The sequence below is a fragment of the Corynebacterium mendelii genome (assembly GCF_017307055.1).
Lineage (GTDB): Bacteria > Actinomycetota > Actinomycetes > Mycobacteriales > Mycobacteriaceae > Corynebacterium > Corynebacterium mendelii.
Genome location: NZ_JAFLEQ010000017.1, coordinates 187516 through 238079, shown reverse-complemented (window position 1 = coordinate 238079; position 50564 = coordinate 187516). Strand labels below are relative to the sequence as shown.

Sequence of the window (50564 nt, the reverse complement as noted above, 5' to 3'; positions counted from 1 at the left end):
GGATATTCCGGCGAAGGCGGTGACAACACAACCAATCACACACCATCATCGATCCCGGAAAGGGGGATGAGGCCCGTGACTTCGCGGGAATGGGCGGACAAAGACTATTACGCGGATCTGGGGGTCTCCTCCTCCGCAAGCGCCCAAGAAATCAAGAAGGCCTACCGGAAAATCGCCCGGGAAAACCACCCGGATGCCAAACCCGGCGACAAAGCCGCCGAGGAGAGGTTCAAAAAAGCGGCCGAAGCCTACGATGTGCTCGGCGATGACGACGAACGCAAACAGTACGACGAACTGAAGGCCATGCTCAAAGCGGGCGGTGGATTCCGCGGCTTCGGCGCCGGAAAAGGAGGCCCGGGCTTCCCGGGCGGGTTTCGGCAGCAGACGCAGGACTTCACCATCTCGGACCTCTTCGGCGGACAGGGAGAAACTGGATTCAGTACAGATGGCTTTGCTGGGGATTTCCTCGGTGGCCTTTTCAACCGCGGCGGCGGTTATCGCCGCACAGCTACGCCGTCGCGGGGGGCGAATGTAGAAACCCAGGTCACCATCGACTTCGCCGAAGCGGTCCTGGGAACCACCATCACCCTGGATTTGACCAAGAAAGTCCGCTGCGCCGACTGCAGCGGAACCGGGTCCGCCTCCGGCAAACAGCAAACCTGCCCGGACTGCCACGGGGAAGGGGTGGTGCGCGACGAACGCGGCCACTTCGGTATGGCGGCCCCCTGCGCCCGCTGCAACGGCACCGGTACCGCGGTGACCGATCCCTGCTCCACGTGCCGTGGCTCCGGCCGGACAACGGAAACGAAAACAGTGACCGTGCGGGTTCCCGCCGGTATCGAGGACGGCAAAAAACTGCGGGTCCCCGGGGAAGGTGAAGCGGGTCCCAACGGTAAACCGGCGGGGGATTTGATGGTCACCGTCAAAGTCCGCGACGACAGTGTGTTCACCCGCGACGGCGACAACCTGGCGGTGACCTACCCGGTGTCGTTTTCCGAGCTGGTGCTCGGCGGGACGATTACCGTCCCCACCCTGGAAAAGCCCGTCAAATTGCGGATCAGCCCCGGGACCCCGGACGGCCGCACACTGCGGGTGCCCGGACGCGGTGTCCCGCACCGCGACGGCACCAAAGGTGACCTGCTGGTCAGCCTGGCGGTGACGGTGCCGAAGGATTTGAATGCCGAAGCCTCATCGGCGCTGCGCACCTATGCGCAGGCGGAAAAAGACTCCGGTTTCGATCCCCGGGAAGGCTGGGCGGGCAACGGCCGCTGACCATCCGGCCCGGAGATTAAAAAAACACCCGGTGGGCCGTTTTCTCAACGACATTAGGAGGTGACGCAACAGATGCCTGACCGTCGACACAGCCACGATGACGACATCCAGGGGGAGGTGTTCGTGATCTCGGTGGCGGCAGAACTGGCCGGCATGCACGCCCAGACGCTCCGCACCTACGACAGGCTGGGACTGGTCACCCCCCGGCGTACCCGCGGCGGGGGACGGCGCTACTCCCGGCGCGATATCGACATGCTGCGCACAATCCAGTCACTGTCCCAGGATGAGGGGGTCAACCTGGCCGGGATCAAGGAAATACTGTCCCTGACGCGTCAAAACGAGAAACTGCGCCGCGACAACGAGGCGCTGCTGCGGGAAAACGCCCTGCTCCGGGCGAAACTCGATAATCACGGCGGCACCGGGGAGCTGGTGCATGTGCCCCGTTCAACGGCAGTGGTGATGTGGGAGCCGCGGCGCCGCCGCGACTCCGACTAGGTGTGCCGCCCCACCGTGCCATCCCTCCCACCCCGGGCGGTGGGCGGGACTAGCCCCCGGTGGTGAGAGCCGACAGATTCCGCAGGAAAACCGGGTCGGTGAAATAGTCGCTGTGCCCGCCGACACCGACGTGGACGGTAATCCCGCTATCGAATTCTGTGGGGTCTTTGCCCAGTATTTCTCCCGTCAGATCATCCGCCGCGGCAATCGGGTCACCGACATTGATCGCCGCCCAGAGAGCTGTTCCGTCCGTTGCTGGCCTTGTGGTGGGGCGGAGATGAAGATCAGCCAGATCCCCGGTGCCGATGCCCGGGGAACCCAGCAGAAACATCCGGTCACACCACAGCCCGCCGGGCAGTTGGGCGGCGCTGGCGGCGGTAAACGAGCCGTAGGAATGCCCGACTATCCCCAGCCGCTGCCGGTGGCCACGGATCACCGCCCGGTCGTGCAGGCTTTGCTGAAACCGCTGCAGACTGCGCGCCCCCTTGCGGCCGTTGACGGGGCTGACGGCCCCGGCGATGGTGTCCGGTGCCCGGTAACCCAGCCAGGCAATGGTGGCCGCCCCGCTGGCCCGGTGCATACCGCGCGCCCGGTGCAGGATCCCGCCCCAGGTTTCCGGCTGGGAGGAATGCACCCCGCTGACCAAAGTGACAGCCGCCGGGGCGGTATCAAGATCACCGAAGCAGGCCACCAGATGGCCGTCCCCGGCTTGCAGAAGACGCATATCCGGGTACTGCCGCGCCAACTCGTGGACTAAGGGGCCGACAGCCCGGTTGCCCAGCACCCGGGCGTGAATGTCATCGAGACTCAACCGGTGGCTGTGCGCAAGCTCCGGGGTGGCCGACGGTGGGGGATCCGATCGTGTGCGCCAGTCGCGCGCCAGATCGATGCGGTCAATCGCCCGGGCGGTCTGCCGGTCGAGTTCATCGCGCAGGAAAGAAATCTCTTCCAGCTCCCGCCGGATACCGGCGCGCAGCCCCGGCGGGCATCCGGCGGTGACCGCCAGCTGCCGCACGGCGTGTTCATGACCGTCAAGAAGCGAGTTTTTCTCCGCCGCCTTGTACAGCACTCCGGCGCCGCACCGGGCCCCGGCGGCCACGGTGAGCAACTGGTCATTGAGTCTTTCGGCATGATGCCGGGCGGCCGATACGGCCAGCCCCCGGCTGCGGCGGGTGGCGCTCTGCCAGGCGCTGCGGTTGGTGGCGTGGCCCCGGCGCAGCCGGTCGGACACGTCGACCAGGATCCCGGCGGTGGAAAGAAGGTCCGTCAGCCCCGCGCCGTGGCCGCTCACAGTGCCCGCAACCGGTCGGCCATCCGGTCATCAATGGACCGGACGGTATCGATGAAACCTGCCCAGGCGCGGACATGGTGATCCATCAGATCACCGGCCCGCCGGGTGTGCGTGCCCAACCGGCCGGTGAAATCGGCCAACGCCCGCCGGGTGTGCGGGCCACCGGCCGGGGGGAGGGGACACAGGTCGGGAACCCCCACCGCCGCAAGAGCGGTGCTGTCACAAGGGTGCACCGACATCGTGCCGGTGACAGGGTGCGGGGAAGAAGATGCTGGCATGGTGGTGCACAATCCTTCACATTTTTTTTAAAACAACACAGACGGTGAGCCGGATGTGGCCGGTTCCTTGGTGTCTAGGACTGGCCGGGGATGCCCGCCGGTTCCATTTCTTCCGCCGCCAACGGGGGTGGCCCGGGTGCGGGCCGGGCGTCGGCCGGGGCCACTATCATCGGTGGGCATGAAAGTGTCAGTGGAACAATTCACCAGCGGACCCGTGGTCGGGGACAATCTGGCGGTCATGGTCGCCCGCATCGGGGAGGCGGCGGCAGCAGGTGCTGACCTGGTGGTGTTTCCCGAAGCAGCGATGAAAGCCTTCAACTCCGGAAGGCTCGATGAGGTGGCTGAACCCCTTGACGGGCCTTTCGCCACCGCGCTGGCTGCCGCGGCCGCAACCCACGGTGTGGTGGTGGTCGCCGGAATGTTCACCCCGGCCGATGTCGTGGAGCGGGAAGGAAAAACCATCCGCCGCATCCACAACACGGCGTTGGTCACCGGCGGCGGCATCCACACCGGATACAACAAAATCCACTGCTACGACGCTTTCGGTTTCCGGGAATCGGACACCGTCAAACCCGGCGGCAGTCTGGTGGCCGTGGATGTCAACGGAACACGGGTGGGTCTGGCGATCTGCTACGACCTGCGTTTCCCGGAACAGTTCATCGCCTACGCCCGCGAGGAGGGGGTGCGGGTGATGGTGGTTCCCACCTCGTTTTCCGACGGGCCGGGAAAACTGGAGCAGTGGCGGCTGATCACCCGCGCCCGGGCATTGGACAGCACCTGCTGGCTGGTGGCCGCAGGCCAGGCCCGGCCCGGTGGCGCCGACAAAGCGGGCACCGACGACGGGCCGACCGGCCTGGGGTTTTCCGCTGTCATTGATCCGACCGGCCGGCCGGTGGCTGAAGCCGGCTACGGCCCGCAGCGCCTTATCGCCGACATCGACGACACCGTGGTGGATTCGGTGCGCCGGGCGCTGCCGGTCCTGGGCGCCGACCGGCAGCTGTAGCCGGTGGTTCGCGGCTAGGCGACCGGATCGTGGCGGATGATGTTTTCCGGGGTTCCGCCGCAGGTCAAAAGCAGTGCGGTGGTGGTGATCATGTCGGGGGAACCGGCCAGGAGGATATCGCGGTCCTCCCAGGTGCCGTAGGAGGCCACCACCTCGCCGATCACTCCGGTCTGCTGCACGTGCAGGCCCCGCGGGGCGGAACAGAAATCGGTGGGTTCGACCCAAAAGTCGTCCTTCGGATTCAACGTGACCGGGGTAACGGACAGCCACGGGCAGCCGGCGGCCAGCTGCCACAGGAAATTCAGGTCATACAATTCGCCGGGATAGTCGGCGCCGAAAAACAGGTGCACCCGCCTGTCGCCGTTGTTGAAGCGGGCCAGGTGCAGCAGGTTCGCCCGCATGGGGGCCAAACCGGTGGAATGGGCGACCATGAGGATATCCCGTGTGTCGCCGCTGCCTGGGTCACTGACGGTCAGTGATCCGTGCGGGCTGCCCACTAGCAGTGTGTCGCCGACGGAAGCTGACAGCAGTGTCTCCGAGGTGGAGCCGGCCCCGGTGGATTTGATGTGGAATTCAATCCCGCCGGTCTCATCGCACGGCATCGCCGGGCTGTAGTAGCGCCACACGCCCCTGATCAGCGGGGAGCTGATCGCCATGTACTGGCCGGGATTCCACTGCCACGGCCGGTCGAGCTGGGCGCGCACGACACCGATCCTGTTGCAGCGTCTTTCGGTCTCGACGATGGTGGCGGTGGCGTAGGGGGCACAACCGTCGGCCTGCTCCATTTCGGCGGACGCCCGGGCCACCAGACCGGCGGTGAGGATGGCTTTCTGCGCATTGGAGACCATGGTGTGCGGGATGCCGCGGCACAGCCGCGGAATGGTTTTCGCCGCCGCCCGGGCAATGGTGTCGTAGTGCTCCGGGGCAATGCCCAGCCGCCGCTGTTCCCGCCCCGCATCCGCCATGATCATGGTGGTTCGTTTCGTGATCACCCCATCGGCCGGGGTGACCGCCAGAATCCAGATCAGCATGCGCGGCAGATCGGCGAAAATATGCTCCGGGGCCTGCGGCAGAAGGACCCGGTCTTCGGGATGTTTTTTGATGAAATCCCTGGCGACAGACACACGCACCTGGTCGGAGTATGCGGCAACGCGGGCGGCCACCAGTCCGAGAGTGCGTGAAGTCATGCCCTCATTATGCCGCACGTGCCGGGATGGAAAAACGGCTCCGGCGGTGTGTGCACCGGGTACCGCACACTATTGGGCTTTTCCCGGTGAGTTCACAGCCGCCGTGCCCCACAGCTGTCAGCACCTGCTCAGGCAGTTCTTGTGTGCACCCCATCCGCCGGGACGGCGGAAGGAGCTGTCCCCGGTTTTGGGGGAGGGAACAGGTCATGGCACACAAACGCACCCGCCGCGCGGCAGGCGCGGCGGGTGCGGTGTGGCGGGGCAAGCCGTTGGCCCGCTTTTCCGGTGCGGGAGGCCAGTTCACCGATCAGTAGTAGTGGCCGTGGCGGTAGTCCCAGGACAGGAAAATCTCGGACATGTTGGCCATGATCTTGTCGCAGTCCAGGCCGGCCCGGATCAGGATCGGGCAGGGGGTGACCTCGCGCTGGCCGTTCTGCTGCGGCACCAGGGTGCCGTCGGCGGTGACCATGGAGACCATCACACCCTGCTCTTTGCGGGTGTCCTCGGTCTCATTGGGCTGGATGGAGGTGACGTAGTCGTCCGCGGAGACAATGAAATCAGCCTCGTTTTCGATGCGGTCGCCGATATTGGCGACTTTGCCGCGGTTGCCGACGCCCGAGGGGTTGGCGGAGGAAGCGAAGGTGAGTTTTCCTTCTTCCCACCGTTTGGCGACAATCTGCTCGGCCGGGCGGCCGAAACGGATGACGAAACAGGAGGTGTTGCGGCCGTCGCGGGCCAGCTCCCGCACCGTGTCATCGGGCATGGTGTCGACGGCTTCCTTCTTCCACGGCAAAATGCAGCCGAGCAGAATATCCTGGTCCCAGTGCTGCTGGTAGAACTCGACGATCTCGTCGTTGACTTCGGCCAGGGCGGTCAGCTGGTCGATGCCGGAACACAGCACCACCGCAGGCTTGTTGCGCTTGCGCTGTTTGGCGTCGAATTTGCGCTCCAGGCCTTCGCCGTCACCGGCCATGAGGATGTAGCCGACTTTGGTGGCGCAGACAATCAGTCCGCCGGGGGTGTTGATGGCCTCCAGGGCCTCCGGGATGATCTCGCCGGTCCAGTGGGCGCGCGGGGTGGTGGACATGTGGGTGCCTGCCTTCGTGTTCGGGTGCATGATGGTGCGCGGTGGCCGGGGCACGCCCCGACCACAGCAATGGTTTCACTATATGGAACTTTATTCCTAATATATGGGACAGTTTCCGGGGGTGCAAATACGGGCGGCCGCGGGCGCCGATTCCCGCCCGGTGGAGGGGCTGTCCATAATGAACTGACCGGGGATGACCGGCATGGTCGGTCCCGCACTGTCCGTATTTTTTAAAAAACCGCGGCCGTGGTCCCCGGGCACTGTGTGTGTCGGCGCATGCGACCGGCGGTTTTTCGAAAGGCTATGAATGCACCAGCAGCTCACCCGCGGCCGCGGTAAGGACCGGGCCAATTTGAAGTGGTACCGCGAGGCCGCCCCGGAGCTGGTCAAATACCAGGTCATTTTGAAAATTGTGCAGGTGGCCGTTATCTTCCCCGGGTTTTCGGCGATGCTGGTGCCGGTGCTGGCCGCCCGCGGTATTCCGGTGCTGACCAACGACAATGCCACTAAGCTGCTGTTTTCTGTGTGGGGGCCGGTGGTGGTTGTCGGTGGACTGCTGCTGCTGATGGTCACGGTGCTGCTGGAGATCGGCGGGTTTATGACGGTGGCCGCCATTGAACTGAACGGGCGCAGGGAAGCCCCCTTTGTGAAGGTGGCCACCTACTGCCTGTCGGTGCTGCCGCGGATTGCCGGACCTGGTCTGGTGGCGGTGGCGGCTTTCGCGGTGCTGGTGCTGCCGCTGGTGCACAATCTGCTGCAGCTGAGCATTTTCACCGGGGTGCGCATTCCGAATTTCATAATGGAGGTCATCAACGGCAGCACCCTGTATTCGTCGATCTACCTGTTTGTGCTGGCCGCCGCCTGGGCGGCGGCCACCCTGCTGATCTTCTGGTTCCACGGAATCATTCTGCTGGGCTGGACGCCGGGGCCCGCGGCCCGGCTGTCGGTGCGGATGGTCACCGGCAACTTTCCGGCGATTATTCTGCGGGCCGTGACCGTGCACCTGATCATTGCCGCCGCGGTGGCCGCCCTGTCGGTGATCCCCTGGCTGGTGGTCGGCCTGGGGCTGGTGGTCGGCCACGGGTCCGCCGGGCTGGGGGTGGGGCTGACTTTTCTCGGGCTGCTCATGGTCAACATCATCACCGGTGTGGCGGGCTTTTTGTTCGCCCCGTTCGAAATCTGTTTTTTGACCGCCCTGTTCTACCGCTTTCTGCCCGCGGGGCTGGCGGTGGCGCGCCCCTGCGTGGTGGGAACGGCCGGGCCGGTGCCGGATCTGGCGCCCAAACGCACCCCGGCCCCGATCGACCGGTTGTTCGACAACAAACGCCCCATCGCGGTGGCGGTGATCGGTGTCATTGCCGCCGGATCCGTCTACTGGACCACGGCCGGGCACGTTCTGTCGGAAGCCCCCGATATTGCGGTGATCGCCCACCGTGGCGGCAGTGGGGATCAGGTGGTGGAAAACACCGCCGGGGCCATTGAACAGGCCCTCCGCCAGGGGGTTGACTATGTGGAAGTCGATGTCCAGCGCACCGCGGACGGCCACTACATCATCAACCACGACGCGACGTTTTCCCGCCTGGCCGGTCTGGGTTCCTCGGCCCAGGAGATGACGATGGACCAGATTGCGCAGCTTAAGCTTTATCCGGCCGATCCCGCCGCCCCGGCGGCTACAGTGCTCACCGTTGACGGGCTGCTTGATCTCGTCGACGGGCGCACCGGTCTTTTCCTCGAACTCAAAGGGGCAAGCGCGGATACCCGGATGGCCGATGATCTCTACCGGATGGTCGCCGAGCGCGGAATCGTTGACCGGGTGGTGTTTTTCTGTCTGAAATCCGGTGTGGTCGCCTACATCGACGAGACATACCCGGACGCGGAGACCGCGTTCGGCTATTTCCTGTCCGGGTCGAACAAGGCCGCGCTTCCCGGCGACTGGGCCGCGATCGAGGAAGACAACCTCTCCTACGACGGGCTGACCAAGCTGCACAAGTCCGGCAAAAAAGTGGCGGTGTGGACGGTCAATACCGAGGCGTCGATGAAAAAATTCGTCAACTGGCCGGTCGATGCGGTCATCACCGACCATGTGCCGCAGTGGAACCGGATTGCCGCCGACCGTGCCTCCCAGAATCCGGCCCGGGTGCTGGTCGGCGAGTACTTCCACGGCTGATTCTTTTTTCCGTGCGTGGTGGGTGCTCCCCGTTGGGGCATTGCGGCAGGTGGTGGGCGCGGCGGGGATTTTTCACCCACCCACCAGGGTTGAGTCTGCTCGACTAAGGGGTGGGGAAGCAAAAAATTTTGACCTGAGTGGAACAGACTCAACTTGTTTGACGTTGTTGATGGTGAAACGAAAAAACGCAGGAAAACCCAGGGTCCGGCAGATCACTGCCGGTGACCTTGCGGCCTGCACGAAGCAGAAAGAAGACGATTGACCATGGCACAGTTTGCGCCAACAACGAAAACATCCGAAGCCCTGCAGGCCGCCCTGGCGCAGGCCTCATCCCTGGGTAACCCGGAGATCAAAGCCGGCCATCTGCTGGTGGCGGTCCTCGACCAGGCTGATTCCATTGCTGTTCCGGTCCTTCAGGCCACCGGCTGCGACCCGCAGCAGCTTCTTGCAAGCGCCCGGTCTGTGGTGTCCGGCTACCCGACGGCCTCCGGGGCGAATATGGGCAAAGCGCAGTTTGACCGCAATGCGCTCAATATTTTGAACTCCGCCCAGGAGGTCGCCGGTGAACTGGGCGACGAGTACGTCTCCACCGAGGTGCTGCTGGCGGCGATCGCCCGGTCGGATACCGATGCCGGCAAGGTTCTCCACGACGCGGGCGCCACCTATGAGGCGGTGACAGCCGCCTTCACATCGGTGCGGGGAAATAAGAAAGTGACCACCGAGGATCCGGAAGGCCAGTTTCAGGCCCTGGAGAAATACTCCACCGATCTGACCAGTCGCGCCCGGGAGGGGAAATTGGATCCGGTCATCGGCCGGGACCAGGAAATCCGCCGGGTGGTGCAGGTTTTGTCGCGCCGGACGAAAAACAATCCGGTGCTCATCGGTGAACCCGGGGTCGGTAAAACCGCCATTGTCGAGGGCCTGGCACGGCGTATCGTCGCCGGGGATGTGCCCGAGTCGCTGAAGGGGAAAACCCTCATCAGCCTGGATTTGGGTTCCATGGTCGCCGGGGCGAAATACCGCGGCGAATTTGAAGAGCGCCTGAAAGCCGTCCTGGATGAGATCAAGGAAGCCGACGGGCAGATCATCACCTTCATCGATGAGCTGCACACCATTGTCGGCGCCGGGGCGACCGGCGAGTCGGCGATGGATGCCGGCAACATGATCAAACCACTGCTGGCCCGGGGTGAGCTGCGGCTGGTCGGTGCCACCACGCTGGACGAGTACCGCAAATACATCGAAAAAGATGCCGCCCTGGAGCGCCGTTTCCAGCAGGTGTTTGTCGGCGAGCCGTCGGTGGAGGATTCGGTGGGTATTTTGCGCGGGCTGAAGGAACGCTACGAAGTGCACCACGGTGTGCGCATCACCGACTCCGCGCTGGTGGCTGCGGCCACCCTGTCCGACCGCTACATCACCAGCAGGTTTTTGCCCGACAAGGCCATTGACCTGGTCGATGAGGCGGCCAGCCGGCTGCGCATGGAGATCGATTCCTCCCCGCAGGAGATCGACAACCTGGAACGGATTGTCCGCCGCCTGGAGATCGAGGAAGTGGCCCTGGACAAGGAAACCGATGCCGCCTCCCGTGAGCGGTTGGTGAAATTGCGCCAGGAGTTGGCCGATGAGCGGGAAAAACTCGGCGAACTCAAGGCCCGCTGGAGCAACGAGAAAGCCGCCATCGACAAAGTGCGCGGCGCGAAAGAGGAACTGGAGAAACTGCGCGGCGAGTCGGAAATCGCCGAACGTGACGGCGACTACGCGACAGTCGCGGAGCTGCGCTACGGCCGTATCCCGGAGCTTGAAAAACAGGTCGCCGAAGCAGAGGCCACCGTGGCCGGCGGGCAGGCGGGTGCCATGCTCACCGAGGAAGTCACCCCCGACACCATCGCCGAGGTCGTGTCTTCCTGGACCGGGATTCCGGCAGGCAAGATGATGCAGGGTGAAACCGAGAAGCTGCTGTCGATGGAGCAGGTTCTCACTCGCCGGGTGGTCGGCCAGAATGAGGCGGTTGAGGCTGTCTCCGACGCGGTGCGGCGCTCCCGGGCGGGGGTGGCTGACCCCGACCGGCCGACCGGATCGTTCCTGTTTCTCGGACCCACCGGTGTCGGTAAAACGGAACTGGCGAAATCGTTGGCCGAGTTCCTTTTCGACGATGAGCGTGCCATGGTGCGCATCGACATGTCCGAGTACGGGGAGAAACACTCCGTGGCCCGGCTGGTGGGTGCTCCCCCCGGATATGTCGGCTATGACGCCGGCGGCCAGTTGACCGAGGCGGTGCGCCGCCGCCCCTACACGGTGGTGCTGTTCGACGAGGTGGAAAAAGCCCACCCGGATGTCTTCGATGTGCTGCTGCAGGTCCTGGATGAGGGAAGGCTGACCGACGGGCAGGGCCGGACGGTTGATTTCCGCAACACAATTCTGATTCTCACCTCCAACCTGGGGGCCGGCGGTGACCGGGAACAGATGATGGATGCGGTGCGCGCGACCTTCAAACCCGAATTCGTCAACCGGCTCGATGATGTGGTCGTCTTCGATGCGCTCACCCGCGAGCAGCTGGCGGGCATCGTCGATATCCAGATCCGTCAGCTTGCCGCCCGCCTGTCGGCCCGGCGGTTGACACTGACCGTCGACGACAAGGCGCGGGCGTGGCTGGCCGACCGCGGCTACGATCCGGCCTACGGCGCCCGGCCGCTGCGCCGGCTCATCCAGCAGGCCATCGGCGATCAGCTGGCCAAAAACCTGTTGGCCGGAACCATCACCGACGGTTGTGCGGTGGCGGTTGGGGTGGCCGCCGACGGCGACAGCCTGGAGGTCACCCGGGCGGCCGGGCAGCCGGAATAGACCGCCCCGTCACCGGGAAAGGATCGCCTTTTCGCCCCCACCCCCGCGTCACCGGCCCGTGCCGGCGGGTGACGCGGGGGTGTTGTGGTGCGGCGGGACGCGATGGCCGGGCGCTGTGGTCACCATCGTTATTTCCGCCCCGCCTGGCCGTCACCCCGCTGCAGCAGCGTGGCGATGGCCCGGCAACGTCAATATTGTGGTGCCCATGAGCCTAACCATCAGTGTTGACGAGCTTGCGGAGACAATCCGCAGCGGTGGGAAAACCACCATCCTGGCATGCATCTGGCATCCGGGTGCCGGAATGAGCTATTCGATGTACCGGGGCGCGCATATTCCGACCGCCCTGCACTGCGATCCGGCGTACCAGCTGGCGATGGCCCCCAGTGCCAGGGACGGCCGTAACCCGCTGCCCAGCTACCCGGTGCTGGACAGAGCCTTTAACGACTGGGGTCTGAACAGAGACCACAAAGTGGTGGTCTACGACGACAACAAAGGCCTGCTGGCCGCCCGCGCCTGGTGGATTCTCACCTGGGCGGGGGTGGCGGATGTCTCCATTGTCGAAGGCGGCTCCCGTGCCTGGGTGAAAGCCGGCTACGAACAGGTCGGCGGTCCGGGCAATCTGGCCCGCGACTGCACCATCCGCCCCAACCCGGGGCAGCTGCCGACCGTCGATATGGACTACATGCGCCGGGTGCCCGATGATGTGCTGGTCATCGACACCCGGGAGAACAACCGCTACATCGGCCGCAAAGAACGCCTGGATCTGAAAGCCGGCCACATTCCGGGGGCGGTGAACCTGCCGCTGGAATCGTTGATGACAGACGACGGTTTCTTCCTCCCGGAAGACGACATCCGGGCCGCGTTCGATGCCGTCGGTGTGACTGACCCGACGAAAGTGGTGGTCTATTCCGGATCCGGGCTGCATTCGGCGGCTGCCATCTTCGCCATGCACCATGTGGGTCTGCCCGGTGCCGCCCAGTATGTCGGCGGCTGGTCCCAGTGGAGCGCCACCCCGGACAATCCGGTCCAGCGCGGAATCTAGCCCCCGCCGGCTGATTGTGCGCCCACTGTGCGGTGGGCGTTACTAGACTGTGGACGGTGATGGATCCTTATCTGCTTCTCGGACTGGCCGCAGCATCCCTTGGCGGGGCCGCGGCTCTTATCGCCGTGGCCAAAAAACAGGATGCCACCGCCTCCGGGGAGCTGGATTTGGGCGGGGAGATTACCGACGTTCATCCCCCGGCAGATCCCGCTGCCGGATCCGGCCGGGAAGAAGACACCGGCACAGACACCACCCCCGCCACAGGCGGCCCATCCCCGGCTGCACTCCCGTCGGCCGCTGCCGCACCAGCCGGGGACACCGGCAGTGACCCCGGACAACCCTCCGGTGACACTGGCAGTGACACCGATGCTGACAGTGCCCGTGGCAGCGACGGTGGGCGGCCCGCCGGGGGGCAGACACACGACAGACACAGCACGCTGCTCAACAGGCTGCCCGGCGCGGCGCGCCGGGAGCGGCGGCGTTTCGCCGCGGTTCACGGCTTCGACTACGTCAAACACGATGACTATCTGGCCGGGGAATTCGATTTCCCGGATGTGCCGGTGGATATGCGGGCACGGGACGCGGTCAGTGGTATCAGCCACGGCAAGGAAATCCATCTGGCCGATTTCGGGGGGCACACCGTGCTGGCGGTGCGGCGCAGCGCGGCGTCGCCGGTGGTGGTGCGGTTCGTGCGCACCGATTCCCACCCGGATGCCGAACAGCCGGTGACGGTGGCCAGCGCCGGTGGGTTCACCGCCTGGGCCGCTGAACCCGGCCCGGCGGCCACGTTCGTTGATGTGCGGGTGCGTTCTGCGCTGGCGGCCCTGGCCCCGGCGATCACCGAAATTGTGGTTGCCGGACAGTGGGTGGCGGCACTGGTGGGGCGGCAGGATGCGGAAACCACCGCCGCCGCGGCCATCGCCCCGCTGGGGTTGATCGCTGATGCGGCCCTGGTGCTGCCGCCGTTCACCCCCGCCGGGGTCGCCGAACCGGCGGACTGCGACCCCACCCGCCCGGCGCTGCTGACCCCGCAGTCGGCGGCCCGGTCCACCGGTGCTCTTCCCGCCCCGCCGGGTCTTGCCGCCGCCGCGCGGGATACAACGGACATCCCCGATGCGGAGATCATCGACGAGGCTTCCGACGAGGCGCCTGACGGTGCCGGGCCGCGGACCATCCGCCGCGGTGGTGGGCCGGTCACCGGCACAGACGAGGGTTGTGACCACACGGAACCGGACGGTGACGATGCCGGGGTGGGCCACCGGACAAGCCCGCACCGTTTGGCCGGCCCGGAGGGCCTGGAAGTGGATTTGCCGACCCGCTCTGTGGGGCAGCGCCACGGCAGCATGGATCTGCATGTCATCGGCGGTGATCTGATCGAACCGATTGCCGATGGCACGACCCGGCCGCCGGCGGCCACCCGCCCGCGGGTGGCCCGCCGCGGCGGGCGGCCCAGCATTTTCACCGACGCATCCGGTACCGCCCCGGCGGAGGCATCCGACGGCACCGACGCTACCGGTGACGGTGACACCACCCAGCCACCGCCGGATGCGGCACACAGATGACCCGCCCGGTGTGCACCACGTAATCTGGATGACCGTGGGTCGGATACGACCATCCGCTGGATTGGCGCCGGGGACAAAAAGCCCGTGCCTTTTTGGCGGCAACATCGATGAGCAAGAGGTAACAGACGGTGGGCAACAGCAACCATTGTGATGCGGACGCGAAACAACAACTCGCCCGGCTGGTCAGCGAACTGGCGGTGGTGCACGGCAAGGTGACTTTGTCGTCGGGCGCGCAGGCCGACTACTACGTTGATCTTCGCCGGGCCACCCTGCACCACCGGGCCTCCCGCCTGATCGGGCAGCTGATGCGGGAGCTGACCGCGGATCTGGACTACCAGGCCGTCGGCGGACTGACTCTGGGCGCGGATCCGGTGGCCACCGCCATCATGCATGCCCCGGGGCGGGACATCGACGCTTTCGTGGTGCGCAAAGAACAGAAAAAACACGGGATGCAGCGCCGTATCGAAGGTCCCGACATCAAGGGCAAAAAAGTCCTCGTCGTCGAAGACACCACCACCACCGGCACCAGCCCTTTGACCGCGGTGAAAGCCGTCCGGGAAGCAGGCGCGGAAGTGGTGGCCGTGGCCACCGTCTGCGACCGGGCCACCGGTGCCGACCACATTATCGGCGCCGAAGGGATCGACTACCGGTTCATCCTCTCCCTGGAGGATCTGGGTCTTGCCTGACACGCCACCGCCCGGGCCCGGGCCCACTGAATGGAACCCGCACAAAATCGGTGTCGGCCCCTGGGATGAACAGCACCCCGGTCGTGCCCGCCCGACAGGACCCGAGTGGGATCCCCAGCTGCTGGACGAAGGCGACCGCCGCAACGTGGTCGACGCCTACCGGTACATGACCCGGGAGGCGATCACCGCCGACATCGACACCCGGCGGCATCCGCTGCACATCGCGATCGAGAATTTCGACAACGACTCCAACATCGGCACCGTGGTGCGCACCGCCAACGCCTTCGCCGTCGATACCGTCCACATTGTGGGCCGGAAACGGTGGAACCGCCGCGGGGCGATGGTCACCGACCGCTACCAGCATCTGCTGCACCACGACTCGGTGGCGGCACTGGCCGGGTGGTGCGCCGGGCGGGATCTTCCGGTGGTGGCCATCGACAACACCCCCGGCTGTGTGCCGCTGGAAACCGTCGAGCTTCCCCGCCGCTGCCTGCTGCTGTTCGGCCAGGAAGGACCCGGTGTCACCGAACAGGGCCAGCAGGCCGCGGTGATGACCTGTTCGATCGCCCAGTTCGGATCCACCCGGTCCATCAACGCCGGGGTGGCCGCCGGGATCGCCATGCACACCTGGATCAGACAGCACGCTGATCTCAGCCGGGCCTGGTGACTTACCCCGCCTGGGCTGCGGGGCCGCTAGGATGGTCAGTCAGCGTCACCGCAAAAAGAATCCGGGTTTTGATCTACTGTGCATGAAAAATGGGCGCACCGCGCCGACCTCGCCGAAGCCGCCATCAATGAGCGGCACGCCACCAGGTTGTGGGGGCTGCCCGGAACCAACCTGGCGGTGGTCGCCTGGCCGCCCGGCATCCGGCAGAAAGTGTTCTACCGGTGGCACTACTGGTGGCAGGCCCACTACCTGGACTGTCTGATTGATGCGGCCAGCCGCCGGCCCACCCCGGCCCGGCTGGTCAGAATCAAACGCACCGCCCGGGCCATCCGCATCCGCAATATCCGCCGGCTGTGCACCAATGCCTACCACGACGACCGGGCGTGGCTGGCGCTGTCGCTGGGCAGAATCAACCAGCTGCCGAAAATATCGGCCCCGGGGGCGGTGCGCGCCCTGCGGGTGTCGGTGACAGACGGTATTGATCCGCTCCGCGGGGTGATCCCGTGGAAAAAGGACGGCCATTTTTTCAACGTTCCCACCAACGGCCCCGCGGCGATCATGTGCGCCCGCGGCGGCCAGCTGGCGACCGCCGCGACACTGGTGGACTGGGTCTTCGACCATCTCATCGACGACCGGGGCCTGGTGATGGACGGGATGCGCTGTGAGATGGCCGGCGAGGAAATCGTGGCCGATATCCACCCCTACTGCCAGGGAGTGATGATCGGCGCCTGCGTGGAACTGGTCAACGGTTTCCGGGCGCAGGCAGGCCTTGCCCCCGACGCCGGACTGGACACAATCGACGACAAAGACCTGGTCGACACGATCACGAAATACACCACCCTGTGCCACAACCTGGTGCATGCCGTGGCCCGCGACATGGCCACCCCGGCCGGGGTGATTGATGCGCCCACCAACGGCGGTGACGGCGGACTGTTCAAAGGCATCCTCATGCGGTATCTCGCCGAGGTGGCCGTGTCCCTTCCGCGGGATACCCGCAGGAACCGGGCGGCACGAAAGATCGCCGCCCGGCTGGTGGAAAAATCGGCCGAAAGCGTGTGGAACAACCGCCTGGAAATCGACGGCCTGCCGATTTTCGCCGCCGACTGGACCAGGGATGCCCGCCTGCCCCGCAACACCGGGGTGGTCGGCCATTCCGTCGGCGGGGCGGTATCCGGCTCGACGATCGCCGAAAGGGATCTGTCCGTGCAACTGTCGGGCTGGATGGCCATTGAAGCCGCCGCCGCAGTCGCAGCCGCCGGCATGAACAGCTGACACCCCTAAAGCCGGCACAGACCGGTTGCTGCCACCACCGGTGTGTTGTTGCCCTACCCGGCGGTCACCGCCTGCGGGGCGGGCCGCCGTTGTATCGGGGGTGGGGCCGCGGTGGACGGACAAGCAAGCGGGACGGGGCGCTGATAAAGCATTGGTGAGGCCGACTACCGGTTGCGGGTGTGGACCATCCGGCGGGCCAGCCGCAGCCGCAGCCGGTTGGTGTTGCTCACCGCCAGAGCCGTCACCGCCAACCCCGCGAGAACAATCACCACCGCCAGGGCGATTTTCAGCGGCAGTTTTTCGTCCGTCAATCCCTGGTCGCGCAGAATCGCCCACATCGGCCAGGCGGCAAGAATCCCCAGAACAAAACCGGTGACGGTGGCAACGGTGACCGAACCCATCACCGCCAACCAGGTCACCGAAAGCTGGTAGCGCGGCGGGGCGCCGAGTTTCATCAGGGCCACCGACTGGTCGGCCCGCTGGTAGCAATCATCCAGTTGCGTCAGATAGACGGTGACAGCCGCCAGAATGAAACTGAAGGCGATGGCGACAAGCGCACCCCGGGCGATGTCCTGCTGGGTCAGTTGCGAGAAGCTTTCGGTGTCTTCATCCATTGCCGACACCGTGATCGGCATGAGGGTCGTGTACCCGGCAATCAGCGACAAAAACAGCAGGCCCGAAGCATAACCCCAGGTCTGCCGGGGATCAGCCTGGATCCGTCGCCCCACCCACAGCGGCACCGGGCCTCCGACCCGGGCCAGTATCCGCCCGAAAAGCTGCATGAACCAGGGGCCGACCAGGGTGGCCGCAAAAATCACCAGAACAATCACCACCGCCGTACTGAGTGCCATCCGCCCGGTGAAACTGCCCGGGGCGGCATCCTTGCCGACGATCTGCTGAAAGCCGATGAAACCGGCGACACACAGCACAAACAGGATCGGCCGCCACCAGCGGACCGGTCCCGACAGCTGTTTTTTCGACACCGCCAAAGGCGTGATGATCAGCTGGGCCAGACCCAGCCACGTGGCGGCAAAAGCCACCAGACCGGTGATGGTCACCGTGGCCGCATACAGCCACACCGGCATGACGAGATCGCTCAGGCCGACCGGCTGCGCAAGAAAACTGAGCCTCATCCACAGCGGGATGCAGGCCGCGTACAGGACAGTTCCGGCCACTGTGGCCAGCACCACCTGGACGGCGGTGTCGACAAGTGACAGGGCCACGATCTGCCGGGAGGACAACCCCACCAGCCGCAGGACCGCCAGCCTGTTCTGGCGTGCGCGGGTTCCTGCCGTGGCGGCTGCGACAGCCAGCGATGTTATTGCCGGAACAAGCAGCGCACAGGCTATCCCGGCCATGGTCGCGTATCCCAGTCCCACCACCGAAAAAGTGGGATCCTTGGCCACGATCGCCCCGTAGAGGCCCCGCGGATTTTTCCACCGGTCGTAGAACATGTAGGTGCCCGCCGCCAGTGTCAGGGCGATGAAAGTGCACACAGCCAGCCCGCCGCAGGTCGCGGCATAGACGGTGCGTTCACCGGTCGACGATCGGGCCCGTGCTGTGGCGAACAGCCCCGATATTTCAACGAGATTGGTCATTTTTCTCCCATCCCTCCCGCGGCCGGATCCAGCGGTTTGTCCGAGTGCACCATGCCGTCACGGATTTCAACCAGACGGTTCAACCAGCCGGCCACCGTCGGATCATGGGTGACCACGATCAGTGTCGAGTTGTTCATCCGCGCCACGGAGGTCAACAGCTGCATGGTTTCCTGCCCGGTCGCCTGGTCCAGGGCGCCTGTCGGTTCATCGGCGAAAATGACCGCCGGTTGCGGGGCCAGGGCACGGGCGATGGCCACCCGCTGCATTTGTCCGCCGGACAGCTGGCCGGGGAACTTGTGCCCGTGGCCGGCCAGCCCCAGCTGCTGGAATACCGTGGCGGCCGAATCCATGGCCGGGCGTCTTTTCGTTCCCCTGAGCAGCAGCGGCAGGGCAGCGTTTTCCAGAGCCGTCAGCTCGGGGATGAGCTGGTTGTCCTGGAAGACGAAACCGCAGGTGGAAAGCCGCAGCGCAGAGCGGGTGGAATCGGAGGCGCCACTGATGGGGTGACCGGCCAGCTCCACCTGCCCGGCGGTGGGGGTGATGATGCCGCTCAAAATATTGAGCAGGGTCGATTTCCCGGAGCCGGACGGGCCCATCACAGCGACCAGTTCACCGGCGGAAAACGTCAGGTTGATGTTGGTGAGCACTTCCTTGCAGGAAGCGAAACTGTGGCACACCCCGCTCGCCCGGATCAACGGTTGGGGGCCGGTGGTTTGATAGTTGTCCATGACCTCCATCCAACAACGCAAACGGTGCGGCCACGACAGTGTCGGCAACCGACCTGTGGTAGTGCCAGCACCACCGTCAGTGGGCGACGCGGCACGCAGAGCACACAGGCCACACTGCTCACGCCCGGCGGGCAGGAGACGACGAAAGGTCACCGGTACCGCACAACCGTGAGACAACGACAGGAAGCCGGTGGGAGACTCCGTGGGGTGGAACACCCGGTGTGCGGTACCGGTGTCATCCATCAAACAGCGGATATACGGTGCACCACGACAGTGCCGGCAACCGATCTGTGGTAGTGCCAGCACCACCTTTTTTGAAGTCGTGTGCCACCTGCGCCCGCGCCGACGCATGATGGTGGTGCAACAACAACCGGCTGCGCAACACCGGTGTGGATGAGCCAAATCGACGAACAGGGGTGAAACAAGCGCCGATGGTGTGGTGGAAACGCGAGAACAACCGGCCCGCTCACCGGCAGCGCCAGCTGGCGGAGCTGGTCGAGTCCCGGCGGATTATTGTCCGGGCTTTCGAGATCGAACGCCGCCGCATCGAACGGGACCTGCACGACGGAACCCAACAGCATCTGGTGTGTGCGCTGATGAAGCTCGGCGAGGCGAAACTGCATCTTGCCGAAGGCGGCTGCGACAATTCTTTTCTCACTGACCTGCTTGACGGGGCCTACCGGGATTTGTCCGACGGCCTGGCGTGTCTGCGGGAAACCGTCCGGGGAATTCACCCGCACATTCTTACCGACCGGGGTTTGGTTCCCGCCCTGGAGGATATGGCTGAACGTTTCGGCGCCGAGTGCGTTGTCCGCTGCCCGCAGCCGCTGCCGGAGCTTGCCGAAGGAGTGCTGGCCGCAGGCTACTTCTTTACTGCCGAGGCAGTGGCCAATGCCGCGAAATATGCCCCGGGATCACCGGTGAGCATTGTGGTGACGGCGGGAAAGGATCTGCGCATATCGGTCAACGATCTCGGCCCGGGCGGTGTGGTTGTCACAGACGGCCATGGCCTGTGGGGCATGAAGGAACGGCTGGCCACGTTCGGCGGCAGTTTGGAGATCATTTCCCCGCCGGGTGGACCCACCCAGCTGACCGCCACCATCCCGCTGCTTCTGCGCCCCGGGGAAAGCGGATTGTGTTTCTCCCCGGCCCCGGGAAGCTGATCGGCCGGCACAGCAAAAATCTTCCCCCAATTCCCGAAAGAACCCATGAATACCACGCACCGACCCACCACACCGCGCATTGTCATTGCCGATGATTCGGCGTTGCTGCGTGAAGGCATGGCCGGCCTGTTGACCCGGCGGAACATGGAGGTCATCGCCACCGCCGCCAGTGCCACCGAACTGGAGCAGCTGGTGGAAAAGCTCCATGGCCAGAACAAAGCGCCCGATCTGGTGATTGCTGATGTGCGCATGCCCCCGACCATGACCGATGACGGATTGCGGGCCGCGGTGAAACTGCGCAGCACCATTGCGGGCATGGGGGTGCTGATCGTCAGCCAGTATGTTGCGCCCGCCTATGCGCGGACGCTGCTTGAATCGTCGGGTACCGGTGGACTGGGGTATCTGCTCAAAGACCGGGTGTCGGATGTGGTGGATTTCCTGCGCACCATTGACGTTGTGGTCTCCGGGGGTGTGGTTGTCGACACAGAGGTCACAGGTGCCCTGGTCCACGCCAAGCGGACCGGCTTGAGTGAGCTGACAGCCCGGGAACGCGAGGTTCTGGGGCTGATGGCACAGGGGATGGCCAACCAGGAGATTGCCGGGGAACTGGTGGTGTCAGCGGCGGCCGTGGCCAAACACGTGTCCAATATTTTCTCGAAGCTGCATCTTGAACCCGGTACCGACAACAGGAGGGTCCGGGCGATTTTGACCTATCTCACCGACGAAGGCCTTTCCGGGCGCTGACGACTTTCAGTCGCGGCATCGGCAGAGGGAGAACATGGTGAGCCGGTGCCGGAAAACGCGATTGCCACCGGCACGGGCGCCGGGCGCGGTAGCGTGCACCAGCCACGGCGGTGCCTGCAGCCTGCGGCAGGAAAGAAACCGGCCACCCGTTCATTCCCGGGGGCCGGCGGTGTTTTTTCTTGGAAAGCTCCGGCGGCAGTATCAGGCGGGTTTTGTGTTTTTCCCGCTGCGGGTTTTCTGGACCGCACCCCAGATACCCGGGGTGATCGACAGGAACACAATGAACAGGAAGATTGCCTCAATGTGGTCGCGGATGAAGGCGAACTGCCCCAACCAGGCGCCCAGCAGCACCAGGCCCGCACCCCACACAATCGCGCCGACAATGTTGAAGATGGTGAAGCGGGCGAGTTTCATGCCCGACATACCGGCCACAATCGAGGCGAAGGTCCGCACAATCGGCACGAAGCGGCAGATAATCACCGTGATGGGGCCGTGTTTGACGAAAAAAGCGTGGGACTGTTCCAGCCAGGCTTTTTTGAAGAACCGGGAATCCTCCCTGGCGGAGAGAACCTCCCCGAACTTGTGCCCGATGAAATAGCCGACCTGCCCGCCCAGGGTGCCGGCAACCGGTACCAGCAGGGCCAGCAGCCACAGCGGGGCGAAAGGATCCGGTTGGCTGGCCAGCATGCCGCCGGTAAACAGCAGCGAGTCGCCGGGCAGTACCGGAAACAGCACACCGGATTCGATGAAAACAATGAGCAGAATGCCGCCCAGAATGAAATCACCGAAGGGGCCGGAGCCGGACAGAAGGTACATCGGGTCCAGCCACTGTGGGCCGGCCACCACCATGCTCTGCCCGGATGCATGGGAGAAAATCTCTTGGATCACGCGCACAAGGGTATACGCCGCACAGGCACCGCACGGCCAGGGGTGGTCACCGCGCCGCCGCTGCGGGACGACATGCCGACGGGCCGGAACACGGGGCGGGTGGGGGCATGGACCGGAAAAACCGCAATCGTGAGTAATGTCACCTTCTGTTTGTGTGGTTTTTGTGTGACCAGCTCGGGGCAGGTATTGGGGCTTTTTCCGGGGGTTCGGGGATGAAATTCGGACAGAAAACAACATCATCAACGCATAAACGGACATTGCCCGGCGGGCAAGATGAATACACTGGAAGACATGCGCCCGCCCCCGCACGCGGAGTGGGCGGAAACACATTTTCCACATTCGCTTGATGCCGAACCCAAAAAGGAGAACGGTCACACAATGCCCATCGCAACCCCTGAGGTATACGCCGAGATGCTTGATCGCGCCAAGGAGAAGGGCTTCGCCTTCCCCGCGATCAACTGCACTTCCTCCGAGACGATCAACGCTGCCCTGAAGGGCTTTGCCGAAGCCGAGTCCGACGGCATCATCCAGTTCTCGACCGGTGGCGCCGAGTTCGGTTCCGGTCTGGCCGTGAAAAACATGGTCAAGGGTGCCTGCGCCCTGGCGGCTTTCGCCCACGAGGCAGCCAAGAACTACCCGATCAATGTGGCCCTGCACACCGACCACTGCCAGAAGGAAAAGCTGGACACCTACGTCCGCCCGCTGATCGCGATCTCCCAGGAGCGTGTCGACCGCGGCGAGATGCCGCTGTTCCAGTCCCACATGTGGGACGGCTCGGCCATCCCGATCGACGAGAACCTGGTGATCGCCCAGGAACTGCTGGAAAAGGCCCGCAAAGCCAACATCATTCTCGAGTTCGAGATCGGTGTTGTCGGTGGTGAGGAAGACGGTGTCAAGGCCAAGGCCGGCGCCCAGCTCTACACCTCCGTCGAAGACTTCGAAAAGACCATTGACGCTGTCGGATCGGGTGAAAACGGCCGCTACCTGCTGGCCGCCACCTTCGGCAACGTCCACGGCGTCTACAAGCCGGGCAACGTCAAGCTCCGCCCGGAGGTTCTGCTGGAAGGCCAGAAGGCCGCTGCCAAGAAGCTGGGCCTGGACGAGGGTGCACAGCCCTTCGACTTCGTCTTCCACGGCGGCTCCGGCTCCGAGAAGGAAAAGATCGAGGAAGCCCTGCGCTACGGTGTCATCAAGATGAACGTCGACACCGACACCCAGTACGCTTTCTCCCGCCCGGTTGTCGGCCACATGTTTGAAAACTACGACGGTGTGCTCAAGATCGACGGCGAAGTCGGCAACAAGAAGGTCTACGACCCGCGGTCCTACATGAAGAAGGCCGAGCAGGGCATGAGCGAACGCGTCATCGAAACCTGCACCGACCTGCACTCTGTCGGCACCACGCTGAACAAGTAAATCGTTGTTTTTCCGCCCGGGGTGCGTGAGCATCCGTCACGGGCAGATGGTCTTTTCCCGCTGAGTGTTGTGCGGCTTTTCACCGGGCCGGTCACGCCACCCGGGGGATGAGACCTCCCGCACCGCCGGTTCCGCCGAGCAGCCCCGATGAAGGTTGCCGGCGGGCCCCGGCGGTGTTTTTCTTCCCCCTTTTCACGTCCACCGGGACCGGGCAAGGCAAACACCCCGGTTTTTGCCGTTGCGTGGCGGGCAGTCGCCGACGGGGGTGGCTGATAACCCGGTGGGCGCATATGTGTGTGCGCCGCGACGATGGTGATGGTTTCCACGACAAAGAAAAGAGTCCGACGATGGCTGTGACTGCGACAACAACCCCCGGCGGTGCGGTGGTCAGGCGTATCCGCCGCTTCAACTCGGAGGGCCTGGCACGGGTGAAAAACTCCTGGGTGCCGATCCTGCAGGGATCCCTGGCCGCCGGGGTGTCGTGGTATGTGGCCATGCAGTGGTTCGGCCACCACAATGTGTTTTTCGCCCCCATGGCCGCGATCATCATCATCGGTTTGTCCGGCGGTGACCGGCTGCGGCGGGCCATTGATCTGAATGTGGGGGTCACCCTCGGCGTCGGACTGGGGGATCTGCTGGTCACCACCTTCGGCGGCGGGATCTGGCAGATGGGGGTGATTGTGGCCATTGCCATGGTCACCGCCATCTACTGCGATAAATCACAGCTGGTGTTCACCCAGGCCGGTATCGGTGTGGTGCTCATCGCCACGATTTTTCCGCCCGGTACCTCCGGCGGGGTGGACCGGATGCTGGATTCGTTTATCGGCGGGACCACAGCCATCGTCATTTTGGCCCTGGTGCCGGATTCACCGCTGAAAGGCGGCCGCAAAGAGATAGCCGCCATTTTGGGTATTGCCTCGAATGTCCTGGCGGAGGTCACCGTCGCCCTGGACAAAGGCGATGCCGCGCGTATCCGGGCCGCCCTTGCCACCGCCCGCGGCACCCAGGCCAACATCAACAATCTGATCGCGCACGCCAAAGCCGGCAGGGAAGCCGCGGCCATCTCCCCGCTGCACTGGAAAAACCGCCGCCGGGTGAAATCGTTGATGAGGATTTTGAACCCGGTGGACAACGCCATGCGCAATACCCGGGTGCTGGCGCGGCGCGCCCAGGTCATCGCCGAAGACCACGATGAGGTATCGGCCGAACAGATCGCCATCATGGGTGAGCTGGCCGAGGTGATGGCCCGGCTCAGCCAGCTCTACGGCACCAACGATTCGATCCAGGAATCCGATGAGATTCCCCGCCTGACCCGGAAACTGCGTCAGCTGGGCGCCCGGGCGGGCGGCGATGTGGCCGACGGCCGGGTGCTGTCGGCGGTGATGGTGCTCGGCCAGTCACGCTCCCTGATCGTTGATCTTCTGCAAATCTGCGGGTTGAGCCGCAACTCGTCGAAAGCGGTGCTGGCCCCGACATCCACCCACCCGGAACAACCCCCGGAGCTGCACTCCTGAAAGGTGCTCACAGGCTCGCCAGCACCATCGACGTCACGATCAGATTGTTGACGGCGTGCATGATGAAAGACGGCCAGATCGATCTGCCGGTTCTGGCCAGAACACCCAGCACCAGGCCGAGGAAAAACGCGAAAACGATCACCTGCGGCACCACGTGGACCAGGCCGAAGACCGCCGCCTGCAGCACGATGGCGATCACCGGCCCGGCCACCGGGCCGGTGACGGGAAATAGCGTCTGCTCGATTCTGGCCATCAGCAAACGGCGGAACAGTATTTCCTCCACCGCCGGTCCGGCGACAACCACGCTAAGGATCAGCGGGATGTACCAGACCGGTACCGTCCGGTGGAACAGTTCCGCCGAGGCTTCCTCCGCCGGCTCCAGGTGGAGCAGCAGGCCCGCCACAACTGCGGTGGCGGTGCTGGTGGTGATCAGGGCGGCGGGAACAATCCACAGCAGATGCCACCACGGCCAGGCCGGTTTCACCCACCCCAGATCAGCCGCCGACCATCTGCCGGGCAGCACGGTGGCTGACAGCCCAATGATGGTGGCCAGGACGAAGGGAACAAGGAAAAAGATTTCGGAGGCCGACGAATCGAAGACCACCCGGCCGATCACCAGGCCCGCCACCAGCATCACCAGTGGCAGCACCACCAGCATGGCAACCGCCAGCCCCATCCTCATCCAGCTGACAGGCCGGGAAAAAGTCGGTGTGGCATGGGCCGGGGCTGCCACCTGTTGCAGTGGCCGGGACGTACTGCCCCGGACAGTGTGTGCTGCCGCGGGGGCGGTGGGTCCGGGTGCAGGGGCGTCCATAAACGGTGCCGTCCACCCGCGTGCGCTGTCGGGTTTATCCGGTCGCCCGGTGGGTTCGTTCATATCTCCCAGGCTAGGTCAGGATTGCCCACGCACAAGCTGCAGATCACGCAGATGCCGGTAGAAAGTGGCGCGTTCGACCGGCCGGGGGCGGGTAACCCCATCGACGGTGACCGCCAGATTCAGCCCGCCGGCCTGCAGGGCGCGGCCGGTGGAAAGGGTATCCGGATCCACTGTCCCGGTGGGTGTGTTCCTGCCGCGGCCCAACAGCCCGGCAAGCTTTCCGGCCAGACCACCGGTGGGGGCCGGCGGCGTCAACGGGGTGTCCATGACAACAGCCGCCAGGCCGGGCTGGTCTTTCATGGGCACCAGTTTCGCCCCGTAGAATCCGCGGGCCGGTTTTTTCTTTCCCGCCCGGTGGTCAAGCAGCACATGGTCGTCGACAATGATCTCGCCGGTGACCTCCCCGCCGGAAAAGTCGGTGACGGTGGCATGCCCGAACACCATCTGTGCGCTGTCGTCGCGGATCAGCGGAACCGGGCTGACCGGGCCGGATATTGCCATCTCGACCGCCTGCTGCCGGTCGGTGGGGATGCCGTAGTTGGTGGCGGCCGGACTGTCCGCGGATGACGGCACATAGGCCAGGTCCACCCACAGGTTGTCGGTGCGCATCAGCTTTGTGGCCACCGCGGCAAAGCCGGCATCATCGCCGCTGATGACAACCCGCAGCCGGGGGCCGGAAAACTCCTGCGCCACCGGTTGCCCGGGCGGGGTGAGATCAGGCTGTTTCTGCAGCTGCTCGAGGCCCGGCCCCAGATCATCCGGGGTGTGGGCGGCAATGAAGTCCATCAGCGCTGCGAAATCCTTCCGGCCCGGACGGGCGGGGAGAACAATTGTTTCCCCTGCGCTGACGGCCGGCACAACCGTTTGCGGGCCCTCACCCAAACACACTGCAAGCATCACCATGGCAGACCAGTCTATAAGGCATGGCGGGCAGCCGGGCTGCCGGTTGACCGGGGTGGTTTTTCGGCGCTGCCGCTGAGGGCGTGACCGGAGCGGCCAGGCCAGGCGGTAGACTTGGAGGCCGTGTGACCGGGCTTGGACTCATCCGCGGGATGACGGCTAAGCCCGCGTGGGGCCTGGCGGCCCCATACGACAAGTATTTCTTCCTTTTTAAAAAACCAACCGTGAAAGTGACCGGTGGAAAACCATGGCGGTAATCGTCGTAGTCGGTGCCCAGTGGGGCGATGAAGGCAAAGGTAAAGCGACAGATATTCTCGGCGGGAAAGTCGATTACGTCGTCAAACCCAACGGCGGCAACAACGCCGGCCACACGGTGGTTGTCGGCGGTGAGAAATACGAACTGAAGCTTCTTCCCGCCGGTGTGCTCAGCGAAAACGCCACCCCGGTGCTGGGCAATGGTGTGGTGGTCAACCTGCAGGCCCTGTTCGAGGAAATCGACGGCCTGGAAGCCCGCGGCGCCAACGCCTCCCGGTTGAAGATTTCCGCCAACGCCCATGTGGTGGCCCCCTACCACCAGGTACTTGACCGGGTGCAGGAGCGTTTCCTCGGCAAACGCGCCATCGGCACCACCGGCCGCGGTATCGGCCCGACGTATGCGGACAAAGTCTCCCGCGTCGGCATCCGGATGCAGGATATTTTCGACGAGTCGATTCTGCGCCAGAAAGTCGAATCGGCCCTGGCGGTGAAAAACCAGATTCTGGTCAAAATGTACAACCGCAAAGCCATCGACCCGAACGAGATCGTCGACTACTTCCTGTCCTACGCCGACCGACTGGAACCGATGGTCATCGAAGCGGAACTGGAACTGAACAAAGCCCTGGCCGAGGGGAAATCGGTGCTCATGGAAGGCGGTCAGGCCACCATGCTCGACGTGGACCACGGCACCTACCCGTTTGTCACTTCCTCCAACCCGACCGCCGGCGGCGCCTGCGTGGGCTCCGGTATCGGCCCGACGAAGATCACCAGCTCCCTGGGCATCATCAAGGCCTACACCACCCGTGTCGGTGCCGGCCCCTTCCCGACCGAGCTGTTCGACAAGTGGGGTGAATTCCTGCAGACCACCGGCGGTGAGGTTGGGGTCAATACCGGGCGTAAACGCCGCTGCGGCTGGTACGACTCGGTTGTGGCCCGCTACGCCTCACGGGTCAACGGATTCACCGACCTGTTTGTCACCAAGCTGGATGTGCTCACCGGTATCGGTGAAATTCCGATCTGTGTCGCCTACGACGTCGACGGCAAACGCTTCGACGAGATGCCGGTCAACCAGTCGGACTTCCACCACGCAACACCGATCTACGAAACAATGCCCGCCTGGGACGAAGACATCACCGGCTGCACCAGCTTCGATGAACTGCCCGCAAAAGCCCGGGACTACATCCACCGCCTGGAAGAGCTGTCCGACTGCCGGGTCTCCTACATCGGTGTCGGCCCGAAGCGCACCCAGACCATCGAAATCCACGATGTGATGGCCAGCTAGGCGCAGCCGACAACGGCAGAACAAAAACTACACCCCCAAGTCATGACCTCCCCGGTGATAACGGCGAGGTCACGGGCAGGCCGCTAACCTGCGGCACAGCCATGATCAGCGGCACCACACCCAGTGGTGCCGCTGATCTGCTTCTGGCACTGGCATATCGCTTATGGCACAATGCCCGCGGGCCCGGTAGTAGTTGTTCTCGCCTGTTTTTTAAGGCGCTGCCGTCGGCTGGGATACCCGCCCGTCCGCGGTGGGTGCCGAAGCCGGTGGGTTGTGGCAAACAACAGGCACCGGAGCCGCTATTTTGATCCCCCAACAACCAACAGGAAAGATTTTTTCAATGCGTACCCTCAATGATCTCGGATTATTCATCCTCCGCCTGGGAATCGGCGTCATTATGATCGTCCACGGCTGGGACAAGCTGTTTGTCAAAGGCCCGACGGGTGTGGCCGGTTTCTTCGGCAGCCTGGATATGCCGCAGCCGGAGCTTTTCGCCTGGATCGCCACCCTGACTGAGCTGTTCGGCGGCCTGGCCCTGGTTATCGGCCTGCTGACCCGCCTGGCCTCGCTGGGTATCGGCCTGGTCATCGGCGGTGCCATCTACTACGTGCACGCGGCCAACGGTTTCTTCAACACCGACGGCGGCTACGAGTACCAGCTGCTGCTGTGCGCGGCCTCCGCCGCCCTGCTGTTCACCGGTGCCGGCCGCTGGTCCCTGGACCAGATGCTGTTCGGCCGCAACAAGAAGGACACCACGGTTGACTCCTCCTCCACCACGGTGACCTACTCCACGCAGCCGCAGGCGCAGACCACCGACATTCCCGCTACTCCGACCCAGTAGCAGCGCGGATACGGCTGCCGGAACAACCCTTGCGTGAAATCTTAAAGGGGCGACGACAGCTTTTCCGGCAATCAGCCGTGCCCGGCGGGACATCCCCGCCGGGCACGGCTTTTTCCTTGGGGGTACGGGGTGTTGCCGGGGGAGGGAAAGATTTTTTCCATAAAAAACAGCCGCACCCGGCGGATGCGGCTCCATCGGGTGCGGCCCGGAGTCCAAACAACCCGGTGAGGTGAAAAAAAGGGGAGGATCGCCCCCAGAAAAAAGGCGGCCCGCCGGAGCTTCTTCCATCGCGGAAGGGGCGATGGCCGGAAAAGACCCCGGCGGATCCGCAGCAGTCGTCCGTGACGACGCTGGGGCGCCGGAAGGAAAAGCGCCTCGCGTACGGACAACCGCAGTACATGACGATCCTCCCCGTGGTCCATAAAAGAGTGTTTGCCGGGCAGGCGCAAATCCTGCAACCTCAACAGGGGATTTAGTTTCACCCCCTAACCGTAAGCCGGTGCCGGATTATCCGGCACGATCCGCCCCGGGCAGCGCCTGGGTTTTTTGACGTGCGAATGTTTTCTACCTGCTGGGAGGCGTCTGGCGGGGTGTGTGCGCGGGATTGATGGGGCATGGATGCGGCTGGCTTTTTGCCCGTCCGGCCACCGGGGCCCCGGCCGGTGAAAAATAATACTTAAAAGTTGCTGTGTCTGTGGGGGGCGCCGAACCGTGTGCGCCGGTGGGGGTCCGGCAGGTGGGGCAGGGGCAGCTGTTGTGCGCTGCCCGGCCCGCAGGTGCCGGGGCTAGAATTTTTGTGGACAACCCCGGATGGGCAGCTGCTGTTGAACGGGCAGATGGCCCGGCCGGTGAAAAACAACGAGGAAGGATGACGTTATGCGACGACGTATGGTCGCGGCTGCCATTGCTGCCGGTGCCCTGTGTGCCGGAGCCGGCCAGGCAGCCGCCTACCCGATGCACTATGATCCGGCGGCTGACTACGCGCACATGAACTGTGTCCTGCTGGAGCGCGCCTACACCGAGGCACCGTATTTCCGGATGGACCGCCACGACGCCTATGCATGGATGCAGCAGACCCCCGGGTGGGAGATGCTGAAAGACAATGAGCGCGAGCAGTCGCTGCAGGGCCTGGGGGTGATGTACGACAACTACGAACGCTGCTGGATCGTGCAAAAATACCGGCCGCTGCCGCTGCGGCCGGTCAATCCTGTGCAGATGATTCTCACGGCCATGGGGTCATCGCACTGAGAGAGGGGGACAGCTGCCGGGTCACCCGGGCCGGACGGGGTGCTGCCCGGGGCGGGGACAGCCTGCACCGCTTTGAGCCGGATGCTGTAGTCCCGCGGGTGGCGCTGGTCTGCCGGTGACCGTGCCGGCATGCCGGGGGCGGTGTGCCGGTTACTGTCCCCGGGATATGCCGCAGCGGCCCGGTACCGTTGGTTTGACCTGTGGCTGCCGGGGCGAAGTCAGCTGCGTTCGACGGGTTTTTCCGCCGACCAGGGGAACACGATCCAGTCGTCGGTGCGGTTCCAGATGTAGTCCGGGTCAACCACCGACCGCGATTTCGCGTACAGCACGGCGCTGCGCACATCACCGGCACCGGCTTTTTTCAGAATCTCCAGCACCAGGGCGAGAGTGCGGCCCGAATCAGCCACATCGTCGACGACCAGCAGCTTTTTGTCGGAGATTTCCGACATGTCCAGCATGGGGGCCAGCAGCACCGGATCGGGCAGTGTTTCCTCGACATCGGTGTAGAACTCGACGTTCATGGTGTCGGCCAATTTCACCCCCATGGCGTAGCTCAACGCGCCGGCGGGAACCAGCCCGCCGCGGGCAACGGCGATGATGATTTCCGGCTCGAAATCGGAGTCGACAATCGTCTGCGCCAGCTCACGGGTCGCGGAACCGAACCTGTCCCAGGTGAGCACTTCTTTTTTCTCGAGATCGCTGGAGTCTGCATGGTAGGCCATGGATGCAAGTCTACTTGTCCGGCGGTTGTCCGGTGGGCGTCTGTGCCGGAAAAACAGTCGTGGTGGAAAGCCATCTGCTTTCCCCGATGCTGTATCCATCACAGCCTGCAGCGGCTACAGTGGTGGTTGATGCCGGTGAACCTGGTGACCCGGCCACAATTGTCCCGGAAGAAAATATCCGCCCGCGTCACCGGTGCCACTGTTTCCGGCGCGGGCGGCACATGCTTGTTTTGAAAGGTCGGCCTCACGCATGACCGCCACAGTGTTTCGTTCAGCCGCGTTTCGTTCAGCCGCCGCGGTATGTCTGGTAGCCGGTGTGATCTCGGCGTGCGCCACCGAAGAGCAGAAGCAGGCCACCGCCGCCGCCACTGAATTCGTGGCCGCCTACACCGGTGACTGGACGGTTCCCGGTTCCTGTTTCGGCACTGACGGGGATGTGACCATCCACCTGGGGCCAACCGACAACACTGACTTGTACGAGGCGTTGACGGACGCCTACGACAACCGGGTGCCGGACAAATCCTATCTGGAATGGGTCACCCCGATCGGGATCAGTGCCGACGGCCTCGACTTCCACACCACCGGAACGATTTTGAAAAGCGCCGGTGAGGTGTCGCCGGACAAGGAAGCCACCACCTATGACGGTGCCGCCGTGATGGGGGTCAAGCCCGCCGACCCCGGCGATCCGGACAACACCCAGGTGGTGCAGATTCCGTTCATCGCCACCAACCCGGCCACCGGGGAGAACGGTTTCGTCAACTTCATCGGCTTCAAATCACAGGGCAATCTGCTGGCCTCCTGCCAGATGCGGCCGCAGTGCGATGCGGAAGTCATGAGCCAGGTGTATGTGACCCTGATGGGGGCCAAGACCCGGGGTGATATTGAACGGCTCGCCGAATCCTCCGGTCATCTTCCCGATCTGATCCGCTGTGGCACCGAACAACCCACCGAACTGGTCCGCCAGAGCGGATAGACTGTGTTTCCGCGGTATCCCGCCACGCCGACGGGTACCACGGTGCGGGGAAACATCCCCCGCGTGAGCCGTCTTTTTCCACCCGATTTTCCCGACATTCCAGGAGTTGTTTTCCGCAGCCATGTTCACACCGACCGTCTATGCCAGCCCGGGCAGTGACAATGCCATCTCCGTGATGATTCTGGGTTCCGGGGAACTGGGCAAGGAACTGGCCATCGCCTTCCAGCGGCTCGGGGTGGAGGTGCATGCCGTCGACAGCTATCCCGGCGCCCCGGCCCTGCAGGTGGCTTTGACCGCCCATGTCATTGACATGACTGACCCGCAGCAGCTGCGGCTTCTGGTCGAAGATGTCCGGCCGACCTTCATTGTCCCCGAGATCGAGGCCCTGGCCACGGATGAGCTGGTGCGCATTGAACAGGACGGGCTGGCCACAGTGGTGCCCACCGCCCGGGCGACGAAACTGACCATGGACCGGGAGGGGATCCGCCGCCTGGCGGCCGAACAACTGGGTCTTCCCACCAGCCCCTACCGGTTTGCCGCCGACAAAGTGGCTTTCGACCGGGCTGTCGCCGAGATCGGTTTCCCCTGTGTGGTCAAGCCGGTGATGAGTTCATCGGGTAAAGGGCAGTCGGTGGTCCGGGATGCCGGGGATATCGACGGGGCCTGGAACTATGCGCAAAAAGGCGGCCGGGCCGGTGCCGGGGCGGTCATTGTCGAGGGGTTTGTCGACTTCGACTACGAGATCACCCTGTTGACGGTGCGTTCAATTGACCCGGCCACCGGCAAACCCGCCACCTGGTTTTGCGAACCGATCGGCCACCGGCAGGAGATGGGCGACTACGTCGAGTCCTGGCAGCCGATGGCCATGAGCGAGTCCGCCCTGGAATCAGCCCGCTCGATTGCCGCCCGGATTACCGGGGCGCTGGGTGGACGGGGCATCTTCGGGGTGGAGCTTTTCGTCAAAGGCGACGAGGTATTTTTCAGTGAGGTCTCCCCCCGGCCGCATGACACCGGCATGGTGACCATGGCCAGCCAGCGGCTTTCCGAATTCGATCTGCATGCCCGCGCCATTTTGGGTTTGCCGGTGGATGTGACCTTAATCAGTCCCGGGGCGTCGGCGGTCATCCATGCCGGGCAGGAAAACTATGATCCGCTGTTTACCGGCGTCGACAAGGCGATGGCGGTGCCGGAATCAACGCTCCGGCTGTTCGGGAAACCGGATTGCACCCCGCGGCGCCGGATGGGTGTTGCTTTGGCCACAGCCGAAACAACCGACCAGGCCCGCCAACGGGCGGTGCAGGCCGCCTCCTGCGTGGTGCCGGCGCAATAGCGCATCCGGGGCATACCCGGGGGAGAGGGGAAAACGCCGCCCCGCCCCGTGTGTTCCCTATTTCTGTGACCGGTGTTGTCTACTGTGACCTGCGGTGTTGTTTGGCTATCTTTCAAACCGGCGGTGGCGGGGGTATATTGCCTTCCACATCCACGGCACCTGCCCCGGGACACGACACGGATTGTTGGTCCCCGCACCGTGGATCCCCTCCCGGTTGAGCGGGTTCGGCGCCGGTGCCGCTGCCCTACACGTGTGATGCCGGGTTTTTTAAGTCGACCCCGTCCACCCGGAAAGGGCCGGACGAGAAAGGCGAAAGAACAATATGAATGCGAATCATTTACCGGACTACGGGCCGGAAGAACCAGCGGGTGATTTCTACCGCGGACCACAGCCCCCCGCATCGTCGCTGCCGCCCGGCGTGGTGCAGTCAGACGGCTCACTGAAGGTGTTCGCCACGATCGGCACGGGATTTTCACAGCTGTTCGCCCGCTTCCTGCCGTGGTTTTTGCTCGGCCTGCTCGGTTTCGCCGGGGTGATGGTCATCGGCGTGGGTGCGGCTGTGCTGATGTTCTTCACCGTTTTCGACACCATTGATCCGGCGACTTTGAGTCCGGATGCGGACGTGCAGATGCCGCTGGGGGTCATGGTCGCCATTGCGGTGCTCTCGGTTGTGTTTTCCGCCGTGTTGACCACCGCCGCCTACAACGGTGCCCTGCAGGTCGCGGAGAACCGCCGCATCAGCTTCGGTGATTTCTTCCGCTTCAAACACGGCTTCGGCATTCCGTTTCTGGTCACCGCCGTGGTGGCCCTGCCCTCGACGGTGTCGGTGGTCTTCCAGTCCACCGATCCCACCGGCAACGATGCTCTGCTGTTCGGTGGCCTGTACCTGCTGGTGATGCTGGTGCTTCTTGTCGCCTCCCCGCTCTACCAGCTGGCGCCCTTCTACGCTTTGGACCACGGCTGCGGGATCGGTGAATCCTTCGTCCGCTGCTTCGCGGACGGATCCCGCAACTACCTGCCGCTTCTGGGACTGTCAGTGCTGGTGGCGGTCATGGTCACAATCAGCGTGTTCACCATTGTCGGTGCCCTGATTCTGCTGCCGTTCAGCGGTATCGCCTACGCCCTGGCCTACCGGCAGATCAGCCACGGGGTTCACGTCACCCTGTAGCAAAAACAGCCCAGCGTGCACCAACACCCCTACGGCCGGCCCCTGTCACAGGGGCCGGCCGTGTGTGCTGTGGGGTGAAAACCCGCACAAGCCCGGCTTATGGCTCGGGCGATGGGGCGATCAGCTGGGCTGGCCCACCGGTCCCGCGGGCCGGACCATCGGCAGATGATCCATGCCATCCCAGTCGAAGATCTCGCCGCAGCGGACGAAACCGAACCGGCCGTAGTAGTCTTCCAGCGGCACCTGGGCGGTGATGACAATGTCGCGCTCCGGATCCTGCTCATGGGCAAGCCGCAGAGTCTGGCGGAGGATTTCCGCCCCGAGACCTGATCCGCGCACCGACTGTGCGGTGCACACCCGGCCCAGCTGCCACAAGTCACCGTCATGGGGCAGGTCCACGCTGCCCAGGCACTTGTGGGCGAAACCGGCCGCGGTGTCGGGGAACAGGCGGGCGGTACCGACCGGTTCACGCCCGGCCGGTCCTTCGAATGCCTGCACATGGAAGGTGGTGGGCAGGGCGTCAATGTCATCAATTTCCGCGTAGGCGCAGTGCTGCTCGTGGACGAAGACATCGACCCGCAGTTTGTAGAGCCGGTGCACCTCCAGGGCAGACAGGTCCGCGAGTGAGGATACTGAGAAATAGTTGTTCATGGACGGTTACCCAACCACACCAGAGGGCCTGGCACCAACTGGACGCCCGCGCCGCGCCCGCGGTGTGGTGCATGTCCGCACGCTTTATCCGGGTGTCCTACCATGGCCGGGAACACCAGCCGCGGCATGCGGCGGATGAGGGTGAGGATAGTTTTTCCCGAATGTTTGAAGGAGCGTGTTTTCATGGCCGCCGAATCCCATGCCACCAGCACCCCGGTGATCTACCAGGTCTATCCGCGCAGTTTCCGGGACACCACCGGCAACGGCTCGGGTGATATCAGGGGGATCACCAGCGCCCTCGACTGGATCGCCTCTCTGGGGGTTGACGGTATCTGGCTGTCGCCGTGTTTTTCCTCCCCGCAGTGCGACGGCGGCTACGACGTCACCGACTACCGGATGATCGATCCGATGTACGGCACGCTGGCCGACATGGAGGAACTGATCGCCGCCTGCCACGACAGGGGTTTGCGGATCTATCTGGATCTGGTGCCCAACCATACTTCCGCCGCCCACGAGAAATTCGTGCAGGCACTGAAACAAGGACCCGGATCACCGGCGCGGGAGTGGTACTGGTTCCGCGACATCGATCCCGCCAACCCGGACACCCCGCCGAATAACTGGGAATCGATTTTCGGCGGTTCCGCGTGGACGAAAGTCGCCGACCGCCCTGATGCGGCGGGCAACCCGTGGGCCGGTGACACCCAGTGGTATCTGCACCTGTTTGATCCCGGCCAGCCGGATCTGAACTGGAACAACGACGAAGTGAAACGGGAATTCCTCGACGTGCTGCGCTTCTGGTTCGACAAAGGGGTCGACGGTTTCCGCATCGATGTCGCCGGCGGGCTGGTCAAAGAAGAGGGTTTGCCGGATATGGCCGACGGCTCCGGGATGATCGAATCGATCAAATCCGACAGTGACCCGCGTTTCGACAATGACGGCGTCCATGAGATCTACCGCAGCTGGCGTGAATTCGCCGACTCGTGTGCGGCGAAAAAAGACCTGGTCGGGGAGCTGTGGGTGGATGATCCGGCACGCCGCCACCCCTACATCAGCGACGACGAACTCGATTCCGCTTTCGCATTCGATCTGCTTCTCAGCCCCTGGACGAAAAAAGATCTGCTCGAAGTCGTTGACCGCCATGCCGGGGACAGGGTGCCGCCGGCGCTGCGCACCCGCACCGCGTGGGCGCTGTCGAACCATGACACCGTCCGCCATGTCAGCCGTTTCGGCCTGAATCCGAAAAACTCGGTGCCCAACGGTATCGGCCCCGATGATCCGCAGCCCGACCACGACCGCGGACTGGTGTGGGCGAAAGCAGCCACGTTGTTCATGCTGGCCCTTCCCGGCTCGGCCTACCTCTACCAGGGGGAGGAACTGGGGCTTTTCGACCACACCACCATGGATCCCGCTGACCGGCTGGATCCGACATTTGTGCGCAGCGGCAAAACACAGCTGGGCCGCGACGGCTGCCGGGCACCGCTGCCGTGGAAGAAAAACGGTGCCTCTTTCGGGTTCAGCCCCACCGGCACCGCCGACGGTGGTGCACCCGCCGCACCGTGGCTGCCGCAGCCGGACGGCTACGGTGATATCGCCGCCGACTGTCAGGATGGGGATCCGTCATCGACAGTCAATTTCTACCGGGCCGCGATCGGGATGCGGAAACAACTGGATTTGGGGGCGGGCAGCTTCACCCCGGTTGAGTCCCCCGCCGGGGTCCTCGTCTTCGACAGCCATCCCCCGGCCGGGGAGACAGTGCGGATCATCCACGCCATCGACGATGACTACCCGGTACCCGACTGCTGGCGGGTGGTGATGTCATCGGCGTGGCCCGGTGGGGTGGCACCGTCCGGCGGTACTCCCGACCGGGTGGTGGAACCGGGCACCACCGTCTGGTGTGTGGCCGGGTGACTGTGCGGGATACGCGACACCGCAGCCCCGGTCAGCTGACCCGGTCCCCGGCTTCCGGTTGTCCGCCGGGGACGTAGCCTTGATGGCGGATGATACCGCACAAGCCCGGTCGTTCCCCACGAACCGAACGCACAATCTGCCAACACAAGAAAACGGAGACGACGATGGTGACAAAAAGCGAACTCGCCCGGATGATCGACCACACCCTGCTCACACCGGAGGCCACGCCCGCCGATGTGGACGCCCTGGTCAAACAAGCCGCCGAACTGGGCACCTATTCGGTGTGTGTCTCCCCCAACCGGCTTCCCGTCGCCACCCCGGAGGGGATGGTTGTGGCCACCGTGGTCGGTTTTCCCTCCGGCGCGGTGAAAAAAGAAATCAAAGCCGCCGAAGCCGCCCGGGCTGTGGAAGACGGGGCGCAGGAGATCGACATGGTCATCGATGTCTCTTTGGCGGTGCGCCACCGCTTCGGGGAACTGGAAGAAGAAATAGCCGCTGTCCGCGCCGCCTGCCCGGCACCGGTTGTCGTCAAAGTGATCCTGGAAACCGCCTGCCTGGATGATCAAGCCATCACCGGTGCCTGCCTGGCGGCGGAACAAGCGGGGGCCGATTTTGTGAAAACCTCCACCGGATTCCATCCGGCGGGCGGTGCCAGCGTGCACGCTGTCGAACTGATGAGCAAAACCGTCGGCGGGCGGCTGGGAATCAAAGCCTCCGGCGGTATCCGCAGCACCGAAACAGCCCTGGCCATGGTGCGCGCCGGGGCCACCCGCCTGGGGCTGTCCTCGTCGGCGACAGTCCTGGAAGGACTGGACGACTGACCGGGGTGCGCCCTGAAAAACACCACGCAGTTTTTTCAGTACCGAAAAAAACACGCAGCCCCCGGTTGACGCCGTCACCCCGCAACCACGACGGCGGATAAGGACATACGCGATGATCACTGATCCCCACTGTGACGATGTGGTGGCACGGGCCACCGACTGGGCCGAGCACGACCCGGATGACGACAGCGCCCGATTCGTCAAAGACCTGGTGGACACAGCACACGACGATCCGGCCGCCCGGGGGATGCTGGAGCAGATGTTTTCCGGGCCGTTGACCTTCGGTACCGCTGGTCTGCGGGGCGAAGTCGGTCCGGGGGAGCACCGCATGAACCGGGCGACAGTGATCAAAGCCACCAAAGGCCTGGTCGATTGGTTGACTGCCCGTGTTGCCAACCCGGTGGTGGTCATCGGCTGCGATGCCCGCCACGGCAGCCACGCATTCGCCCATGATGCCGCGGCTGTGGTGGCGGCAGCCGGTGGCACAGCGATACTGCTGGAAGAGCAACTGCCCACCCCGGTGACCGCTTTCGCCGTCCGGTACCTCAACGCCGACGCCGGGGTGATGGTGACCGCCTCCCACAATCCGCCGGCAGACAACGGCTACAAGGTGTATCTCGGCGGGCGGATCGCCACCGGCGACGGGCGGGGCGTGCAGCTGATCAGCCCGGCCGACAAAGAAATCCAGCGGGCCATCGCCGCGGCCGGTCCCGCCGATGCGATTGAACGCGACTACTCATCGGTCACGCGCGCCGATGTGCTGGAAGCCTATCTGGCGCGGGCGGGAACACTGGGTGAACAAGGCCCGGACAAGGAAGCCAAAAACAATCTGCGCCTTGTGCTCACCCCCATGCACGGTGTGGGGGGCCGTACCGCTGTTGCCGCCCTGGCCCGGGCCGGATACCACGATGTGCACCTGGTGGGTGCCCAGGCCTATCCCGACCCGGATTTTCCGACCGTGTCGTTTCCCAACCCGGAAGAACCGGGGGCTTTGGATTTGGCGGTCGCTGCCGCGGAAAAAGTTGCGGCCGATGTGATCATCGCCCTGGACCCGGATGCCGACCGGTGCGCGGTGGCCATCCCGGTGCCCGACGCACACACCGGTGACACCGCCTGGACACAGTTGAGCGGCGATGAAACCGGTGCCCTGCTGGGCGACTGGGTGCTCAGCCACACCACCGGCGGCGGCTGCGCGAGTTCGCTTGTCTCCTCGCGGTGGCTGGCCGCGATTGCCAAAGGACACGGCCGCGGCCACACCCAGACACTCACCGGCTTCAAATGGATCGCCCGCAGCCCCGGCATTGTGTTCGGCTACGAAGAAGCCATCGGTTTTTGCTGCGACCCCGAATTCGTCCGCGACAAAGACGGCGTGTGCACCGCGGTCACGGTAGCCAACTATGCGGCAACCCTGAAACAGCGGGGTGCCGGTCTTGTCGACGAACTCAACCGGCTGCGCGACGACTACGGTTTCTACCAGACCCGTCCGCTGACCTTCCGGGTGACGGACCTGTCGCTGATCGACCGAACATTGGACAGGCTGCTGGACAATCCGCCCACCCGGTTGGCGGGATCACAGGTTGTGCACACACACGATCTGTCCACCGGCTACAACGGCCTGCCGCCGACCACCGGATTGGTGCTGTTCACAGCTGACAATGACCGGGTGATCATCCGGCCGTCGGGCACCGAACCGAAACTCAAATGCTACCTGGAGGTGGTCATCGGCAATGATCAACCCCGGCCGGGCGCTGCCGCACAGCGCAGGCTGGAGCGCATCGCCGGTGATCTCACAGCCGCCATCGGTCTTGGGCACTGAGCCGCGGGAGCAGTTTTCATCCCCCACCGCCGGGACCTGTGCGCGCCGGGTATGGGGGAAAGTTTAAAGAAAAGAACTACCGGGTGGCGGTGACTGTCGCAGTGGCCGGTTCGGTCACCACGGCCACGGTGCTGGTGGCGGTCTGCGGGGATTGCGTGACAACGGCCACTGACGATGTTTCCGTGGTCACGGATACGACGGTGGTGGTTGCCGGCTGCGGATCGTTTTCGTCGTCGCCGGACATGCACGACACGACAATCAGCAGCAGCACCGCGATGAAGAAGATGCCGCAGCCGATGACGATTTTGCGGCCCTTGTCGGCGGTTTGTTTGGCGGTTTGTTTGATCTGGTTGACAGCATCATCGGCGGGGGACATGGCAAGCTCCTGGGGGAAATCAGGGGGAAGGGGAGTCGAAGGTGCACCCGTGGCCGGACCACCGGCGCCCGGTGTGGTGCGTCGTCGGCGGAAAAACTGGTGCCGCCGCCAACCGTTGCCGCATGTGCGGCAGGTGTGTCAGGCAATAGTAGATGCGGTCGGGCCGCAGACAGCAATCCGGGCCGGTGCCCGGCCGGGTAGGGGATCCCCCCGCCGCAGGCGGGGTTGTTGGAATGGGCAGGTGGAAAAACTGTGGGGGAGGAAATTCTGTACCGCAGCGTGGTGGATGCGGCGGCCGGAAAACAAAAGCACCGGCAGCCGTTGTCCGGTCGGGCTTTCAGGGCAAGACGGTGCCTGCCGGTGATGGGGCGGGTGGTTTTTTCAGGCGCCGGCCAGCGGCAGGGCGAGTTCCATCATCCGGGTGAAAGAGGTCCGGCGCTTCTCGGGACTGGTTTTCTCACCGGTGACAAGGTTGTCGGAGACGGTGAACACCCCCAGCGCATCCACGCCGGCGTGGGCGGCCACCGCGTACAGGCCGGCGGTTTCCATCTCGACGGCCAGCACACCCATCCCCGCCCAACGGTCGATGGCTGTCCGGTCGGCGCCGTAGAACACATCGGAACTCAAGACATTGCCGAAGCGGGGCGTGACGCCCTGCTGTTTTGCCTGGCTGTGGAAGGCGTCCAGCAGGCGGAAAGACGCGGTTGGGGCGAAGGTGCCGGGCAGGTTGTACTGGGCGAGAAAATTGGAGTCCGTGGAGGCGGCCTGGGCGACCACAATGTCGTAGAGGTCGAGGTCTTTGCGCATGGAGCCGCAGGATCCGATGCGGATCAGGTTGGTGCAGCCGAACACGTGGATCAACTCCCAGGAGTACAGGGAGATCGACGGAATGCCCATGCCGGTGCCCATGACGGAGACTTCCCTGCCCCGGTAGGTGCCGGTGAAACCGAGGGCGTTGCGCACACTGTTGAATTGGACGGCATCGTCGAGATATGTCTCGGCGACGAATTTCGCCCGCAGCGGATCCCCGGGAAGAAGAATGGTGTCGGCGATCGGGGCACCGTTCGGGACGATGTGCGGGGTGGACTTGTCTGGCACGGGATTCTCCTTGCGGGGCGTGCACCGGGGGGTGCCGTGATGTTTTTTGCTGTTGCCCATTTCATTGTGACACGCACCGTGACACCCGGGAATGCGGTGTGCGGCAGATGTTGTTTTCCCGCCGGTGGTGGTTTCCCGCTCCCGCCCGGGTGATGGAGAACTATGCCGGCCAACAGGCCTACCGGATGCGTTTCGACTGGGGGATTCAAGGGGCTTCGGCAATGAATGCGGATGTGAGGCGGGGCGGTGATGTGTTGAGTTTCACCACCGCCGTCACGGTTGCCGGTGACCGGGAAATGACGGTCTATCCCTGCCGGTGACGCGATGAGCGGGCGGCTTACGCTGGCAGGGCAGTACAAGACGGTACCGGTGACAGATCGGGCCGATGGTTACACGGGAACCGGGCCTGCGGCGATCCCACTGTCACCGGCGGGGCTTGTGGCATGTGACCCGGTGGCGGGACAGCGGCGGGCTGCGCTGTGCCCTGGAAGACCAGCTGGGTGCCGGTGCTGGCCAACGGGGCGTTCAGGCCGCCGGACCCATCCGGTGACGGCTGTCGCGGCCCAGGTGACCGCGGATAATGCGGATAATGTCGCGGGAATTGTCCCGCATCATCATGTGGCTGGCTTGAATGGGAATGAAATACACTTCCGATCCCGGGTTTCTTTCCGCCAGGCTGCGGGCGTGCCGGCGCAGTTTCCGCTGCCAGCGGCCCAGGGTCAGGCCGAAGAAGTTGGCCCATCCCCGGCAGGCTCCGACCACATCGGTGGGGACGTTCAAAGGCAGCGCCCGGTCAATGTGCGCCAGTTCCTCGGCCCACAGGTTGTATCCGCGAAGCTCCCGCAGCATCCCATCGATGAAGTCTTTTGTCTGCGCCAGCGGAACCATGATGTGGGCGTCATTGCCGTGGCGGCGGTCCGGCCGGTGCAGCTGGTAGGCGTGGGCGAACACTTTCCGGGCGGCATCGATGTCCAAACCCAGGCGCTCTATTTTCTCCACCACCCCAGGGGTGCGGGTTTTCCGCCACAGGTTCCTGATGGTGTCCAGATCCCCTTCGGTGGCCGGTTCGTAGGATCCGTCCAGCAGCGTCAACCGGGTGGTTTTCGCCGGATGGCTCAATGCGAAAGCCTCACCGATGAAACCGGCCATGGAATGGCCCACAATATGTGCTTCGTCCACCCCGCAGGCATCCATCACCTGGTGCAAAACATCGACTTCGGCCAGCAGACTGCCCGGCGGCAGCCCGTCGGTGGCAGTTGACAGTCCGGCACCGATCCGGTCGAAAACCACCACATGGTGGTCGGTGGACAGTGCCTGTGCCACTTCCTGCCAGTCGAACCACGGCACCGACAGCCCGGAGAGCAGAAACACCGCCGGATTGCCCGGTGTGCCGTAGTCGACGACATGCACCTGGGCGGCGAACGACCGCCCCTCCGGGGTGGTGCTGTCCGCCGGCAGGCTGTGGTCTTCGTCGCAGCTGGTTGAGGGGGCGGTAAAAAACAGGTCGGGGGTGTAGGTGACGGGAATATGGCGACCGATGTCGATGGACCCGTCGTCCGGGGTGGCGGCCAACTGTTTCTCCTGGAAGGCGCGCGGGGGCGAAGGTGTTACGGGGTGAAAAAAAGGGGCGGGGCCGGCGCGCATGCAGCCGGTGCCACCACTATTTTTACCCCTGGTGCGCCGCGGGCGGATCATCGGGGATGGCCGCAGCCCCGGATGCCAGCCAGCCGGTGACGGCCAGTACCCACCAGAGACTGTTGGCCACCAGGGACAACCGTTGGACGATACCGACCAGCGGCCAGCCGCCGAAAAAGAAACTGCCGGTGCAGTACAGGCAGGCCAGGGCGAAAAACACGGCCACGATGAGCATCGGCACCCGGTACATGCGGCCGGGAAAACCACCTGCTGCGGGTTCTGTGCCCGTCCCGTGCAGGCGGCTGCCCGCCGGCAGCAGTGACTTGTCCGGGACGGCTTGTGCCGTACCGGTGGCTTTCCCGACCAGGACAAACTGCATGACAGCCACCACCGCCATGGCGGCCACCGCCACCGTGCCAACAGTGCCGGAGGTGAATTCGTGCACGTAGTGCGCCACAGTCAGGCACTCGGGGGAATCCAATGCCGCCGCCGAGGTGGTCATGTACGGGCACGGCATGGGAAAAGACGCATCAAACAGGGTGGCCACCGCGAACACCGCCGACAGTGCAACAAAGATGATGCGTGCCACAGCAAGCGGCCGGGAGGTGGCCCTGGTGCAGGCCAGGTGCATTCTGGTGCCCAGCACCACCACCCCCACCAGCAGCATGGCGGTGAAAAGATCACCCAGCCGGAACACCCACGACAACCGCCACACCGGCGAGCCGTATTCGCTGGCCAGGGAAGTGGTCAGCGGTAATTCCGGTACCAGCGGGCCGAGGATCCATGAGTTGTAGCTCACGGCTGCCGCGACCGCCATTGCCACGAGTGCTGTCCGGGCGGTGCTTCCGGGCTGCTGTGGACCGGAGGTGGAATCAACCGTCATGGTGTGTGTCTCTTTCTCGTGTCCGGCAGCAATCCCCGCGCCGGGTGACGGTGGGGAAGATCAGGTGGCGGGTTTGACGTAGGGGAAGGCAATGATGGAGCGGATGTCGGTGCCGCACAGCAGCATCACCATGCGGTCAACCCCCATGCCCATGCCGCCGGTGGGGACCAGGCCCAGTTCCAGTGAGCGGAGGAAATCAACATCCAGGCTCATCGCCTCCGGATCGCCGGCCGCTGCGGCCAACGATTGGGCGACAAAGCGTTCCCGCTGGTCACGCGGATCAGTCAGTTCCGTGTAGGCGGTGCCCAGTTCCATGCCGAAGGCCACCAGATCCCAGCGTTCGGCAAGCCGCGGATCTGTCCGGTGTGTGCGGGTCAGGGGGCAGCCCTCGGCCGGGAAATCGGTGTAGAAGGTGGGGAAACCGGTAGCGCCTTCCACCAGTTCCTCGTAGAGTTCATTGACCAGTCCGGCCACGGTGGCTGACGGCGGGATTTCTATGCCGTGGTCGCGGCAGATGGCGGCAATGTCGGTCAGGTCCATATCCAGATCGATGGTGCGGCCGGTTGCGGCACTGACCGCGTCGAGCACACTGACCACCGGCCAGTCGCCGGAAATATCGACTTGCACCAGCGGGTTTTTCGACTGCGTGAAGACCTTGCGGAGATTCGGTGGCACTTCGGCCGGATCAACGGTGTATTCCAGCGGCCGGGCAAACGGCAGCGGATCGGCGGCGAAACGCTCCACTTTGGCTTTGTCCTGCCAGGCGACTTCCCGCCCGTGGATGGTGGCGGCGGCCTGGGTGATCAGTTGCTTGGTCAGCTGCCGCATGGTGGTGTAGTCGCCGCCCGCCCGGTAGGCCTCCAAAGAGGTGAATTCCGGGTTGTGGGTGGCGTCGACACCTTCGTTGCGAAACGACCGGCCGATCTCGAAGATGGCCCCCATACCGCCGACGGCCAGCCGTTTCAGATACAGCTCGGGGGCGATCCGCAGGGTGACTTCGGCATCGTAGGCGTTTAAATGGGTGATAAACGGCCGGGCGTTGGCCCCGCCTTTGACCGCGTGCAGGATCGGGGTTTCCACCTCCAGGTAGCCTGCCCCGGTCAACTGGTGACGCAGGGCGGTCACCGCCCGGGAACGCATACGCACCAGCTGAAGCTGCCGCGGCTGGTTGATCAGTGTCATGGTGCGGTCACGGGCTTGGGATGCACCTTCGAAGCGGGTGCGGGGAACGGCCACCGGCCGCAGGGTTTTCGCCAGCATCCGCCAATCGGTGGCGAACACCGTCAACTCCCCGTGGTCGCTGCGCCCCAGGTGGCCGGTGATGCTGACCGCGTCACCGGTGTCGAGTTTTTTCAGCAGCCGGAAATGCCGGGTCGATGATTGATCGGCGGCCATCTGAATACTGTCGTAGCCGTCGAAAAGATCGGCGAATACCAGCCCGCCGTGATCCCTGACCGCCGATATCCGGCCGTGGAAGGTCACCGCATCGGACGGGCCATCTCCGTCTGCTGCACCGGCTGCCGGGGTGGCGGGCTGCGGTCCGGTGTTGGCTTTTTTCCCTCCGACAAGCTCCGCAATGGTCAGGGTGTGCTCCCCGGTGCGGGCGTACGGGTAAGGATCCATGCCGGCGGCGGCGAGTTCACCGGCCCGACGGATACGGATTTTTTCCTGTTCACCAAGTTTCGGCCCGACGGAGGCAGCCGATATTTTCTGTTTGTCGTAGATTTCCCGGACGGCTGCGGCGTGGGCCGGATCATCCATGAAGTCCGGCCGGTTGAACCTGTGATCCAGCCAGGCGGGAAGAAATCCCTCCAGCTGGCCGGCGGCCACCAGGGTGGAGGTCAACCGGGCTGAGTCGGGGAAGACGATGTAGCGGGGTTTCCAGTCCGGGCGGTAGCGGGCATTGGCTTCCAGCAGGCTTTCCAGCTGCCAGAAGTGGCTGGCGGTCTGCATGACCCGGCGTAGCGCGCGGGAAAACCAGCGGGCGTCGACGGCTTCACCTTCCACGAAGACGTTGCGGAACATCGCGAAGTTCAGCGACACCGATTCAATGCCGCGGTCACGGCAGTCATCGATCAACGCCAAAACCATGGCCTCGATGGTGCCGTTGACACACCCCGGGTTACGCCGCATCAGGTTCAGCGACAGGCCCTTCGGGGTGAAGGGCACAAAGGTCAACAGCCCGTGCAGCTGACCGTCGGCGCTGTAGGCGGTCACCACCATCTGGTTGAAGTCCAGCGGATCCAGCGGCCGGTCCAGGGCCATGGAAAAGCCGCGTTCGTCACCGACCCGGAATTTTTCCGCCGCCTGCCGCAGGGCGGTGATCTCTCCGGCCGACAGGGTTTCCAGGCGCCTGCAGGTGATGGTGATGCCGGCTTTCGCCACCCGTTTCCGGGCTGCGGCAAGAGGTTTCATCGCCGGATCGGACAGACTGAACCGGCTGATGTCAATGACTGCCTCATCACCCATCAGCCGTGCTTTGAAACCGGCGGACCGCCAGGCACGGGCGCCTTTCTCACTGCAGGATAAGGCCGCGGGAACCAGCCCCAGGGAATAGACGTGTTTCAACCAGGCGTGGATGGCCGCGGACCAGTGTGCGGGATCACCGACCGGGTCGCCGCCGGCCATTGCCACACCGGCTGACACCGAATAGCTGATGCAGGCCTTCGACGATGGGGCGAACACCATCCGCCGGTCGGTTGAGGTGGCGAAATAGCTCAGCGAATCACTGGGGTAGCGGGCAAGCAATTCATGCAGCTGCAAATCTTCCAGCGCGGTGCGTGCCGGGGGACGCTGTGCCCGCAGAAACACCGTCATACCCCACAGGTAGGCCGCACCGGACAGCAGCGCCAGAATCACCGTCAGCCACACCGGTCCACCGTGCGGCAGCCCGGTGTCCCCGATGACGGTTTCCCAGCCGACTGCTTTGATCACCCAGGTGAAACGGTGCTGGACGGTAAACAACCGGTTGGGCACCAGTTCCACGGCCAGGAAACCAATCAGGATGACCACCAGCTGGCTGCCGATCAGTGCCAGCACCCCCAGCCCGGCGGCCCGGGCGGAGATCGGCGACGGGAAAGCACTCCTGGCCCACAGCATCAGACCGATGATGACCAGGGCGGCCACCACATTGACCGTCCACGAGAACGGCCAGAACACGTCATCGCCCAAAATGTCGAACACCTGGTTGGTGGCGGTACCGATCAGTATCAGCAGCTGCACTGTCACCATCAGCCACACCACCAGGCGTTTGCGGCGGAAAGCGGCACTGGCGAAGACCATCATGATGCCGGCAATGAACAGTGACGGCCCGTGGATCACGTTGATCAGGGTCAGGCCGTAGCCCACCACATCAAGAATCAGCGGCTCGTTGAAACGGAACAGAAATTCCAGCAGCGACCAGAATGCGGCGAACAGCGACATCCAGCCGATCAGTCCGGCGACCCGGTCTTTGGCCAGATCTTTGGCGATCGTCCGGTCGGGGGGAGTGACCCGTTGGCTCACTGCATGTCCTTTCGTCTGCCGCATTCTTTGTGCGGTCGGCGCCACACCACCCGGGCACAGCGGCAGTGGTTGTCTGCGGCTGCGGGTGGTACGGCAGTCAATCGTATAACGCCCGTCGCTGCCCGCCCGGCGGGAAAGCCCGGGGGACAAGGCTGCAGCAGCGAAAAAGCCGACCCGGGGCCGGTAACGCCACCGGTGTGGTGTCGGTCACTGGCGGTGCTGGTTCCTGCTGTCCGCCGGCGGGGCCGGGAGAGAAACATCCGGGCCCGGGTCCCGGTGGCGGGGGAAAGGGGATTATCCGATCAGTTGTCCTTTTTGCTCCGGGAGCAGAAACGTTGCCCCGGCCGCAAGGAAGAAAGCGGCGGCGAAGACACCGAAGGTCAGTCCCGCCCCGCCGGCGGCCATGAACACCGGCACCAGCAGCGGGGTGATGATTGAGGCTATGCGTCCGACACCGGCGGCTGAGCCTGTTCCGGTGCCGCGTACCCGGGTGGGAAACAGCTCCGGGCTGATCGCGTACAGGGCACCCCAGGCGCCCAGGTTGAAAAACGACAGCGCACACCCGGCGATGATGATGGTGCTGACGCTTCCCGCCAGGCCGTAGAAACCGGCGGCGGCGGCAGAGCCGACCAGGAACACCGCCAGGGTGGTGCGCCTGCCCCACACCTCAATCAGCCAGGCGGCGCAGAAATAGCCGGGCAGCTGCGCCAGGGTCATGATCAAGGTGAATTCGAAGGATTTGAACAGGGTGAACCCCTGCGAGGTGAGGATCGACGGAATCCAGATGAACGCCCCGTAGTAGGCGAAGTTGATGCAGAACCACACCACCCACAGCCCGATGGTGCGCCGCCTGAGATCAGCGCCGAACAGCCCGCCGCGGGCGGGGGCGGCCTGTTTGGTCACCGCGCTTTCGGTGTAGCCGGACGGGTGGAACACCCTTGGTAAAACGGTCACCTTCGGGGAAGCCTCGAATTCGGCGACAACGGCATCGGCCTGCCGTGTTTTGCCTTTCGATTCAAGAAAACGCACCGATTCCGGGGCGTGCAGGCGCACCACAATCGCCCACACGGCCGGTACCGCACCCAACGCCAGCGCCCAGCGCCAGCCGTTGTCGGAACCGGCGACCACGAAATAGCCGATAAGGGCCGCGGCCAGCCAACCGACAGCCCAGAAGGCCTCCAAAATGACAACCAGTCGTCCCCGTATTTTGGTCGGGGCGAATTCACTGACCAACGTGGAGGCGACGGGCAGCTCTGCGCCCAGCCCCAACCCGACCAGAAAACGCAGGACGAGCAGCATGCCGATACCGCCGACCAGGGCCGTGGCACCGGTGGCCGCACCGTAGATGACAAGGGTGAGAGCGAACACAGTGCGGCGGCCGATCCTGTCGGCCAGCAGGCCGCCGGCGGTCGCGCCGATGGCCATGCCGACAAAACCGATGGAGACAATCCAGGATTTCTGTTCGGCGGAAATACCCCAGTGGGTGCCCAATGCGGCGATGACGAAAGCAATCAGGCCGACATCCATGGCATCGAGCGCCCAACCGATACCGGAGGCGCCGAGTAGTTTGCCGTGTTTTCTGGTGAAATCAAGCTCCGCCAACCGGGCTGAACGGGTCAGCCGGGCGGGAGTGCGGGTGGTGGTCATGAGGGGGATCCTTGATGGGGGGAATGAAAAAACGGATGGAAAAACTGCGGTGACGATGACCTGCCGGCAATGCCGGCCGCGGGGCCGGTGCGACCGGCTAGTCGTGCGGGGTGGCGGCATCCGGGGAGTAAGCCAGGGAATCGTCGTAGCGGTACAGCTTCGGCGGGCGGTAGGGGGTGTTTTCCAGGCGCCTGCCGGTATCAATGACTGCGCCGCGGGCCAGGGTCTGACGGTTGAAGTTGGCCGGATTGAGTTTTTCCCCCAGCACCGCCTCGTGGACCGCCCGCAGCTGCGCGAGAGTGAACTCGGCGGGAAGAAACGAGTGGGCGATGCGGGTGTAGGGGATTTTCCGGCGCAGCCGCTGCAGCGCATAGGAGAAAATCACCGAATGGTCGAAAGCCAGCGGCATGGCGGTGACTTCATCAACGGGAAACCACTGCACCCCGTCGACCGGGGCGCCGATTTCCGGCACCGCGGCCCAGTAGACCACCGACACCACATGCCCCTGGCCTGCTGAGCGTGTCGGTGAACCGAAGGCGTAGAGCTGCTCCAGATAGCGCGGGGTGAAACCGGTGGCATGGTCCATCACCGCCACTGCTGTGGCGGCCAGATCCTTGCCCGGTTCCAGTGGCCCGCCGGGCAGCGCCCACCGGTGGAAAAACGGTTCCCGGTTGCGCCGCACCAGCGGGGTGACCAGTTCACCGTCATGGACCGCGAAAATCAGGGTGGACACAGCCAGCTCCACCTGCCCGTAAAAGTTGGACGGCATGGCCGGCGAACCTCCTTTTAGTCATTAATACTAAAAGGCAGGATACAGTGCTGCCCGGCCAAACTCAACGCCCGTGAAGTTACCGGCCCGTCCGCCGGGCGGGAACGGCCGGGCACCAACGGGGCGGACGCAGGGGGTATCCGGCGCAGCCGCTTTTTTCCGCCCCGTTAGTCTTTTCGGGCGCGTTCATCGTTGGTGCCGCCCGGGTGGCCTGGAGGGGTCACCCGGGGGCTGTCACCGAAAAGACGGTGAAAGATGGTGTGGTCACAACGCCACCGGGGCGGCAGTGGGGGGGCGGCGGGCATTGCTGGCCGCAGCCGGGGGTGGCATACGGCGGGAAGGGCAAGCGGGGGTGCTAGTGCGGCAGGCCGAGCCGGTTGAGCAGCATGCCCACAAGCCCCAGGGCCACAATGCCCCCGAGCAGTTTGCCCAGCCCGATGCCGAAGGATTTCGCCGCCCCACCCAGGGTTGACGAGTTGGTTTCCTGGTTGGAGGACCCGAGTGTCGATGACAGCTCGCCCAGGTCTTGTTTCACACTGTCGTTGCCGTTGTCGGCGTCCTGGGTATCGGCTGCCAGCGTGGCCGTGACCGGCGGGCTGTCCGGGGTGGCGGCAACAGCGAGCCCACTGCCCACAGTGGCGCTGACAGTGACGGCGGCGAGAATGGTTCGAATTCGGCGGTGGGTGATCATGATCGTGGTGGACACAGCCTTTCTGGTGCTTTGTCTTGTGCGGTGATGCCGGCAGGCGGGGCGGGAGAAACAACCGGCCGATCCCGCCCGGGGCCACGGCAGTGCATTATTGACCGACGAGTCTAGACGGTTGCCCGCCCACACAGCGCCCCGTTGGTGCTGCGGGCATGCCTGTCGACAGGTTTGCCCGCCCCGTCTTTGCCGGGGACCATCCGGTGCGGCACCATCGCATGCGGCAGGCGGTGAACGGATACGGCAAAGCCTTTCCGGTCCT

43 protein-coding genes are annotated in these 50564 nt (G+C 64.4%); 24 read left to right on the top strand and 19 right to left on the bottom strand.

Annotated features, from left to right (window positions below; all coding sequences use genetic code 11):
* Positions 1-75: 75 nt before the first annotated feature.
* A complete protein-coding gene (gene dnaJ / locus JZY06_RS11330; protein WP_207279666.1) occupies positions 76-1272 on the top strand; it encodes a molecular chaperone DnaJ in 1197 nt (398 codons plus the stop codon).
* Positions 1273-1344: 72 nt separating this feature from the next.
* A complete protein-coding gene (locus JZY06_RS11325; protein ID WP_207279665.1) occupies positions 1345-1767 on the top strand; it encodes a heat shock protein transcriptional repressor HspR in 423 nt (140 codons plus the stop codon).
* Positions 1768-1816: 49 nt separating this feature from the next.
* Here JZY06_RS11325 and JZY06_RS12605 read toward each other — a convergent pair whose 3' ends face one another.
* Both JZY06_RS12605 and JZY06_RS11315 read right to left on the bottom strand, forming a co-directional pair.
* Positions 1817-3058, bottom strand: a complete 1242-nt coding sequence (locus JZY06_RS12605) for an alpha/beta hydrolase (RefSeq protein ID WP_207279664.1) — start codon at positions 3056-3058, stop codon at positions 1817-1819.
* Positions 3055-3336, bottom strand: a complete 282-nt coding sequence (locus JZY06_RS11315) for a hypothetical protein (protein WP_207279663.1) — start codon at positions 3334-3336, stop codon at positions 3055-3057. The genes JZY06_RS12605 and JZY06_RS11315 overlap by 4 nt, the downstream gene beginning before the upstream one ends.
* A 178-nt stretch (positions 3337-3514) precedes the next feature.
* Between JZY06_RS11315 and JZY06_RS11310 the strand changes: the two genes are divergently transcribed.
* Positions 3515-4339 (top strand): nitrilase-related carbon-nitrogen hydrolase, encoded by an 825-nt coding sequence (locus tag JZY06_RS11310; RefSeq protein ID WP_207279662.1) that lies wholly within the window; start codon positions 3515-3517, stop codon positions 4337-4339.
* A 14-nt stretch (positions 4340-4353) separates the two neighbouring features.
* Here the strand turns inward: JZY06_RS11310 and JZY06_RS11305 are convergent, their stop codons facing one another.
* Positions 4354-5526, bottom strand: coding sequence for an FAD-binding oxidoreductase (locus JZY06_RS11305; RefSeq protein WP_207279661.1), 1173 nt, complete (start codon positions 5524-5526; stop codon positions 4354-4356).
* Between the two features lie 307 nt (positions 5527-5833).
* Positions 5834-6613, bottom strand: a complete 780-nt coding sequence (locus JZY06_RS11300) for an L-threonylcarbamoyladenylate synthase (protein WP_207279660.1) — start codon at positions 6611-6613, stop codon at positions 5834-5836.
* A 307-nt stretch (positions 6614-6920) separates the two neighbouring features.
* Here JZY06_RS11300 and JZY06_RS11295 point away from each other — a divergent pair, with 307 nt between their 5' ends.
* The 7 genes from JZY06_RS11295 to JZY06_RS11265 all read left to right on the top strand — a co-directional run bounded on the left by JZY06_RS11295 (position 6921) and on the right by JZY06_RS11265 (position 16847).
* The gene (locus JZY06_RS11295; protein WP_207279659.1) at positions 6921-8780 is read left to right on the top strand and encodes a glycerophosphodiester phosphodiesterase family protein; all 1860 of its coding nucleotides are present in this window, start codon (positions 6921-6923) and stop codon (positions 8778-8780) included.
* 264 nt (positions 8781-9044) lie between these two features.
* Positions 9045-11618, top strand: a complete 2574-nt coding sequence (clpB, locus tag JZY06_RS11290) for an ATP-dependent chaperone ClpB (protein ID WP_207279658.1) — start codon at positions 9045-9047, stop codon at positions 11616-11618.
* Positions 11619-11823: 205 nt separating this feature from the next.
* Complete coding sequence (locus JZY06_RS11285; RefSeq protein ID WP_207279657.1) at positions 11824-12660, top strand: sulfurtransferase; 837 nt, start codon at positions 11824-11826, stop codon at positions 12658-12660.
* Between the two features lie 56 nt (positions 12661-12716).
* A complete protein-coding gene (locus JZY06_RS11280; protein ID WP_207279656.1) occupies positions 12717-14222 on the top strand; it encodes a type III secretion system chaperone family protein in 1506 nt (501 codons plus the stop codon).
* 128 nt (positions 14223-14350) lie between these two features.
* Positions 14351-14908, top strand: a complete 558-nt coding sequence (gene pyrE / locus JZY06_RS11275) for an orotate phosphoribosyltransferase (RefSeq protein WP_207279655.1) — start codon at positions 14351-14353, stop codon at positions 14906-14908.
* The gene (locus JZY06_RS11270; protein WP_207279654.1) at positions 14901-15575 is read left to right on the top strand and encodes a TrmH family RNA methyltransferase; all 675 of its coding nucleotides are present in this window, start codon (positions 14901-14903) and stop codon (positions 15573-15575) included. Before pyrE ends, JZY06_RS11270 begins: the two co-directional genes overlap by 8 nt.
* Before the next feature lie 78 nt (positions 15576-15653).
* Positions 15654-16847 carry a glycoside hydrolase family 76 protein gene (locus JZY06_RS11265; protein WP_207279653.1) on the top strand — a complete coding sequence of 398 codons (1194 nt, stop codon included), beginning with the start codon at positions 15654-15656 and terminating at the stop codon, positions 16845-16847.
* A gap of 164 nt (positions 16848-17011) precedes the next feature.
* Here JZY06_RS11265 and JZY06_RS11260 read toward each other — a convergent pair whose 3' ends face one another.
* Both JZY06_RS11260 and JZY06_RS11255 read right to left on the bottom strand, forming a co-directional pair.
* Positions 17012-18445, bottom strand: a complete 1434-nt coding sequence (locus JZY06_RS11260; RefSeq protein ID WP_207279652.1) for an ABC transporter permease family protein — start codon at positions 18443-18445, stop codon at positions 17012-17014.
* Positions 18442-19173, bottom strand: coding sequence for an ABC transporter ATP-binding protein (locus JZY06_RS11255; protein ID WP_207279651.1), 732 nt, complete (start codon positions 19171-19173; stop codon positions 18442-18444). The genes JZY06_RS11260 and JZY06_RS11255 overlap by 4 nt, the downstream gene beginning before the upstream one ends.
* 416 nt (positions 19174-19589) lie before the next feature.
* Between JZY06_RS11255 and JZY06_RS11250 the strand changes: the two genes are divergently transcribed.
* Complete coding sequence (locus JZY06_RS11250; protein WP_330617275.1) at positions 19590-20336, top strand: sensor histidine kinase; 747 nt, start codon at positions 19590-19592, stop codon at positions 20334-20336.
* 45 nt (positions 20337-20381) lie between these two features.
* Positions 20382-21080: a response regulator transcription factor gene (locus JZY06_RS11245; RefSeq protein WP_207279650.1), complete on the top strand. Its 699-nt coding sequence runs from the start codon at positions 20382-20384 to the stop codon at positions 21078-21080.
* Positions 21081-21281: 201 nt separating this feature from the next.
* On the opposite strand, the gene JZY06_RS11240 is transcribed toward JZY06_RS11245, so the two are convergent.
* Positions 21282-21929: a DedA family protein gene (locus JZY06_RS11240; protein WP_207279768.1), complete on the bottom strand. Its 648-nt coding sequence runs from the start codon at positions 21927-21929 to the stop codon at positions 21282-21284.
* A gap of 417 nt (positions 21930-22346) precedes the next feature.
* Between JZY06_RS11240 and fbaA the strand changes: the two genes are divergently transcribed.
* Positions 22347-23381, top strand: a complete 1035-nt coding sequence (gene fbaA / locus JZY06_RS11235) for a class II fructose-bisphosphate aldolase (RefSeq protein ID WP_207279649.1) — start codon at positions 22347-22349, stop codon at positions 23379-23381.
* Positions 23382-23728: 347 nt separating this feature from the next.
* Positions 23729-24895 (top strand): FUSC family protein, encoded by a 1167-nt coding sequence (locus tag JZY06_RS11230; RefSeq protein ID WP_207279648.1) that lies wholly within the window; start codon positions 23729-23731, stop codon positions 24893-24895.
* Positions 24896-24902: 7 nt separating this feature from the next.
* Here JZY06_RS11230 and JZY06_RS11225 read toward each other — a convergent pair whose 3' ends face one another.
* Together JZY06_RS11225 and JZY06_RS11220 are read right to left on the bottom strand one after the other, a co-directional pair.
* Positions 24903-25772 (bottom strand): CPBP family intramembrane glutamic endopeptidase, encoded by an 870-nt coding sequence (locus JZY06_RS11225; protein ID WP_207279647.1) that lies wholly within the window; start codon positions 25770-25772, stop codon positions 24903-24905.
* Between the two features lie 15 nt (positions 25773-25787).
* Entirely contained in the window at positions 25788-26675 is an 888-nt protein-coding gene (locus JZY06_RS11220) for a hypothetical protein (protein WP_207279646.1), read from the bottom strand.
* Positions 26676-26919: 244 nt separating this feature from the next.
* Here JZY06_RS11220 and JZY06_RS11215 point away from each other — a divergent pair, with 244 nt between their 5' ends.
* From JZY06_RS11215 to JZY06_RS11205, 3 genes are all read left to right on the top strand, one after another.
* Positions 26920-28209: an adenylosuccinate synthase gene (locus JZY06_RS11215; protein WP_207279645.1), complete on the top strand. Its 1290-nt coding sequence runs from the start codon at positions 26920-26922 to the stop codon at positions 28207-28209.
* Positions 28210-28549: 340 nt separating this feature from the next.
* Positions 28550-29050: a DoxX family protein gene (locus JZY06_RS11210; protein WP_207279644.1), complete on the top strand. Its 501-nt coding sequence runs from the start codon at positions 28550-28552 to the stop codon at positions 29048-29050.
* Positions 29051-29926: 876 nt separating this feature from the next.
* Positions 29927-30298, top strand: a complete 372-nt coding sequence (locus tag JZY06_RS11205; protein WP_207279643.1) for a hypothetical protein — start codon at positions 29927-29929, stop codon at positions 30296-30298.
* A 218-nt stretch (positions 30299-30516) separates the two neighbouring features.
* Here the strand turns inward: JZY06_RS11205 and JZY06_RS11200 are convergent, their stop codons facing one another.
* Positions 30517-31020 carry a phosphoribosyltransferase gene (locus tag JZY06_RS11200; protein ID WP_207279642.1) on the bottom strand — a complete coding sequence of 168 codons (504 nt, stop codon included), beginning with the start codon at positions 31018-31020 and terminating at the stop codon, positions 30517-30519.
* Between the two features lie 250 nt (positions 31021-31270).
* Here JZY06_RS11200 and JZY06_RS11195 point away from each other — a divergent pair, with 250 nt between their 5' ends.
* The 3 genes from JZY06_RS11195 to JZY06_RS11185 all read left to right on the top strand — a co-directional run bounded on the left by JZY06_RS11195 (position 31271) and on the right by JZY06_RS11185 (position 34491).
* On the top strand, positions 31271-31993 hold the full coding sequence (locus JZY06_RS11195) for a hypothetical protein (protein WP_207279641.1): 723 nt from the start codon (positions 31271-31273) through the stop codon (positions 31991-31993).
* Between the two features lie 121 nt (positions 31994-32114).
* Positions 32115-33323 (top strand): formate-dependent phosphoribosylglycinamide formyltransferase, encoded by a 1209-nt coding sequence (gene purT, locus JZY06_RS11190; protein ID WP_207279640.1) that lies wholly within the window; start codon positions 32115-32117, stop codon positions 33321-33323.
* A gap of 322 nt (positions 33324-33645) precedes the next feature.
* Positions 33646-34491 carry a hypothetical protein gene (locus JZY06_RS11185; protein ID WP_207279639.1) on the top strand — a complete coding sequence of 282 codons (846 nt, stop codon included), beginning with the start codon at positions 33646-33648 and terminating at the stop codon, positions 34489-34491.
* Between the two features lie 120 nt (positions 34492-34611).
* On the opposite strand, the gene JZY06_RS11180 is transcribed toward JZY06_RS11185, so the two are convergent.
* Positions 34612-35142 carry a GNAT family N-acetyltransferase gene (locus JZY06_RS11180; RefSeq protein ID WP_207279638.1) on the bottom strand — a complete coding sequence of 177 codons (531 nt, stop codon included), beginning with the start codon at positions 35140-35142 and terminating at the stop codon, positions 34612-34614.
* A gap of 183 nt (positions 35143-35325) precedes the next feature.
* Here JZY06_RS11180 and JZY06_RS11175 point away from each other — a divergent pair, with 183 nt between their 5' ends.
* The 3 genes from JZY06_RS11175 (at position 35326) to JZY06_RS11165 (ending at position 39687) form a co-directional block, all read left to right on the top strand.
* Positions 35326-37050: an alpha-amylase family glycosyl hydrolase gene (locus JZY06_RS11175; RefSeq protein WP_207279637.1), complete on the top strand. Its 1725-nt coding sequence runs from the start codon at positions 35326-35328 to the stop codon at positions 37048-37050.
* A gap of 164 nt (positions 37051-37214) precedes the next feature.
* Positions 37215-37871, top strand: a complete 657-nt coding sequence (gene deoC / locus JZY06_RS11170) for a deoxyribose-phosphate aldolase (protein ID WP_207279636.1) — start codon at positions 37215-37217, stop codon at positions 37869-37871.
* Positions 37872-37983: 112 nt separating this feature from the next.
* Positions 37984-39687, top strand: coding sequence for a phospho-sugar mutase (locus tag JZY06_RS11165; RefSeq protein WP_207279635.1), 1704 nt, complete (start codon positions 37984-37986; stop codon positions 39685-39687).
* Positions 39688-39763: 76 nt separating this feature from the next.
* Here JZY06_RS11165 and JZY06_RS11160 read toward each other — a convergent pair whose 3' ends face one another.
* Entirely contained in the window at positions 39764-40063 is a 300-nt protein-coding gene (locus tag JZY06_RS11160; RefSeq protein ID WP_207279634.1) for a hypothetical protein, read from the bottom strand.
* A 381-nt stretch (positions 40064-40444) separates the two neighbouring features.
* The gene (gene deoD, locus JZY06_RS11155) at positions 40445-41161 is read right to left on the bottom strand and encodes a purine-nucleoside phosphorylase (RefSeq protein ID WP_207279633.1); all 717 of its coding nucleotides are present in this window, start codon (positions 41159-41161) and stop codon (positions 40445-40447) included.
* Between the two features lie 107 nt (positions 41162-41268).
* Here deoD and JZY06_RS11150 point away from each other — a divergent pair, with 107 nt between their 5' ends.
* Positions 41269-41481 carry a hypothetical protein gene (locus tag JZY06_RS11150; RefSeq protein WP_207279632.1) on the top strand — a complete coding sequence of 71 codons (213 nt, stop codon included), beginning with the start codon at positions 41269-41271 and terminating at the stop codon, positions 41479-41481.
* A gap of 205 nt (positions 41482-41686) precedes the next feature.
* Here the strand turns inward: JZY06_RS11150 and JZY06_RS11145 are convergent, their stop codons facing one another.
* From JZY06_RS11145 to JZY06_RS11120, 6 genes are all read right to left on the bottom strand, one after another.
* Entirely contained in the window at positions 41687-42733 is a 1047-nt protein-coding gene (locus JZY06_RS11145; RefSeq protein WP_207279631.1) for an alpha/beta fold hydrolase, read from the bottom strand.
* Positions 42734-42827: 94 nt separating this feature from the next.
* A complete protein-coding gene (locus JZY06_RS11140) occupies positions 42828-43679 on the bottom strand; it encodes a DUF998 domain-containing protein (RefSeq protein WP_207279630.1) in 852 nt (283 codons plus the stop codon).
* Positions 43680-43739: 60 nt separating this feature from the next.
* Positions 43740-47183 (bottom strand): bifunctional lysylphosphatidylglycerol synthetase/lysine--tRNA ligase LysX, encoded by a 3444-nt coding sequence (lysX, locus tag JZY06_RS11135; protein ID WP_207279629.1) that lies wholly within the window; start codon positions 47181-47183, stop codon positions 43740-43742.
* Between the two features lie 294 nt (positions 47184-47477).
* Positions 47478-48830: an MFS transporter gene (locus JZY06_RS11130; protein ID WP_207279628.1), complete on the bottom strand. Its 1353-nt coding sequence runs from the start codon at positions 48828-48830 to the stop codon at positions 47478-47480.
* Between the two features lie 97 nt (positions 48831-48927).
* Complete coding sequence (locus JZY06_RS11125) at positions 48928-49599, bottom strand: NUDIX hydrolase (protein WP_207279627.1); 672 nt, start codon at positions 49597-49599, stop codon at positions 48928-48930.
* A gap of 355 nt (positions 49600-49954) precedes the next feature.
* Positions 49955-50305: a hypothetical protein gene (locus tag JZY06_RS11120; protein ID WP_207279626.1), complete on the bottom strand. Its 351-nt coding sequence runs from the start codon at positions 50303-50305 to the stop codon at positions 49955-49957.
* Between the last annotated feature and the right edge of the window lie 259 nt (positions 50306-50564).

Bases quoted from the DNA above. Each gene is read 5' to 3' on its own strand.
- JZY06_RS11325 (WP_207279665.1), top strand. From the start codon at position 1,345: ATGCCTGACCGTCGACACAGCCACGATGACGACATCCAGGGGGAGGTG.
- JZY06_RS11315 (WP_207279663.1), bottom strand. From the start codon at position 3,336: ATGCCAGCATCTTCTTCCCCGCACCCTGTCACCGGCACGATGTCGGTG.
- JZY06_RS11310 (WP_207279662.1), top strand. From the start codon at position 3,515: ATGAAAGTGTCAGTGGAACAATTCACCAGCGGACCCGTGGTCGGGGAC.
- JZY06_RS11305 (WP_207279661.1), bottom strand. From the start codon at position 5,526: ATGACTTCACGCACTCTCGGACTGGTGGCCGCCCGCGTTGCCGCATAC.
- JZY06_RS11300 (WP_207279660.1), bottom strand. From the start codon at position 6,613: ATGTCCACCACCCCGCGCGCCCACTGGACCGGCGAGATCATCCCGGAG.
- JZY06_RS11295 (WP_207279659.1), top strand. From the start codon at position 6,921: ATGCACCAGCAGCTCACCCGCGGCCGCGGTAAGGACCGGGCCAATTTG.
- clpB (WP_207279658.1), top strand. From the start codon at position 9,045: ATGGCACAGTTTGCGCCAACAACGAAAACATCCGAAGCCCTGCAGGCC.
- JZY06_RS11285 (WP_207279657.1), top strand. From the start codon at position 11,824: ATGAGCCTAACCATCAGTGTTGACGAGCTTGCGGAGACAATCCGCAGC.
- JZY06_RS11260 (WP_207279652.1), bottom strand. From the start codon at position 18,445: ATGACCAATCTCGTTGAAATATCGGGGCTGTTCGCCACAGCACGGGCC.
- JZY06_RS11255 (WP_207279651.1), bottom strand. From the start codon at position 19,173: ATGGACAACTATCAAACCACCGGCCCCCAACCGTTGATCCGGGCGAGC.
- JZY06_RS11245 (WP_207279650.1), top strand. From the start codon at position 20,382: ATGAATACCACGCACCGACCCACCACACCGCGCATTGTCATTGCCGAT.
- JZY06_RS11240 (WP_207279768.1), bottom strand. From the start codon at position 21,929: ATGGTGGTGGCCGGCCCACAGTGGCTGGACCCGATGTACCTTCTGTCC.
- fbaA (WP_207279649.1), top strand. From the start codon at position 22,347: ATGCCCATCGCAACCCCTGAGGTATACGCCGAGATGCTTGATCGCGCC.
- JZY06_RS11230 (WP_207279648.1), top strand. From the start codon at position 23,729: ATGGCTGTGACTGCGACAACAACCCCCGGCGGTGCGGTGGTCAGGCGT.
- JZY06_RS11225 (WP_207279647.1), bottom strand. From the start codon at position 25,772: ATGAACGAACCCACCGGGCGACCGGATAAACCCGACAGCGCACGCGGG.
- JZY06_RS11220 (WP_207279646.1), bottom strand. From the start codon at position 26,675: ATGGTGATGCTTGCAGTGTGTTTGGGTGAGGGCCCGCAAACGGTTGTG.
- JZY06_RS11215 (WP_207279645.1), top strand. From the start codon at position 26,920: ATGGCGGTAATCGTCGTAGTCGGTGCCCAGTGGGGCGATGAAGGCAAA.
- JZY06_RS11210 (WP_207279644.1), top strand. From the start codon at position 28,550: ATGCGTACCCTCAATGATCTCGGATTATTCATCCTCCGCCTGGGAATC.
- JZY06_RS11205 (WP_207279643.1), top strand. From the start codon at position 29,927: ATGCGACGACGTATGGTCGCGGCTGCCATTGCTGCCGGTGCCCTGTGT.
- JZY06_RS11200 (WP_207279642.1), bottom strand. From the start codon at position 31,020: ATGGCCTACCATGCAGACTCCAGCGATCTCGAGAAAAAAGAAGTGCTC.
- JZY06_RS11195 (WP_207279641.1), top strand. From the start codon at position 31,271: ATGACCGCCACAGTGTTTCGTTCAGCCGCGTTTCGTTCAGCCGCCGCG.
- purT (WP_207279640.1), top strand. From the start codon at position 32,115: ATGTTCACACCGACCGTCTATGCCAGCCCGGGCAGTGACAATGCCATC.
- JZY06_RS11185 (WP_207279639.1), top strand. From the start codon at position 33,646: ATGAATGCGAATCATTTACCGGACTACGGGCCGGAAGAACCAGCGGGT.
- JZY06_RS11180 (WP_207279638.1), bottom strand. From the start codon at position 35,142: ATGAACAACTATTTCTCAGTATCCTCACTCGCGGACCTGTCTGCCCTG.
- JZY06_RS11175 (WP_207279637.1), top strand. From the start codon at position 35,326: ATGGCCGCCGAATCCCATGCCACCAGCACCCCGGTGATCTACCAGGTC.
- deoC (WP_207279636.1), top strand. From the start codon at position 37,215: ATGGTGACAAAAAGCGAACTCGCCCGGATGATCGACCACACCCTGCTC.
- JZY06_RS11165 (WP_207279635.1), top strand. From the start codon at position 37,984: ATGATCACTGATCCCCACTGTGACGATGTGGTGGCACGGGCCACCGAC.
- JZY06_RS11160 (WP_207279634.1), bottom strand. From the start codon at position 40,063: ATGTCCCCCGCCGATGATGCTGTCAACCAGATCAAACAAACCGCCAAA.
- JZY06_RS11150 (WP_207279632.1), top strand. From the start codon at position 41,269: ATGTTGTTTTCCCGCCGGTGGTGGTTTCCCGCTCCCGCCCGGGTGATG.
- JZY06_RS11140 (WP_207279630.1), bottom strand. From the start codon at position 43,679: ATGACGGTTGATTCCACCTCCGGTCCACAGCAGCCCGGAAGCACCGCC.
- JZY06_RS11130 (WP_207279628.1), bottom strand. From the start codon at position 48,830: ATGACCACCACCCGCACTCCCGCCCGGCTGACCCGTTCAGCCCGGTTG.
- JZY06_RS11125 (WP_207279627.1), bottom strand. From the start codon at position 49,599: ATGCCGTCCAACTTTTACGGGCAGGTGGAGCTGGCTGTGTCCACCCTG.